Below are 57043 nucleotides of genomic sequence, written 5' to 3'. Positions count from 1 at the left end.
GCAGCGGCATCGAGTGCGCCTCGGGTATTCCCGTGAGAGGGCCCTCCCACACGTGCCGGTCGGAAGGGATGACCAGCACGGCCTCACCGTCTTCCACGATGACGTGGGCAGAGACCTCGGGGCCGACCAAGTATTCCTCGATGATCGCGTCATTCGAAGTCGACGAGGCGCGTGCTGCAGCGATCGCGGTACCGAGATCTGCCGCGTTGTGCACCACGGAAATGCCACGCTGACCCTGGGCATCGACCGGCTTCACGATGCACGGGAAGAGGTTCCAGTCGGCAGTGCCGTCGCTGTCGGCTGCAGCGGCGTGGCTATCATCAGCCGCCGCACCGCCAACGTATACATACTGCACGGGGCTGGTCCCCGCCTTCGCGAGGGTGTCTCTCAGCACCTCTTTGCGACGCAGCACGCGAGTGAGATCCGCGCCATGGAAGTGCGGCAGCCCCAACTGTTCGCTGACCTCCACGACCGTCGGCATCGCGATGTCCGACCCCACGGAGTACACCAGGTCAACGTCGAGTTCCCGGGCCAGACGAAGCACGGCCTCGGGGTCGGTGATGTCGGCGAGGTGAAAGCCGTCCGCGGCCTCCACGCCCGGGCCGCTCCGCTCGTGCCCGCAGGCGTGGGTCTCGATACCGCGGGCCTGGAGCGCCCGGATCGCATCGACCTGGCCGGCAAGCCCACCGAGTATCAGCGCTCGCTGCACTTTCGTCATCGACGCACTCCTTCTCTCAGATAGCCGTCGGTAATGCAACGCGGCCGTTCGCCATCCGCCTGCACCCGAATACCCACGGGAATGCCCCCGAATTCCACCACCTCGACGCCTCCATGTTTCTCCAGCAGCCGGAAGAACTCGGCGGCCGCCTCACGCCAGGCGGCCGGCCCCGCGTTCGCATCTTGCGCAGCCAGCGCCGAGACGTAGCTCGCCTCGTCGTCTGCTCGTGCAGCACGAACGACCAGCTCACCCGTGACGGTCGTGCCTGCGACGGTCTCGCGCACGTCGGCCTCACTCGCGTCGGCCGATCTCTGGTCGACACCGAGAATCGCGAGCGCCGCACGGGCACTCCCGAAACCGTCAACGATCGCCGGCGCCTCCGGAACCGCACCCTCCGCTGCGGCAGTGATCGCCCGCTCGTAGTCGTCGGGGTGCAGGGCGTCGGCGATCCCGAGCCAGGCACAAGCTCCCGCTGCGGCGAGCGCCCGAGTGACACCGGACTGTTCCTCGCTCACGGTCGTGACGAGGGCCGGCACCCGCATGCACAACCGTTCCCAGGTCGCCGATCCGCTCGCACCGATCGCGAGATCGGCCCGCGCGAGTAGCTCCGCGAGGTTCGGAACGGCGACGTGCAGCGACGCGCGCTCATCTCCGTCGACCAAGTTCCGGAGCTCGTCACTGACACGGTCGTGAGCGCCCACCACGATGTCGACCTGCAGGTCCGTGCAGGCGAGAACGGCTCGCACGGCGCGTTCGGTCTGGGTCGCGGCGTCGGTACCCCCGAAGCCGATGAGCACGCGGCGCGGGGGGATCTGCACCGCCTCCCGCAGCGGACACTGCTTCGCGTACGCCGGGTCCAGCAGCGCGTACCGTGGGCCGAGCAACTGCAGGGTTCCGACTCCGACGAGGCCCCGGTAGCGCGTAGCCGTGCCATCCCCGTACCAGTTGTGATCGATGAGCACGTCAGCGATGTGCGGCCGGTTCGCGAGGTCGTCGATGACCACGACCCGACGCGCATGCCGGTGCGCCTCGTGCTCCCACGCGGCGTCGAGACGGTAGTGATCTACGACGACCGCGTCCCACGCAGGCGATGCCTCGAGGTGCTCGGCATCCGCATCGTGCACCCGAGCCGGCTCCTCCGCGCCGAAGGCCTCCCGCGCATCCCGAAGCTGCGTCTTCGCGTGCAATACGCCGCGATCGGTCGCACTGCCGTGGTCGGTGGTCATCGCGCGCAGCTCGACGCCCGCACGCTGCGCCCGTGCCGCGACCTCGTCGTTCGGATAGCGGATCGCGAGCGTCACTTCAGCACCGGAACGCACCAGTTGGTCTGCGAGCGACAGGCACCTGACGAGGTGCCCGAGCCCGACATCCGATCCGGCATCGGCCCGGATCATGACCCGCGCGCTAGCCCCGTTCATGCCGCACTCGATACAGCGCCTCCGCGCGGCGCCAATCATCGGGGGTGTCGATGTCGACCACGCGCCACGGCTCGATCTCGTACCCGAGCGTGCGGGCGTTCACGACCGCGGTGCCGGTGAGCCAGCTTTCGGCCGATCCCCAGTAGAACTGACCGAGGTCGTAGAAGGCTCGGCCGAGATCCTGGCTCCGGTGCGCCTGAGCACCGGCGTCGACCGGTGCCATGAGCCCCGCCGAATCCTTGGTGAGCGCACGAGCGATCGGGGCCGGGAACTCGGCGACCGACAGCACGAAGTCGACCTCGTTCTGCTCGAAAATCGCGAGCGACGCCGTCACATCGTCGGGTTCGAGCAGCACCGCCGTCGCATAGAACACCCCCAGGGTGCTCGTCCCGTCGAGCTGCAGCTCGCGGATGGCGTGCTGGATCACCGGGCGGGCTCCCGTGAACTCATCGGCGAGCTCCTGCGGTCGCACGAACGGGACTTCGGCGCCCGCCGCGCGCGCGACCTGCGCGATCTCGTCATCGTCGGTGGAGACGACGATCGTGTCGCAGACGCCGCTCGTGCGCAGGGTCTCGACCAAGCGCTCGAGCGCCGGCCGCCCGAGGAACGAGCGGATGTTCTTCTTCGGAATGCGGGTGCTGCCGCCTCGCGCCGGGATGAGAGCTATACGTTCGCCCATCTCGCTCGCCTCACGACCGCGCGATCGCGGCGCGGAGCGACTCGGTGACGCGATCCTGCATCTGCTCGGTGAGCCCCGGCCACATCGGCAACGACAGCAGCCCGGAATACACGGCCTCGGCCCGCGGGCACTCGCCCGGCTCGTGCCCCCTGTCGCGATAGTACGAATTCAGGTAGACCGGGCGGTAATGCACATTCACCCCGATGCCCTCGGCCCGCATGCGCGTGAAGGCCTCCTGACGCATCTGCGCGGGCTGAGCCCCCACAATGCGTACCGGGAACAGGTGGCGACCATGCACCCGCCCCTCGGGCACCAGCTGCACCGCGACATCATCGAGGCCGCTGAGAGCATCGACGTAGCGCCCGGCGATCTCCTCCCGACGCCGCAACCACTCGGCCTGCTTGACCAGCTGACTGAGCCCCAGCGCGGCGTTGATGTCGGAAAGCCGGTAGTTGAACCCGAGCTCGCTCTGGTCGTACTCCCAGGTGCCGAGGGCCTCGCGGCTGCGGAAATCGGTTTGGATCCCGTGGCCCCGGAACGTGCGCAACCGTGCGGCGAGCTCCTCGTTCTGCGTCGTCACCATGCCACCCTCACCCGTGGTGAGGTGCTTGACGGGGTGAAAACTGAAGGCCGTGAAGTCGGCGATCGACCCGATGCGGCGCCCGCGGTACTCGGCCCCGGGCGCGTGGCAGGCATCCTCGATCAGCACCAGGCCGTGCGCCTCGGCGATGCGCGCGAGGGCGTCGAGGTCGCAGGGCAGGCCCGCATAGTCGACCGCCACGATCGCTCGCGTGCGCGGAGTGATGAGCCGCTCCACCTCGGCCGGGTCGAGCAGGAAAGTGCGTTCGTCGATGTCGGCGAAGACCGGTTCGGCGCCCGCGTAGCGGACCGCATTCGCGCTCGCGACGAAGGTGAGCGGCGGAACGATCACTTCGTCGCCCGGCCCGATACCCGCGGCGAGCACGGCGATATGCAGCGCCCCCGTGCCCGACGAGACGGCGACGGCATGCTCTGCTCCGACGAAGCTGGCGAACGCCTCTTCGAAGCGCGTCACTGCGGGACCGGTGGTCAGCCAGTCGCTGCGGAGCACCTCGACGACCGCCGCGATGTCGGCATCGTCGACGATCTGCCGCCCATAGGGAATGAAGGGTTCCATCGTCACAGCTCCGTGTCGACGAGCTCGCGGATCTCGTCAACATCCAAGAAGTGATCGTTCGTGCCACTGTTGTACTCGAACCCCGTCTCGCACCACCTGCCCGGGTTCTCCGCACTCTTCGACATGAACTCCTCGGTATCCCACACGGCGCACGAGGGCAGGATCACGTAGTAGTCGTCGAACTCGACCGTCGAGAGCGAGTCAGTCGAGGTGATCATCTCTTCGTGCAGCTTCTCACCCGGGCGAATACCCACGATCTCTTGCGTCGCCTCAGGGGCGATCGCCGTCGCGACGTCGGTAATCGTGTACGAGGGGATCTTCGGCACGAACAGCTCCCCACCCCACATGCGACCGAGGCAGTCGAGCACGAAGTCGACACCCTGCTGCAGTGTGATGGTGAAGCGGGTCATGCGCTCATCGGTGATGGGCAGCACCCCGTCGGCGGCACGCGCCTTGAAGAACGGCACCACCGAACCGCGCGAGCCGAGCACGTTGCCGTAACGCACGACAGAGAAGGCGATGTCGTGCTTGCCCCGGTGATTGTTGGCCGCGACGAAGATCTTGTCAGAGGCGAGCTTCGTCGCGCCGTACAGGTTGATGGGCGCTGCGGCCTTGTCGGTGCTCAGCGCGACGACCTTCGAAACACCGGCCTCGATCGCCGCGTTGACCACGTTCTCGGCGCCCAGCACGTTGGTCTTCACAGCCTCGAAGGGGTTGTACTCCGCCATCGGCACCTGCTTGAGCGCGGCGGCGTGAATCACGATATCGACGTCTTCCATGGCCTTCCGCAGCCGCTGTTCGTCGCGCACATCGCCGAGGAACCAGCGCATGATCTTCGGGTGGCTCTTGAACGGTTCGGTGTTCTGCATCTCGAACTGCTTGAGCTCATCACGGCTGAACACGATGATCTTCGCGGGCTCGTACCGCTCGAGCAGCGTCTGAATGAAGCGCCTGCCGAAGGAACCGGATCCGCCGGTCACCAAGATCGACTTGCCGTGCACCACTGAGGGGTCGATACCCAACTGTTCCTCCATCGTTCGAACTCTGAACCTCGTGGCGGCGGTCTCAGAAGCGCCGGGCCGAGAGGCACCGGGCGCGCGTCACCGCGACCGTGAACCGCCACAGGCATCAGGCTAGGTCTGCGCAGACCGCCGCACCGGCGAAAAAGCGTTCACTTCGCGAGCTGTTCGCCCGAAGTTCACCGACCCGATGACCGGTGTTCTCCGAGCCCGTCGCGAGAGCGTTCCGCCACCCGCAGGTGAGACCGTGCTTGCGTATACTCGACAGAATGCGAAGAGGATCGACGATCACGCTGGGCGCGCTCAAGCTGACCGTCCTGGCGCTCGCCTCTGTCTCGCTGATTCTGCTGCTCAGCGGTCAACTCGTGGTCGGCGCAATCGTCTGGAGCGTCGGATACGCCGGGTGGCTGCTCGACCGCTTCGGGCCGGGTGTGCACAGCGCCCAGTCGCTCCGTCTGCTCACCCGAGCTCTGTTTATCATCGGCGCTGCAGGGCCACTTATTCACCTGGGATACACGAATGCGACGCTGTTCTGGGTCGCGGTGCTCGCAGCGCTGCTGATCCTGCCCGCCGCCCACGCACTCACCGCGAACCGGCCCCAGGTCTTGGCACGCATGGCCGGCATCGAAGCCAGGCCGCCGTCGACCGTGCTCCCCCGACTGCGCTGGACCGCCACGCTCATCGGCGTCACCGTTCCGCCGTTCCTGCTGCTGAGCGCCGGGCTGCAGCTCAACGGCATCTTCGGAGTGCTGCTCGTAGCCCTGCAGGCGGTGGCTCTCAGCTGCGCTTGGGCCCTCACGGTCATCGAGGTTCGTCGGGATCGCCACGCCTATGCCCAACTGCCCGAGATGCTGGCGCGGGTGAATCCCCAGTTCCTGCTGCACTGGGATGCGCCGGGTGCCTCGAAGTACCAGCTCGACATGTGGCTGCCCCACCTCGAGGACCTCGACATTCCCTTCGCCGTGATCGTGCGCAACGCAGGCGGTTTCACGAGCGCCGTGCAGGCGGCCGAGAACGCTCCGGTGATCTATGCGGGCAGGCACGCCGACGTGGAGCGGCTCCTCGTTCCCACGGTGCGGGCGATCTTCTACGTGAACAACGCCGACCGAAACAACCAGGTTCTCCGTTTCGAGGGGATCCGGCACATCATGCTCAGCCACGGCGACAGCCAGAAGTCGACGAGTTCGACGCGCATCTTCCGTCTGTTCGACCGCATCTACATGGCAGGGCAGGCCGGCATCGACCGATTCACCGCCAGTGGCGTCGAGGTACCCGCATCGCGCTTCTCGATCGTCGGCCGACCGCAGGTGCGCGGTATCGAGCAAGAGACCGCGCCGATACGCGAGAAGCAGCAGCCGACCGTGCTCTACGCACCGACCTGGATGGGCGACTTCAAGGACGCCTCCTACACCTCGCTACCCCACGCCCTGCCCCTGATCGAGCGGCTGCTCGAACGCGAATGCACGATCATCTTCCGCCCACACCCCTTCACGGATCGGGCCGTCGAAACCGCCTCAGCCGCATCGCGCATCAAGAGGCTCTTGCGTGAGGACAGCGAGCGCACCGGCCGGCCGCACATCTTCGGCGCACTCGCCGAGAGCGAGATGAGCCTGCGCGACTGCTTCAATCACAGCGACGCGATGATCGCCGATATCTCGGCCGTCGTCTCCGACTACCTCTACTCAGGCAAGCCCCTCGCCGTGTTCTCCGACGACGCGGCGATCGGCGGTGTCGAATCGGAGGGCAAGTACCGCTTCCTGCGCGACCCGTCGACTTGGCCGGAGCAGCTCAACCGCTTCCTGCGCGACGACCCGCTCAGGGAGCGTCGCTTGGAAGCCCGCAGGTACTACCTCGGCAACGCCGAGACCTTGCCCCCCGACCAGCTGTTCCTCGATACGGCCCGCGCCGATATCGTCGCAGGACGAAACCGGCCGATCTGAGACTTCGCTGCTGTCGCTCAGTCCTCAGATGCGACACGCGCCTGCAGTGCCGCGTTCTTGGTCTCCACCATTTCGGTGAGACCTGCAGCGTAGTCGTCGAGTCGCTTCGCGAGCTCAGCGTCAGTGGCTCCGAGAATGCGGGCCGCAAGGATGCCCGCGTTCTTCGCGCCGCCGATCGACACCGTCGCCACCGGAATGCCTCCGGGCATCTGCACAATCGACAGCAGCGAATCGAGCCCGTCGAGCTTCGCGAGCGGAACCGGTACACCGATCACCGGCAGTCGGGTCATCGAAGCGACCATACCCGGCAAGTGCGCTGCACCGCCGGCACCGGCGATGATGACACGCAGACCACGATCCGCAGCCTCACGCGCGTAGCGCACCATCTTGTCGGGAGTGCGATGCGCGCTCACCACCTCGACCTCGTGCGGCACCCCGAACTCCCGCAGCATCTGCACCGCGTCGGCCATGACGCTGTAGTCGGAATCGGACCCCATGATCACGCCGACGAGCGGCGCCGCGCTGTGTGCTGACATGGGCTCCATCGTATCCGCCGAACCGCACCGCGACGCGATGCGCGGGTTCTGTACTGGAAGCCAGGGTGGCCACCCCGGCATCGTGGAGTCGAGTAGGATTGAGTCATATCGAAAGCGAGGTTCGATCATGCGCACCACGAAGCAACTCAGCATCACTCTCCCCAACAACATGGCAGACGCTCTCAAAGAACGAGTCGCGTCCGGCGCATACGCCAGCGAAAGCGAGGTCGTGCGCGACGGCTTGCGCGCACTGTTCGCGCGCGACGAAGCCGTCGAAAACTGGCTGCGCACCGAGGTCATCGCCTCCGTCGAGGAGCTGCGCAACGATCCTTCGCGGGCCATCAGCTCTGATGAGATGCGCGCCGAACTCTCCCGTTGGCACGCTGAGCGCCTCCCAGACAGCTCGTCGTGACGCATCGGATCGTTTACTCACCGCGCGCCCACCAACAGTTGCGCGCAATCTAGGACTGGGTCTCGGGCGAAGCTGGACCGGAAATCGCACAGCGATTCGTGCTCTCGATCTATGACTACTGCGACGATCTGGCAAACTTCCCTCTCCGGGGCCGCGCTCGGGATGACCTGACGCCCGGGATGCGAGTGATCGGGTTCCGTCGACGAGCGATAATCGCGTTGCTGGTCACCGACAATGAGGTTGAGATTCATGGCGTCTACTACGGTGGCAGCGACTACGCCGCACTGATCCTCGATAGTCTCGACTGAGCACTGATTACAGCCCGAGACCAGGACCATCGCGTTGCGCAGCCCCGCATAGTTGCTGAAGCCAGTCATCGCCGAACCGCACCGGGACGCGATGCACGGAATGCCAGAGCCTCACTGCCTCCTGGGAGTCGTTCCGTTGCCGCTCACATCTCGGCCCGATTAGACTCCTAATCACTGAACGGTTCGGCCCAGCGCCGCCGAAACCCAGAGCCGAGCGCCCCACGGACCAGTCGAAGCGTCGAAGCACAGAGCACTCGAAGTGCGACAGGAAGAGAACCCCATGGCCCGTCAGATCCCCCCGCCCCCTTCGGGGCGTCGAGACGGTGCACCCGGTACTCCTCAGCATCCTCAGTATGCGCCGCCACAGTCCCAGTATGCGCCGCCACAGAACGCGCAGCCTCAGTATGCGCCTCCACAGCCCGCCCCCAAGCAAGAGAAACCCGCGGGTGTTTCGCAGGAGCAGTGGGACGAGTATCAGCGACAGCTCCACGAGTACGAGCGCCAGTTGCTCGAGTACCAGCAGGCGCAGCAGGCTCGTGCCCTGGAAGAACAGGCACGCCAGGCGCAGATTCGGGCTGAGCAGGAACAGGCACGACAGGTGCAGATCCGTGCTCAGCAAGAACAAGCTCGTCAGGAGCAGGAGCAGGAGCAGCGAGAGCGCCAAGAACGGGAGCGCCAGGAGCGGGCACGACAGGAAGAGCTTCGCCGGCAGGAGCAGGCTCGACAAGAACAGGCTCGACAAGCCCAAGCCCGCGCAGCGCAAGAGGAACGGGAACGGCAGGAACGGCTCCGGGCTGAGCAGGAGCAAGCTCGCCAGGAGCAGATTCGGGAGCAGCAAGAGCAGGCACGCCTCGAGCAAGCACGCGTCGCACAGCAGGAAGCAGCCCGGCAGGCGCAACTCCGCGAGCAACAGGAGCAAGCACACCGCGAACAGTTACAGCGGGAGCAGCAAGAGCAGGCTCGTCGCGAACAAGCACGCGCTGAACAAGCACGCGTTGAACAAGCAGAGCAATCGCAGACGGAGCGCCCCCTCCTCCTGCCGCAGCCGCCACCCTCGGCGGCACCTGTGACGCCGACGCCTCCACCGACCACGTCGGCCGGTACAACGCCAAGCACCTCCCCCACAGCGACGGTTCCGGCGACACGAGCCCCGAGCTCGGGGGCCGGAGCCGGAGCAGCGTCGCCGGCTGTCCCCAAGACCCCCACCTGGTCGCTCAATGCGGGCAGCCAACGCTTCACCCTGCATCGGCGCAATCTGCTCGGTCGCAAGCCGTCGGCATCTCCCGAAGCGGGTCAGGCTGCGTTGATCGTTCTGGCCGATCCGGAGCGAACCCTCTCGAAGACCCACGCCCGCATCGTGATCGACGAAGAAGGAGTGTGGATCACCGACCTCGGCTCCACGAACGGGACCTCGATCACCTTCACCACTGATGCCGGACTCTCGCGGCAGGCCTGCGAACCGAATGAGGACTACGAGATTCGGCCGGGAGATACGATCACCCTGGGCGCGGTCGAGATCCTCCTCGAATCAGACGCCTGAGGACTCCGCGTCAGTCGAACAGCGCTGCAGCGGCTTCGGCCTCTGCGCGCACCGACGCCAGATCCTGCCCCGTCACCGTGACGTGCCCGACCTTGCGACCCGGACGAGGCAGCTTGTCGTAGCTGTGGATCTTCGCCGCCGGATGCGCCGCGAGCACCGAGGCGTAGCGCACCGGCATCGGGCCCTCCTCAGGGCCGCCGAGCACATTCACCATCACCGCGGCGGGAGCCGTCATCGACGTGTCGCCGAGCGGCAGATCTGCGACCGCGCGCAGGTGCTGCTCGAACTGGCTCGTCACCGATCCCTCGATCGAGAAGTGCCCCGAATTATGCGGGCGCATCGCGAGCTCATTCACGAGCACACGACCGTCACGGGTCTCGAACATCTCAACCGCGAGCATGCCAGTCACCCCGACGCCCTCGGCGACAGCGACGCCGATGCGGGCCGCCTCGTCGAGCGTGGCCGCATGCGCCACCGGTGCCGGCGCGAGCACCTCGGCGCAGATGCCGTCGCGCTGAATCGTCTCAACGACCGGCCAGGTGCGCATCTCAGCTGCTCCGTCAGCACCACCCGAGGGACGACGAGCCACGAGCTGCGACAACTCGCGAACGAAGTCGACGAGCTCCTCGACCAGCAAGAAACCTCCGCGTCCGTCTTCGGCAAGCGCGGTGAACCAGTCGCGTACCTCGTCGGCACGCGAGACGACGCGCACACCCTTCCCGTCGTAACCACCGCGAGCGGTCTTCACGACCGCGCGACCACCGTGCGCATCGATGAAGGTCTGCAGCTCAGCCTCATCGGCGACCGCAGCCCAGTCGGGCAACGGCAGCTCGAGCTCTTGCAGCTTCTGTCGCATCAGAATCTTGTCTTGCGCGTACTGCAGCGCATCGGGGCGCGGGTGCACCGCCTTGCCGCGCCGTTCGAGCTCGCGCAGAATCTCACTCGGCACGTGCTCGTGATCGAACGTGACGACGTCGACGGTCTCGGCAAACGCGTACACCGTCTCGGGATCGCGGTAGTCGCCCACGGCGTCAGCAGCACGAGCGGCGCTCATACCCTCCGCCTCAGCCAGCACGCTGATGCGCAGACCCAGGTGAATCGCCGGCGGCACCATCATGCGGGCGAGCTGCCCACCGCCGATTACGCCGACCTTGATGATGCCCGTCTCGTTCACGTCATTCTCGCCTGATGCCATGCGCCTATTCTGCCCTATCGGCGCCGAGCATCTCGCGCCGGCGCAGCCCTGAGCGATGCGGCGCGGAGCCGTCGGCGGCGCGACGAGGAACCGCCGGCGACTCCCCGCGCGAGACTCCCCCGAAACCCCAAGCAATGCTGCTCGATCTGCTCTTAAACCTTCGAGATTGGAGCAAATTGCGCAGCATTGCTTGGGGTCGCCCGACGACGACGCCCGGAAACCCGGCACGGCAACCAGGCACGGCTACCAGGTACGGCAACCGGGCACGGCTGCTCGGGCGGCGCGAGCGGCACCCTGACGGAGGCGTGTCGGAGGTGCGGGTTACGCTGGCAGTGATCCGATCAACACTGGCGTGAGGAGACGGACGATGACGCGAACACACCTGACACACTTCGGAGTGCTCGAGGCGGAAAGCGACGGAACCTCGATTCGAACGCGCCCGTGGGCACAGGATCCGGATCCTCGTCGCATCATCGACAACGTCGCATCGAGCCAGCATCACCCGGCCCGCGTGCTGCGCCCCGCCGTGCGCCGCGGCTACCTCGAGCACGGCCCAGGCCGCACCGACCTGCCGCGGGAGGGCGGTGCCGGCACGGGCACAAGTGCCGCCGGTCGCGGTGACGACACCTTCGTCGAGGTCAGCTGGGACGAAGCACTCGACCTCGTCGCCGATGAGCTGGCTCGCGTCTACGGACCTGAGGGACGAGGATCGGCCGCCGTCTACGGCGAATCGTACGGCTGGTCGAGCGCCGGCCGTTTTCACCACGGCAAGAGCCAAGTGCACCGCTTCCTGAACAGCTTGGGCGGCTACGTCTACGGAGTCGGCGACTACAGCTACGGCACCTCGCGCATACTGCTGCCCCACATCATCGGCTTCGGCACACCAGAACTCGTCGACCGCGCTACCTCCTGGCAGGTCGTCGCCGACCACACCGAACTCTTCGTCGCCTTCGGCGGGCTCTCCGAGAAGAACACCGCCATCTCCTCGGGTGGCATCGGCAACCACTACTCGCGCGAGTTCGTCGAGCGCGCACGCGCGAACGGTTGCACGTTCGTCGACGTGACGCCGATCCGCGACGACACCTTCGGCGTCGCCGATGCCGAGTGGATCGCGCCCCTCCCCGGAAGCGACGTCGCTCTTATGCTCGCGATCGCCCACGTGCTCGATGACGAAGGGATCGTCGACACGCACTTCATCGAGCACTACACGACGGGCTACGACCGCTTCATCGCCTACGTTCGCGGCGCCACCGACGGCACCCCGAAGACCCCCGAATGGGCCGAACTGATCACCACGGTGCCGGGCGAACGCATCCGCGACCTCGCACAGCGCATGGGCCGATCGCGCACCATGATCAACCTCAGCTGGTCGATGCAACGCCAACACCACGGCGAGCAGCCCATCTGGGCCGGGATCGCGCTCGCCGCAATGCTCGGACAGATCGGGCTGCCCGGCGGCGGATTCTCTCACGGCTACGGTTCGAGCGCCCAGGCGGGCAACCCGCGCCGGCTCGTCGGCCCGCCGTCGCTGCCGCAGGGCCAGAACCCTGAGCCGCGCTTCATTCCGGTTTCGCGCATCTCAGACATGCTGCTCTCACCGAGCACCGTGCTGCCGTTCAACGGCCAAGAGATCGAGCTGCCCGACATCGAGCTCGTGTACTGGGTGGGCGGCAACCCCTTTCACCACCAGCAAGACCTGCCGCGGCTGCGGCGAGCCTTCCAGCGCCCCTCGACCATTGTCGTCCACGAGCAGTTCTGGACGGCCACGGCCCGTCATGCCGACATCGTTCTGCCCGCGACGATGACCGTCGAACGCGACGACTTCGGGTCGGGGCGCGGTGATCCTCTCTTCTTCCCCATGCCCGCGCTGACGCGCCCCGCAGGTGAGGCGAGAGATGACTACGCCATCTTCTCGGAGCTCGAACGACGGCTCGATGGTCGCGTCGATGCGCAGTTCTCGTTCTCAGAGGGCCGCAGCTCGGCTGAATGGTTGCGTCGCCTCTACACCGGCTGGGCCGACCGGATGGCCGATCACGGCTCGCCCGTGCCCGAGTTCGACGCGTTCTGGCAGCGCGAGTTCCTGGAAATTCCGGCGGCAGACCGCGAGCAGGTGCTGCTTTCCGAGTTCAGGGCGGATCCCTCAGCCCACCCGTTGACCACCCCGTCAGGGCGCATCGAGCTGTTCTCGGAGCGCATCGCCGACTTCGGCTACGACGACTGCCCGGGGCACCCCACGTGGATGGAGCCGCGGGAATGGCTCGGCGACGCGAACCGCCGATTCCCGCTGCAACTCATCGCGAACCAGCCGAAGACGCGCCTGCACAGCCAGTTCGATGTGGGGTCGACCAGCCTCGACAGCAAGGTGGACGGGCGAGAGCCAGTGCGCATGCACCCCGAGGATGCGGCAGCTCGCGGGCTCCGCGACGGCGACGTCGTACGCATCTTCAACGATCGCGGGTCGTGCCTCGCCGGTCTCGTCGTCTCGGAGGCGCTCAGTCGCGGCATCGTGCAGCTCGCGACCGGCGCCTGGTACGACCCGGACCCCGCCGATCCGTCATTCTGCCGCCACGGCAACCCCAATGTGCTGTGCTCCGATCTGCCCTCGTCGCAGCTCGCGCAAGGCACCACCGGGCAGCACGCACTCGTCGAAGTGACGCGCTGGGAGCATCCGGTGCCCCCGCTCGCGGTGCTCGTGCCGCCGGAGTTCAGTGAGCGCTGGAGTTGAGTGGGCGCTGAGCGACTCCTCGCCTCCGCACCGCAAAGCAGGGAGCCGCTCCCACGTTCTCAGATCACGAGAGGATCTCAGAATATGGGAGCGGCTCCGGCTGCTCTCAGGCAATCGGTGCGGCGGGGCTCCGTCGGGTTTCAGCCGTGGCTGACCATGACCTGCTTCACGCGAGTGAACTCGACGGCCCCGAGCATGGTGTTCTCCACACCGTACCCGGATTCCTTATACCCGGAGACCGGCAGATCCGGTCCGAACTCGAGATGAGTGTTCACCCACACGGTACCGGACTCAATTTGTTGTGAAAGCCGCATGGCACGGCCCACATCACTCGTCCATACCGATGCCGCCAATCCATACCGAGTATCGTTCGCGAGCCGCAGACCCTCGGCTTCGGAGGAGAACTGTTGAACCGTCATGACCGGGCCAAACACCTCTTCCTGCACGATCTCATCGTCCTGCTGAACTCCGGTAACAATTGCAGGGGCGAGGAAGAAGCCAGAAGTACCGACGCGTTCGCCTCCCATGACCGTTCGCCCGGCTTCACGCGCCCGTTCGAGCAGGCCTTCGACACGGTCTCGGTGCGCAGCACTGATCAGCGGGCCCATCGTGGTTGCTTCGTCTCGCACGTCTCCAACCACCACTGATTCGATATTCTTCTGGAGCGCAGAGATGAACTCCTCCTGCCGGTCCGCGTGCACCAGGATCCTGGTAGCGGCCATGCACTCCTGACCTGTGTTGTAGAGTGCGGCGGCAACAATGCCCTCGGCGGCCCGGTCAATGTCCGCATCATCAAACACGACGACAGGTGCATTACCGCCAAGTTCAAGAACGACCTTCTTCGGCCCTCGCGCCGCAGAGGCCGCAACGGCCTGCCCGCCGCCCACTGAACCGGTGAATGATGCCACGCCGACGAGCGGGTGCTCGACCAGCGCTCGACCGGTCTCAGCGCCGTGACCTGTGACCAGGTTCAGCACCCCAGCAGGCAGCGCTTCGGCAGCGAGCGACACCAGCAGCGCCGTACTCAAGGGAGTGAGCCCGGAGGGCTTGACCACCGCGGTATTCCCGACCGCCAACGCTGGTATCACCTTCGCCACGACCTGCAGCAATGGGTAGTTCCAAGGAGTGATCGCCGCGACGACGCCAATCGCCTCTCGGCGAATGTACGACGTTGCCCCCTCGACGTACTCCCCACCTGAAATGCCCGGAAGCGACCGCCCGGCGCCCGCCGAAAGCCGTACCGCATCGATGATGCCGAGAATCTCATCATCGCGAACCGCCGTGATGGGCTTGCCGGCATTCACCGACTCGAGGTGGGTGAGCTCCTCGAGATTCGCAACAAGCACATCAGCGAACTCATGGAGCCGCGCAGCGCGCTCGGATGCCGGGAGAGCGCCCCATGAGCGCTGGGCCTCGGCAGCGTCTCGGACCGCGGAGTCGACTTCCTCCGTAGTCGCGACTCTGCTCGAGCCTATGACTTCTCCCGTAGAAGGGTCGAGCACCGAAATGCGCTCTCCCTCGCTCGGCACCCATTCCCCTGAAATGAACTGCCCTGGAAGATGCGGATCGAATTCTGACATGATTCTCCTTTCATCGTGCTTTTCGAGTAGCCGGAGCGGCCATCGTTTCGGGTCTCAACCGGCCGTGCGGATTCTCGGCACGTCGGCGAGCAAGCGTCGGGTATAGGGATCCTGTGGCCTGTCGAGAACGTCATCAACAGACCCGTTCTCGACAATCACTCCGTGACGAAGCACGAGAACGTCCTGGGCGATCTCTCGCACCACCGCGAGGTTGTGCGTGATGAAGAGCATGGAGAGGTCTCGGCGCTGCTGCAGTTCTCGGAGCTCCTCCAGAATTGCCGCCTGCACCGAGACGTCGAGCGCCGATGTCACTTCGTCGCAGAGCAGCACCTCGGGATCGACCACGAGAGCCCGCGCGAGTGAGACGCGCTGCCGCTCACCTCCCGAAAGCTGCGCCGGATATCGGTTGAGGTAAGACTCCGAAAGAGACATGTCGGTGAGCGCCGCGGCGATGCGCTCATGGCGTTCCGACCTGTTCAGATCGTAGAAGTACTGCAATGGCTCGTTGAGGATGTCGGCGATCGTGCGTCGCGGATTCAACGAGTTGTACGGGCTCTGGAAGACGTACTGGAACTTCCGTCGCTGTTCTCGGGTTCGCCGGGAGCTTCTCCGTTCAAGCGCGTGTCCGTCGAATTCAACTTCTCCGTCCCAGGTGCGGTGCAGGCCGATGAGCGAGCGGGCCAACGTCGTCTTGCCCGATCCCGACTCACCGACGACCGCGACGCAGCACCCGCGCTCGAGCTCGAAGTTGATGTCGGTGAGCACCTCTCGCGACCCGTGCGAGGCCCGCAGGCTCGAGCACGCGAGCACGATGTCCCCGGTATCCGGCGCAGGCCCTTCTCCTCCCTCGGCGCCCGGCGCCCGGTCGAAGCTGGGAGCGGCGTCGAGCAGCTTGCGGCTGTACGGATGCTTCGGCCCGGCGAAGAATGCCGGAGTGTCCTGCACCTCGACGATCTCGCCCTGATACATGACCGCCGTCTGATCGGAGATCTCGGACACGACCGGCAGATCATGGCTCACATACACCGCGGAGATCCCGGATCCCAGCGTCAGTTCGCGCACGAGGTCGAGGAACTGGCGCTGCGTGGAGACATCGAGTCCGGTCGTCGGTTCGTCGAAGACGACCAGCTCGGGTCGCGCTGCGAGCGCGATCGCGATCCCGACTCGCTGCTGCTGCCCACCCGACATCTGATGCGGGTACGAGGCGATCGTCTTCTCGGCCGGGAGACCGACCTGCTCGAGCAACTCGACGACTCTGCCCTCGACGCTTTCACCCGCTCTCAGCGCGGCGGGGTGAGCGCGCAGACATTCCGCGATCTGCTCTCCCATGCGCATGGCCGGGTTCAGCGCGCTCGCGGGGTCCTGGGGCACGTATGCGACCACGGTTCCGCGGGCGGCTCGCAACCCGGAGGGCTTCAAGGCGAGGATGTCCTGACCATCGATCACGACAGACCCCGACCGGATCGTCAGCCCGGTGCGCGCGTGACCGAGCAGCGCGAGACCCGTCGTCGTCTTCCCCGACCCGGATTCGCCGACGAGGCCGAGCACCTCGCCCGCACGAATCTCGAAATTGATGTCTCGGACCACCAGGCGATCCGGGCGACTCGTCAAACCGATGGAGAGGTCGCGCACTTCCACGCGGGGAGGCGACGAAGCATGTGCAGCATTCAACGTGGTCATCGATCGTTCAGAGCTCCTGTCGTACTCGCGAGCACGGCGCCTTCGCCGCTGTCCTCGCCCATGCTGGCTCGCGCGAGCGCATCGCCGAGAGTGTTTGCTCCGACCGCGAGCACAGCGATCAGCACCGCAGGTACGAGCACGCCCAACGGGTTGAGCTCGATCCCGAGTCGGTTCTCATTGATCATGAGTCCCCAGTCGGCCGCCGGCATCTGGCGTCCGAAGCCGAGGAAGCTCAACCCGGCGAGCATGACGATCGAGAAGCTGAGCCGCAGTCCGAACTCGACCATGACCGGTCCGATGAGATTGGGAAGCACATCACGACTCAGCACACGAGGCATCCTGATGCCCCAGAGCCGCGAGATCTTAACGAAGTCCCGCTCGATGACGTCTTGTGCCGCTGCGAACATGACCCGCGCGACCTGCGGAACGTGCGAGAGCCCGACCGCCAGCACGAGGAGCCAGAGCTTCGGGCCGACGACGCTGAGCAGGAGCAGGGCGAAGATGATCTGCGGAAGCGCCAGGGCGACATCGACGACGCGCATGATGAGCGCCTCGGTCTTGCCTCCGACGTACGCGGCCGTCAACCCGGCGATCGCGCCGCCCGCGATTCCGATGAGCGTCGAGAGCACCGCGAGGATGATGAGAACCCATCCGCCGTCGAGCACCCGGGAGAGCACATCGCGCCCCAAGGCGTCGGCGCCGAACCATGCGGCGCCGCTGGGCCCCGCGAACGTCCCGCCGACGATCGCGCTCGAGGAATGCGGGGCGACGAACGGTCCGATCGCCGCGATCAGCACGACGACGGCTAGGAGCGCCGCGCCGAGCCTGCCGCGCGTGCTGCGGAGCGTGCGTCGCAGGATGATGCTCAGCCCCGACCTCGGGTTCTGTTGCGGGAGAGCGATTGAGATGGTGTTGGTCATGATCATGCGGCCTTCCTGCGACGAGGGGTCATCGCCAGCACGACGAGGTCGGTCGTGATGTTCAGCACGACGTAGAAGGCCGCGAGCGCGAGTACGACGAACTGGATGATCGGGATATCGCGCGTGTTCACAGCGTTCACGAGAGTGAATCCGATGCCCTGGTAGTTGAAGACGGACTCGACCAATACGACGCCGCCTGCGAGATACAGAATGTTGAGACCGATGACCTGCACGGTCGGCGCCATCGCGTTCGGCAGCGCGTGGCGGAAGAGCACGCGCTTCGGCGACATTCCCTTGAGCTCCGCGAGCTCCGCGTACTCGCTGCCGAGTGCCTCGATAGTGGCAGCTCGCATCATGCGGAACACGTAGGGCGTGACCACGAGCACGAGGGTGAGGACGGGCAGCACGATCTGGTTCATATTTGTGAGTACCGTCTGCCCGGGCGGGATCACCGCGACCGCAGGGAACCAATGGAACACTGAAACCGAGAACAGCAGGATCACGAAGATACCGACGACGAACTCCGGAATCGCACTCACCACGAGCGAGAACACGCTTCCGACCTGATCGAACCAGCCGTCCTTGCGTGCCGCGGCGATCGCACCGAACACGACTCCGATGATCGACGAGAGCACCGTCGTGATCGCGAGGAGCACCCCCGTGTTGACCAGACGCGGCGCGACCATCGAGAGCACGGGCTCGTGCGTCACGAGCGAGGATCCGAAATTGAAGCTGAGTGCGTCAGTCACCCAGGCGATGAATCGATCGAACAGTGGTTGATCAAGGTTGAGTTGCTGCTCGAGTTGCGCGATCCGCTCGGGTGTCGCGCTTTGACCGAGGACAGCGGTAGCCGCGTTTCCCGGCAGCATCGTTGTAGCCCAGAACACGATCACCCCGACTGCGGCGATAGTGATGACACCGAAAACGATTCGATTGAGTATGAGGCCGAGTATCGGGTGAGTCTTGCGCCGGGGACGCCGCTCGTTGAGAGAGTCCAGCTGAGAAGTCACGATCCGCCTTCCGGAACTGCTGATGTGTGGGGGAGGGAAGCGGAGTTTGTGCGGTGCCCGGCGGCCGGGCACCGCACAACCGCTACTGGGCCATCCAGATATTGGTCCAGTCGTAGTTGCCGAAGGGGAAGCCGCTGACGTCCTCCTCGATGCCTCCGACGCTTTGCGTCGTGGCATCGATGACCGGATAGAACACCGGGATGATGTTCCCGCCGCGCTCGTAGTCGATTCTCTGCATCTGCTCGATGATCGGACGCCGGTCTTCTTCGTCAGCCTCAGAGATCGCGGCCTGGTAGAGAGACTCGTACTCGGCGTCGTCAAAATGCGTGGCGTTGTAAGGTGCCGTCGACAAGGTCGCGCCCGCGACGTTCGCGAGATACGGAACGTAGAACCAATAGTCCTGCGAAAAATCTGCCGTCAGGTAGCTGTCTGCGAAGAACTGCGTCGTGGGCTCAAACGTCACCTTGGCATTGATCCCCGCTTCCTTGATCTGTTCAGCCACGAGCTGGGCGATGCTGCGCTGCGCCGGCATGACATCGTTGGTGATCAACTCGACGTCGAGACCGTCCGAGAATCCGGCATCAGCGAGCAGCTCCTTGGCACGCTCGACATCTCGCTCACGCTGCGGGAGTGAGCTGTCTTCAAGCGGATCGAAGACATCGTTCTGAATGGTGCCATACCCTTCGAACACCACCTGGTTGATCTGCTCACGGTCGATGGCGAGCTTGATCGCCTCGCGCACCCTCACATCGTCGAACGGGGCCGAATCGGTCCTCATCGTGATCGGGAGCCAGCCCTTCGTCTCCGAAATGATGACGTTGAGGTCTCCGCTCTGTACCTGCTTCACCGACTGGGCAGAGAGATAGTTGATCGCATCGACCTCACCACTGCGGAGAGCGTTCAGCTGGGTCGTCTCATCCGCCATATTGATGATGTCGACCTGATCGAGATAGGGCTTGCCCTCCAGGCGATAGTCCTCAAACCTAGTCGCAGAGCTACGAACACCGGGTTCGAAGTCCTGCAGCACGAACGGCCCCGTACCGACCAGATTGTCGGGCGACCAGTTCGAAGGGACCATGTAGTACGCAGGAGTACTGGCGAGCGCCTCCGGGAGCACCGCGAAGGGTGAGGAGTAGCGGATGATCAGGGTCGTGTCATCCACCGCTTCCGAGGCATCCACATCGATCGGTCCGAGCGGGATCTCTCCGGCGTGATGCTCGTTGACAATGCGTTTGAAGTTCCACAGCACGTCCTCAGCAGTGAATGTGTTGCCGTCGTGGGTCTTTACGTTCGGATGGATCTTGATCGTGTACTCCGTGGCGTCGTCGTTGAGCTCAATCGATTCGGCGAGCCACATCTGCACGTTGCCCTCGTGATCAAGCCGCACCAACGGCTCGTAGATCAGTGGTAAGCGGGCAAAGTCGGTGTTTGAAAGCCCTTCGTGAGGATCCATCGTGTCGCTCGACGCACCGCCGGAATGCCCCACGCGCAGCACGCCTCCGTGCTGCGCTTCGCCTTGAGCCCCACCGGTACCGCCGTCGCCGCCACCACCGGACCCGCCCGAGCACCCGGTGAGCGCCAGGGAGGAGACGATGACCGCTGAGGCTAACGCCATAGCTTTGCTTTTGAATCTCTTGAGTCGAGATGTGGTTTTCACTAGATGCACCTTTGCTATCCATGTTCTTCGCGGCTGCACGATCCTGATGCTCGTGCCTGTCGCGGAAAATCATCTTGTTCTGTTCATCGCACCGCTGCGTGCAATGAGTGGGGTACTGCAGTTCGCCCGGTCTCTCGTCCGAGTACAGGTTCGGGCGACGAAAGGATGAGCCATCCCGGTGTCTTCGTACGTCGGATAGAGGGGTCACAACGACTGCGCTGTCATGAGCGGCTCCCTTCCTCGCTCTGAAGATTGACGACTTTCATCGGACTGCCGCTTCTGTCGGAGTCGGGCGGTAGATCTTCCCTCGAGCGATTGGGGCGTCGAGCAAACCTCCCGAAAGGTATTCATCGGCTTCTCCCTGTCGAATCGGGATGGGCCGCCGCCCCGTATACCCGAGCACCTTCCACACCGGCCTGCAACTCAGGTACCGGCCGACCAGGAGTGTGCGCAGGTACTCGAACTCCGGCGCACCTCGATCCTCCAAGTCAGCCAGGTAGTGATCGATGTCGACACCATTGGCTGCATTGATCGCCGCTACGAGTTCATCGTGCAACGGTCTCAGCTGCTCGAGAGCAAGATGCAGGACCGCATTCTCAGGATCCGCCTCTTCTGTCGAAGGGAAACCTTCGACAGGGCCGATGAACCAATCCGCCATCTTCGCGAGGATCGCATACTGCTCGTCAGACAGCTCGAGCGCGGGAGCCGCTTCGGCCACATGATTCGGAGGAAGACTCATGCTGCGTCCTCCATCTCCGAAGCACGACGGACCAGTTCCGTCGCACCGCGCAATGCGAGCGCCGCAATGGTGTTCGTCGGATTCGACGCGCCACTCGTCACAAACAGACTTCCATCGGCAATCCAAAGATTCTCAACGTCATGCGTTCTCCCGAAGCTGTCCGTCACCGAGGTTTGAGGATCGTGTCCCATTCTCGCGGTACCGAGGAGATGGCCGGGTTGATCGGGCATGACATCATGCAAGTAGACATCAGTCGCTCCCGCTTCGAGCAGGACTTCTTTGGCCTTGTTGAGGTTCCACTCGACCATCGCCATGCTGTTCTCATCTCGGCGGTACTCGATGTGCGGCGCCGGGATGCCGAACTGGTCGGTGAGCTCTCCATGCAATGTCACCCGGTTCTCCGGGTTCGGCAGATCCTCCGTCAAAATTGCGAGCAGGATCGACTTGCCGAGCACATTCTGGACGTCCTTGAGCAGTGCTTCGCCACGTGCAGACTTGCCCTGTCTCGGTACAAGGTCTGCCGCCACCAACGGGCCGCCAGTCGGCATCGCCAACCACTTCGCTCCCCGGACGAAGCCTCGTGAAGGATCCGTTTCCAGGTACTCATGAGTATGAATGTTCTGCCCGGCCGGCCCGATCCAGGATTTCATCTGTTCTTCGAATACGCCGATGGCCATCGCATTCGGATGGAGCATGAGGTTTCTGCCGACAAGTCCACTGGAGTTGGCGAGTCCGTCGGGATGAACTTTCGAAGTCGAGTTCAGCAGGAGACGCGGCGTACCGATTCCGTTCGCAGCAAGCACGACCACGTCTGCTCGGATGTGCCTCTCCGTACCCTTCCGGTCGAAGAACGTAGCCCCGGTCGCGAGCCCGGATGCGTCCGTCGTGATCTGGCTGACCCAGGCACCCGTCACCAGTGTCGCTCCGCTCCGCAGCGCGGCGGGCCAATGAGTGATGTCGACACTCGCTTTGGACCCATTGGGGCACCCTGCCTCGCAGGTGCCGTAACGGACGCACGGCACGAGATCACCGAAGTTCTTCTGAGTGATGGCGTTCGGAGCCGGCCACCAACTGATTCCTTGCTTGTTCAAGCCTTCGGCGAGCTTCCTACCGTGCCGATTGATCGGGAGCGCCGGGTTCGGAGGGGCAGCTCCGTCCGGATGCGAAGGATCTCCGACCATTCCTGAAACCGCGAACTCCTGCTCAGTCTGGTCGTAGTACTCGGCGAGCTCCTCATAGCTAATCGGCCAGTCCTCGGCGACCCCATCCATGGTCTTCACCCGGAAATCGCTCGGCACCAACCTCGGGAACTGGCCACCGTAATGGATGGTGCCTCCACCCACGGCGTTGTACATGACGGGAACGACGTCGGCTCTGCCGAGACTGACGGGGTAGTCCTCAGGCCGCTTTCTGACATTCCCGTTCTTATGCCACTGCCCGTACATCGACACTTCGTACTCGTCCCGGTTGCCCGTGTACTCCGCCGTGCCGACCCAGTCGCCTTGCTCAAGGCACACCACGTGGAACCCCCACCCCGCGAGGTACTTCGCATAGACGGCCCCGGAAGGGCCAGCACCCACGATGAGGACATCCGCGGAGTCCCTCGGAGTGTTGGTGAGCTCTGTCGCATCGTATGTTCCGCGTTGTATCGTCACTGCTCACCCCAACCCACTCGCGCGTCGAACCGCTCAACATCGGGGAGTTCACCAGACGGGAGTGCTGGCGCACCTGGCCCCGAAGCGGGAGCCGCGCCCAGTACTGGGTGCAAGCATGCCTTTCGCCTCATTCGAATCGGATGCATCATCACGTTCCTTTCTCCGTTGAAAGCCACCCGTGCGCACGGCTCCTGGTCAGTTCCAGGTTTCATAAATTTAATTTTTAAATATTAACACTTCAATTAGGATGGAACAAGAGATGCGGCGAGAATGGTCGAAACCTCGCAGTGTGACCGACAAGCCTGACTGACAATGAGCAGGAGCCCAAAGATCGTGAACCAGAGTCCCGATAGCACGACAGCGGCACACCCCGCGCTGCCTTCGAACGAGGCCCCAGAGCGCGTCCTCTTCAGGAGAATTCAGACCATCAATGTTCCGTCGATGGTCGCGCGACGACTTCGCAGCGCCATCGGTCTTGGCCTCATCGCAGACGACGAGAAACTCCCCAAGGAAGCGACGCTCGCAGCACAGCTCGGAATCTCCACCTCTGCACTTCGCGAGGGACTCGGGAAACTGCGTGATGAAGGCCTCATCGTAACTCGCCCGGGCAAGAACGGCGGGAGCTTCGTTCAATCGCCAGCCGAGTCGACTTTCATTGCCGAAGAAGCGCTCACGAGTCTCTCAGCCGCCGAATTGAGAGACCTTGGCGACTGGCGCGAGATGTTGGCGGCACGATCAGCTTCGCTCGCCGCAGTCCGCTCCTCGGAACGAACCGCCGATCGACTGCGATCCTTCGCAGACGCGCTCCTCAAGGCAACCACGCTCCGAACTGCGATTCGAGCGCTGAGCAACTTCCACACCGAGCTCGCACTGGGCGCTCAGTCGATGCGACTCAGCACCGCCCAGTTCACCATGTACGAGGAGTACGACTGGCTCACGAGCGTCCTCCTCACAGAGACCTCCCATCGGCAGCATCTCGCAGGAATGATGCGCGGAATCGCAAGCGCGGTTCGTCAAACAAACGTGGAGCAAGCTCGAACGCTCAGCAGTGACATGGTTTCGTTCCTCACAACGCAATTGACCCGAAAGCGACTGAGGCTGCTCTCCGAGGTCCACCAGACCCGACGCCCGGATTCCGGGGATCCGATCGCAGAACTTGCGACCGCCCTGAACACGCTCTGTCACCACGTTCTGGATCTTCTCTCCGAGATGAGCACAGAACTCAGCTCGACGTTGACCCCCGAATCCAGCGAGAAGGAGATCCACAGTCTCCTCTCCAGACTGATCCTCTCTCAACCGGGCCGCACCGACCCAACCGTGTTCGGCCTGTGCTTCCTCGCAGAACCGGGCTTCCTCACGCAGCACCACTACTTGATGTCGAACTGGGAACGCAACGAGAAGTGGGCCTTCGAGCTCGACGAGCATCACGTACTCGACACTCAGAGCGAAGAGTTCTACGACTACCCCAACCTCGAGTCCTTCGCACTCCCCCGACAACACCACGTCGCCATCGCAGCGGGACCGTACATCGATCAGGGCGGCGTAGATGACTACCTCATCACTTTTGGCCTCCCCGTACTGTCGCATGGCGACTTCATCGGCGGCACTTCCGCCGATATCCGCGTAGTAGACCTTGAGCGACTTCTCGCCCCTGTGCTCGTGAGCACCGAAGCGCCGCTACTCGTCGTCAGCAACCAATCGCGCATCATCCTGTCGAATACCCCCGCGCACGCCGTGGGCAACATGCTGCATGATCTCGATGACTTCCGCGTCACCGACCTGGGCTTCTTCGGATGGCGTATCGCATCTCGCTGACCCCGAGGCTTCGGTCACTTCTCGGAGCCGAAGATCGCCCACGCTGAAAGGTGGCTGAAACTACACCCGGAAGTTAGTTGACTTTGATCAACGATGTACTTATAGTTGATCCTCGTCAACCAATATGGAGTGCCGCGATTCACCGCATCGCGACCCCGAGCGGTCAGCCCGAGGCCGGTTCGATCCCGGGTACGGCGCCGCCCGGTGTCGCCCGGCATCGCTTCCCCGGCCTCCAACCGCACCCCAGCTTCCACTAGAAGGATCTGTCGCCCCATGGCACAAACCACCACCCAATCGAGCGGGCCGGCCCTGCTCGAAGGCCGCGCGAAGAACCTCGCGCTCGCAGGCCTCTTCCTCGCGAACTTCGTCTCGATGCTTGCGATGAACGTGGTCGGCACCTCGATGCCGATCATCATCGCCGACATCGGCGGCACCCAGGCCGCGTTCACGTGGGTCGTCACCGCGACCATGCTCGCGAGCGCGATCTCGACCCCCATCTGGGGCAAGCTCGCCGACCTCACCAGCAAGAAGGCCCTGCTGCAGATCAGCCTCACGGTGTTCATCATTGCCTCTGCAATGGCCGGCTTCGCCCAAGATCCCAGCTGGCTCATCACCTGCCGCGTATTCCAGGGCATCGGCGTGGGCGGCCTCGGTGCACTCGCGCAGATCGTGCTCGCCGAGATCATCAGTCCCCTCGAGCGCGGCAAGTACATGGGCATTCTCGGCGCCGTCATGGCCGTTGCAACCGTGGGCGGCCCGCTGCTCGGCGGCCTCTTCACCGACACGATCGGCTGGCGCTGGAACTTCTACGTCGCCGCACCCATCGCGATCATCGCGATCATCATGCTGCAGCGCACGCTGCACCTGCCGGTACGCAAGCAGAAGATCAAGATCGACTACTGGGGCACCGCCCTCATCTCGCTCGGCTTCTCGAGCCTGCTCATCTGGGTGACTCTCGCCGGATCCAACTTCGCCTGGTGGTCATGGCAGACCGTTGCCATGGTCGGCGGAGGTGTCGCCGCGCTGGTGATCGCCGTGTTCGTCGAGATGAAGGTCGAAGAACCGCTGATCCCGATGACGCTCTTCAAGAACCGCACCTTCACCATGGCGTCGATCGCATCGATCGCCGTCGGTCTCGCAATGATGGGCACGATGGTGTTCCTCGGACAGTACATGCAGCTCGCGCGCGGGCGCTCCGTGATCGAGTCGAGCCTGCTCTCGCTGCCGATGATGGGCGGCGTGCTGCTCTCTTCGGCGATCGTCGGGCAGATCATCACCCGCACCGGCAAGTGGAAGCGCTACGTGGTGGCGGGCGCGATCGCACTGCTCGCGGGCCTCGTGATGATGGGCCAGCTGCGCTACGACACCAATTACTGGTTCGTCGGCGTCTCCATGGCCGTCGTCGGCGCGGGCGTCGGCATGACCATGCAGAACCTGGTGCTGGTCGTGCAGAACACGGTCGCCCCGACCCAGCTGGGGGCCTCGAGCGCGGCCGTCACGTTCTTCCGCACGATCGGCGGCACCGCCGGCATCTCGGTGATGGGCACGATCCTCGCCCACGAGGTCGCCGACTACTTCAAGGAGGGCTTCACGAAGCTCGCCGCGACGCTGCAGCAGAACCCCGATCCGGCTGTGATCGCCGACCTGCAGCGCATGCAGCAGAGCAGCGCGATCCCGAAGATCGCCGATCTCACGGCTCCCGTGCGCGAGGTCGTCGAGGCCTCCTACGGTCACGCGATCGGCAACATCTTCCTCGCTGCCGCACCCGTCGCGCTCGTAGCCCTCATCGCCATCATTTTCCTGCCGAACATTCCGCTGAGCAACAAGAGCAACGCCGAACGCATCGCCGAGCTGCAGAACGGAGAGGACGGAGAGCCGGGCGTCACCCTCCCCTCCACGCCGCGGGTGCTCGTGGATGCGACGGGGCCGATCCTGCTCCCGGTGCAGCACCGCGAGCAGTCGGAGGGCGGGCCCTCCGACGACCATCGGGGGCCGTCAGGGGCAACCCCGCCCAAGCCGCCTCGTCAAGCACAGCGGCGCCCAGCTCGAGCACGCCCCGGCCAACGGGCGACACACGCTAGGGTCACAGACATGGAAGAGCAGGATCCCCGCCCCGCCGGCAGCGCCGCGTCGAGCGACGGGAGCACCGGCGCGGGCGGCCTGAGCGGCAGCGCGACCAGTTCCGGATCATCCGCCGAGCGCGATGCCACGGTCAGCGACATCATCGCCGAGTTCTCGCAAGTGTTCGCCTTCGCCCGCACCCGCTGGTCGCGCTACGCGGAAGAGGTGCACCCCGAACTCAAAGGTGTGGGAATGATGGTGCTGCAGGTGATCCTGCGCAAAGGACCGATCACCGCGACCGCGCTCTCGCAAATGCTCGACATGGACAAGGCGGTGGTGAGCCGCCAGGTCTCGAAGCTGCGGCAGCTCGAACTCATCGAGGCGAAGGCTTCCGATGAGGATCGCAGGGTCACTCTCCTGCGATCAAGTGAATCGGCCCAGCACACCATTGATCGGCTGCACGCCGAGAACGCCGACGCCTACTCCGAACGTTTCGCCGAGTGGAGCGTCGACGAGCTCGAAACCCTGCGCGCCGGCCTGCACCGCTTCAACCAGAGCTCGCCAGAGCCAGCCGACACCCCCTCGCAGCGCTGCACTCGGACGCACGAACGCAGCGAGTAGGTGGCGCTGTCGCCGCCTCAAATAGGTGCCGCCGCACCTCGTTCCAACGACCGCACCTCTTGATCACCGCACGCAAGGGGTGCGCTCACAAGCTAGAGGTGCACCCGCGGCTGGCACAGGTAATCAAGGCCGCAGTTTCCAAGCCTGCGCTCGACCGGAAGACAACTACCGAAGGCCTATCTAAAGCCCACTAGTGTCCCTACACGCCAATCGTGTTACGCTGTAACACAGGAGGAGCTCATGGCTACGACAACCGTCACCCTGCGTCTCGCGGAATCCGAGAAGCAGGTGCTTGCCGACTACGCAAAGACCTTCGGCATGAGCATTTCTGAATTCGTACGCACCGCGGCCCTCTCACGCATCGAAGATGAGCTCGATCTGGTCGCCTGGGAAGACGCGAAGCGCGAATTTGACGCGAACCCCAAGACGTTGTCCGCCGATGAGGTCGCGGCCAAGTACCTGTAGATGTGGCGTCTCCTCTACTCTCAGCGAGCCGATAAGCAGCTCAGCAAGCTCGATCCAGGCGTTCGCCGAGTTATCGTTGCCTGGCTGAACAAGAACATCGACGGCTGCGACAACCCACGCTCACAGGGCAAGGGCCTCACCGCTGGACTGTCAGGCAAGTGGCGTTACCGCATAGGCGATTATCGCGTGCTCTGCGAGATTCGTGATTCTGAGCTTGTGGTGCTCGCAATCGAGGTCGGGCATCGGCGCGACATCTACAAATGAACTTGATATCAGTTAAGCGATCCCGAACCAGTCGGGTGCTGCATCAGGGCACTGGCGCAGCCTCCCGACGAAGCTGCGGAGTCCGCAGACAGGCATACGGGGCATAGAATCGGCCTATGCACCAAGGGGCCACGCTGTTGAGTCTGCGAGCCTGCCGCGGACCGGAGGAGTACGCAGCACTCATTGAGATCTGGCGCAGCGCGGTCCGAGCCACCCACGATTTCCTGCACGAATCCGATTTCGATCGAATCGAATCCCAGCTTGCATCCGACTACTTTCCCGCGGTGACGCTCACTCTCGCTGAGAAGGACGGGCAACGAGTCGGGTTCGCAGGAGTGCTTGACGACACCCTGGAGATGTTGTTCGTCTCTGATGCAGTCCGCGGCGAGGGGATCGGCTCAGCGCTTCTCTCTGAGGTCGTCGAGAACCAGGCCGTCTCGAAGGTGGATGTGAACGAGCAGAACAGCGGAGCTCTCGGCTTCTATCTCAGTCAGGGCTTCACACAGATCGGTCGTAGCGAGCTCGACGGGGATGGCCGACCGTACCCGACCATTCACATGACGCTTCAGACCGCTCGCTCCGCGCACGGCGCACCGCGACTTCAGCATTGGAAGCTCAGGCGACGCGTTATGAGAACACGCTGAGTCCGTAGAGCACGAACACGAAGAGATGCGCGGCCCCGTGGAGTGCGGTGACGCGGCGGGCGCTGAAGGTGGTCAGGCTCAGCAGCACGCTCACCCCGAGCAGGAGCAGGTTCACCGGGCTCTCGGCGAGGACCACGGTCTGCCCGGTGAACAGCCCGATCGCGAGCACGACAGGCAGCGTGAGCCCCACGCACGATACGAGAGCGCCGTGAGCGAGGTTCGTCACCCTCTGCGCTTCACCCATCCACGCGGCCCTCACCGTGGTGATCGCTTCGGGCAAGAACACGATCATCGCGATGATGATGCCCGAGAGCGCGACCGGAGCGCCCAGACGATCGAGGCCGTCATCGAGGAACACGGCCATGTCGTGCGAGAGCAGCACAATCGGCGTGACCGTCACGAGCAAGATCAGCACTCGTATGAGCACTTCCGAACGGTGCTCTCTCAGCACGATCCGAATGCCGGGCCGAACATCCGAGGTACCGGTCGTGGGTGCAGAGGTTGTGACCTCCTGGAAGTCGGTGTTCTGCGCCCCGGTTTGCCGGTAGAGGAAGAAGCCGTAGAGCAGGATCGTCAGGATGATGATCGGCACGGCTTGACCGGTCGTATACGCGCCGCCCTCGCCGATGACGGCAGGGAACGCGAACGCAACAGCGATGAGCACGACCAGGAGGGAGAGGTACGCGGAGATCCCGGTGCGATTGACGCGCAGATTGCTGTGCCGAAGGCCGCCGACGAGGAGAGCCGCACCGATCACGAGGGTGAGGACGATCATCGTGGCCGCCATGACCGAGTCGCGGGCGATGGTGGCATGCTCACCGGGGCCGAGCATTACGGCAGAGATGAGGATCACCTCGATGAGCACGATCGAGAGCGTGAGCACGAGAGTCCCGTAGGGGTCGCCGAGCCGATGCGCGAGGCGCTCGGCCTGGGTGACGACACCGCCGGCGCAGACGATGATGACCGCCACGATCGCAGCAAGCACGAGGAACAGCACTGGGGTGGGCAAGTGCCCGGCAAGGAGCTTCTGGCTGAGGAGCAGGGCGAGGAATGCGACCCAGCCGAGCACGATTCGGAAGATCGCCGTCGGCGTGAGAATGGTCCGGAAAGTAGACGTGTGTGTCACGGAAGTGACCTGTTCTGCAGGGTCGTCCCGGCTCGTGATTCTCGTCGCGCGGGTCGTCCCGGCGGCGCTTTCCAACTCTCCGATTCTATCCTGCAGCTCGGTGACGTGCGATCCGGCACACGAGCGCGGCGTCCGCGGAGAGGTCGGCGACGAGGTCCAGCCAGCCGGGCGCCCTCCGTTCCGGGCAGAATGGGATTATGAGCATCCTCAATCTCTCTTTGCCCGGCGCGTTCGCCGACAATGAGGATCTGCCCGAACCGGAGCACAGCACCTACTCCAAAGACGGGACCGAGTTGCGGCTCTTCCGCTGGGAACAGGCGGAAAAGGCTCAAGCGGAGGACGAAGCATCGGCAGCGCTCGAAACACCGACGGCCGGCGAAGTACCGGCACCCGAAGCCGCCGTCGACCCCATCCTGCTCGTACACGGCATCGGTATGGGTCACGCCGTGTACGACCGCTTCATCGCCATCTTGCAAGATCACCGCGACGTCATCGCCGTCGACCTCCCGGGCTTCGGCGACTCCCCCGCCCCTGAGCAGGCCCACTCGATTCCTGAGACCGCCGACTTCTTGGCAGAAGCACTACGCGCACAGGGCGTCCGCAGCATCGTCGCTGCCGGACACTCGATGGGAGCTCAGGTGGTCGCAGAGCTCTCGGCACGTCACCCAGATCTCGTCTCGCGAACCGTGCTCATCGCGCCCACGGTGAATGCCGCCGAACGCGGATTCGGCATCCAAGCGCTGCGCATGATCGAGGACTTCCTGCGCGGCAAGACCGTCGGAGTCATGCTCAAGGGTGCGGTGGCCTACGCCAGAACGGGTCCGCTCTGGTTCGCGAAGAAGCTGCGCCCCACACTCGAACACCGCATGGAGCGCGTGCTGCCGAGGATCACGCAGCCGACGCTCGTGCTCTGCGGCAGTCAGGATTCCCTGTGCCCGCGACCCTGGATCGTACGCGTCACCTCGTTGCTCGCCGATGGGCAACTGCGGGTGCTCACCGAACGCGGGCATGAGGCGCTCATCTCCTCCGGCGAACCGGCCGCAGACATTGTCTTGGACTGGTTGGAAGAGGTTCGGTGAATCCGGGTGATCTGCACGATCAGGGGCGAGGATCGGCCTCTCGAATACTCGCACGAGGTTCTTCGGTCGGGCCCCGCGGAATGAAGAATGTCAGCACGGTTGCGGACACGGCTGCGGCGAGCGCGATCCAGAAGCACGCGATGAACGCCTCCTGCGTCGGCACCACCTCGTCACCATGCGTGACGCTCATTGCAGCGAGCACTCCGCCGCCCACCGCCGCCGCACTCGACGTGCCTACGGCGCGGAAGAGCGCGTTGAGTCCGTTCGAGACCCCGGTCTCGTTCACGGGCACCGACCGCATGATGATCATGGGCATTGCGGCATACGCGAAGGCGATCCCGACCCCGATCACCGCGTTGGCGAACACGATGTGCCACACCTCGCTCGACCAGAACAGTACGAACGCGTAGGCGAGCACGATCGCCGCGGTGCCGATCGTGAAGAGCGGGCGCGGCCCGACGGTTCGTTCGAGCAGCCCTGACAGCGGAGAGAGCAGCATCATGATGACTCCGGCAGGCATGATGCAGATGGCGGCCTGAATCATCGTGAGCCCGAACCCGGTACCCGTTGCGCTCGGAAGCTCGAGCATCTGCGGGAAGGTGACGTTCGAGGCGAACAGCGCGAACCCCATGCCGATCGCCGCGAGATTCGTGAGCAGCACCGGGCGTCTCGCCGCGACTCGCAGGTCGACGAGCGGATCGCGCGTGCGCAGCTGGTAGAAGCCCCACAGCAGCAGGACCGCCACTCCACCGACTCCGCTCATGAGGGCGATAGGGGATCCCCACCCCCAATCAGCCCCTCGCGACACATAGAGCAGCAGACCTGTGAGGCCCAGCGCCAGTCCGATCACACCGAGCACATCGAGCCGCCCGGGCCAGCGCAGCGTGTCTTCGGGCACGACCACGAGAACGGCGACGATGCAGCTGGCGCCGAGCGCGGCGGACATCCAGAAGAGCGCGTGCCAGTCTGCGGTCTGCGCGATGTATGCCGCGAGCGGCATGCCGACGGCGCCGCCGACTCCCATCGTCGCGCTCATGAGGGCGACCGCGGTGCCGAGCCGCTCGGGTGGCAGCACGTCTCGCATGATCGCAATGCCCAGCGGAATCACCCCGGTCGCGACGCCCTGCAGCCCACGACCGACGATGACGGTCACCACCGAAGTCGACAGTGCCGCGATGACCGAGCCGATGATCAGTCCGACGAGCAGGGCGACGACCACGCGGCGCTTGCCATACATGTCGCCGAGGCGACCCGAGATCGGCGTCGCGATCGCCGAGACGAGCAGCGTACTCGTGACCACCCAGGAGGTCTCTTCTCGGGACGCGTCGAGCAGTGCGGGGAGCTCGGCCTGCAGCGGAACCACGAGCGTGAACATGAACGCCGCACTCAACCCGGCGAAGGCGAGTGCGATGACGATCGCCCAGTTCGGGGCGCGGCGAGTGAGCCTCCGTCTTGCTCTCTCGTCGCCCCTGTCCATTACTGGGAGTCTATCGGGCGCGTCGCCCCCGTCCAGTCGGCCCGCGATCTCGCCCGTTCCAGGTCTTCGGGAGTATCGATGTCGGCGACGACGTCGTCCGATGCGGTCACCTCGGCGACAGTGGCCTGCCCGAATGCGACTCGGAGCGGAAAGTTCGCGAGCACGCTGCCGACCGGCTCTGCAGCGGGCTCTGCCGGTTGCTGAGCTGCAGGCGCTTCAGATATTGGCGGTTGAGATGCAGGATCGCGGCCCGCCTCGACTGCGGCGGCGATCCCGCGCCGTAGCGCCTGTGTCCGATAGATGCCGGCGAGCCACTGCGGGCGACCGTCGCCATCGACCAGTCGCACACCATCGCACGGCGCATGGGCGTCCGCTTCATCGCGTGCATGATCCTGTTCTGCATCGCCCACCTCGTCGTGAGCACCACCCAGCGCCGCTCCACGCCAGGCGGTATGCAGACGGGCGCACAGTCGATCCGGATCCTCAAGATCGCACGGAAGCAGCATCAGCCATTCCGCACGCACCTCCGTGAGCCCCGCGGCGAGCGCCGGCAGAGGGCCACCGAAAGGAGGATCCTCACGGAGCACCGCATCAGGACGCGCCTCCCAGTCAGGCGCACGCTCGGGCCCGACCACGACGACCCGCCGCGCCCCGCAGCGACGAGCGGCGGCGACCACTCGATCCAGCAGCCTCGCGCCACCGAGCTCGACCGACGCCTTGTCGATGCCGCCGAGCCGCGAACCCCGCCCGCCCGCCAAGATCACCGCGTCGAACGCCGCGGTGCTGTTGGGCCCGAGGTTGTTCGCCACGGTGTTGTTCGGCCCGAGGTTGTTCGGCCCGAGGTTGTTCGGCGCGTGTCCGGTGTCGCTCATGCGGTGCCCGTCAGGATGACCGTCACGCGGTCGCCCGCCCGCACGTCACCGCGCCCCGGTGGAACGAGCGCGTAGCCGTCGGCAGTTCCATGACCGCCGACCGCATGCGAGACGCCGCTCGGGTCGACCGACGGACGGCAATCGAGCTCGCCGTCGGCGCGTTCGCCGACGCGCACCGGCAGCACCTGCAGCAAGTGCGGCTTGCCGCGCCAGCCGACCTCCGCGATCGCCGGGAGACGGGGCCGATGCAGCCGCAAGGCCCCCTGCATGGCGAGCAGCCCGGGTCGCACGAACATCTCGAACGCTGCAGCCGCTGCGACCGGGTTGCCCGGCAGCGCGAAGATGAACGCTCCTCCCGCCTCCAGGCGACCTGCGCACTGCAGCTGCCCCGGCCGCATCGCAACGCGCACGTACCGCACCTCGGGTTCGGCATCGAGCGCGATGCGCGCGATGTCGTGGCGTCCCGGGCCCACCCCGCCGGTCGTGACGATGACGTCGCTGCGCTCCGACAGCTCGGCGAGCAGTGCGCTCAATGCCACGGCGTCGTCTGTGCAGCGCGCGACCTCGATCCGTTCGATGCCGGCCTCGCGCAGCAGACCGGCGAGCAGCTGCGTGTTCGACTCCGCGATCTGTCCGCGCTCGAGATGCTCGCCGGCGGGTCGCAGTTCGGATCCGGTCGTCACGACAGCGACGCGAGGAGGCCTGCGCACGAGCGCCCGTTCGACGCCCGCGGCGGCGAGCGCGGCAAGGCGCACCGCACCGATTCGCTCACCGGCGCCGGCGATGGGGGATCCTGCGGGCGTGTCTTCACCCTGCCGCCGAATGTTCGCACCGACCGCAACCGCTTCCGCGATACCGACGAGGCTCTCGGCCCAGACGCCGCGCTCGGCGGCGGCACTGGTACTGGCGACGGCGGCACCGGTCCCCGCCTCAGCACCGTCGAGCCGCAGTGTCCGCTCCACCGGCACGACGGTGTCTGCCGCGCTCGGCACCGGGGCGCCCGTCATGATGCGCACGGCGCATCCGCTCGGAATCTGCGGATCCTCGGAGCTCCCCGCGGCGACCTCACCGACGAGCCGCAGCACGACAGGGGCATCCGGTCGGGCCGCCTGGATGTCAGCGCTGCGCACGGCGTAGCCGTCCATCGCGGAGTTGTCCCAGAGGGGCAGGTCGTGCCGCGAGAGGAGATCCTCAGCAGCGATCGCACCGAGCGCACCCGGGTCGGCGCCTGCAGCCGTACCCGTGCCCGTGCCCGTTTCCAGGCTTGTGCCGGTGATGTCGAGCGCGCACTCGACGGGCTCGACCAGCGGCACGTGCTCGAGGATCCACGCCAGGTGATCCTCGACGCTGATCATGCTCTCCATCCTTCGATCTTGCCCTGAATCGGTGCGCAGTGCTATCCAAGGGGTATGTCACGTATCGCTGCCCGCCGCCGCGTCACCCGCATCACGGTGGGCGAACGCCGATCTTCTCGATCCGATTACCTCTCTGCCGAGGAGCCGCTCGAGATTCGCGTGCAGGGTCGATCGCTCGCGGTGACCATGCGCACGCCGGGCCACGACTTCGAGTTGGCGGCCGGATTCCTCGTGTCGGAGGGCGTCATCGCCGCCCCCGAGGACTTCTCGCGGGCGATGTACTGTGCGGGTGCGGTCGTCGACGACACGAATACGTACAACATCCTCGACGTGGTGCTCGGGCCGGGAGTCGCACCGCCCGATCCGAGCCTCGAGCGCAACTTCTACACGACGAGCTCATGCGGACTCTGCGGCAAGGCGAGCATCGATGCGGTGCGCACGACCTCGCGCTTCGCAGTCGACGAGGATCCCCTCACGATCGACGCCGCAGTGCTGGCTGAGTTTCCCGACAAGCTGCGCGCCGCCCAAGAAGTGTTCGAGCGCACCGGCGGCCTGCACGCGGCGGCCCTGTTCGACGGGTCGACCGGCAAGATGCTCGTGCTGCGCGAGGACGTCGGCCGGCACAACGCGGTCGACAAGGTCGTCGGGTGGGCGCTGCAGAACGGACGGCTGCCCGGTCGCGGCTGCGTGCTGATGGTCTCGGGGCGGGCGAGCTTCGAGCTCATGCAGAAGGCGCTGATGGCGGGGATCCCGATGCTCGCCGCGATCTCGGCGCCATCGTCGCTCGCTGCCGACCTCGCGAACGAAGTCGGCCAGACGCTCGTCGGATTCCTGCGCGGGCAGTCGATGGTCGTCTACAGTCGCGCCGACCGGGTGGTGGATGCCGCGCTCGAGGCGGCACGCGCCGAAACGGCAGACACCCGCTGACGCCCCGTCGACACAGGCTTGACGCACGCTGACGCGAACTGCGATGGTCACACGTGACGATCGCAGTTCGCGTCAGAGGTGGTTAGAGGCTCCTACCTCACCTTCCTCACGCGGCCGCGCGAGGCGCCCCGATTCCGGGATCGATCTGCACCGGGCCGCTGGCCTGCGGCCTGATGTCGAAGTCGAAGATCGCCGTCGGGAGGTAGACCGTCGAGCACGAGTTCGGGATGTCGACGACGCCCGAGAGGCGGCCTTCGATCGGTGCGGCACCGAGCAGCAGATACGCCTGCTCGGGGCTGTAGCCGAACTTCGACAGGTAGTCGATGGCGTGCAGGCAAGCCCGCTGGTACGAGAGGTGCGAGTCGAGGTAGCGCTGCTCGCCCTCAAGCGTCACCGAGGTGCCCGAGAAGGCCAGCCACTCGCTGTACTGCGGCTCGACGTTGCCCGGCATGAAGATCGCGTTCTCCGAGACGCCGTAGGTCTCCATGCCGCCCGAGATGATGTCGACGCGCAGATCGATGAAGCCGCCCATCTCGATGCCGCCGCAGAACGTGATCTCACCGTCGCCCTGCGAGAAGTGCAGATCGCCGACCGAGAGGTTCGCCCCGTCCACGAACACGGGGTAGAAGATGCGCGTGCCCTTGCTCAGATTCTTGATGTCTTGATTACCTCCGTTCTCACGAGGCGGTGCGGTACGCGCGGCCTCGGACCCGACACGCCCCCATTCCGAGCGGTCGAGCCCTCCGAGCACGGCGTGCTCGGCCTCAGGCGGCAGTGCGAGCGGCGGTACCCGATCCGGGTCGGTCGCGATCAGCGCGCCCTCTCGGTGGTTCCACTTCCCCAGCAGTTCGGCGGACGGCGCCGTGCCCATGAGGCCGGGGTGGATGATTCCGGTGAACGAGACGCCGGGCACGTGCCGCGAGGTCGCCGTCTGTCCGTTGAAATCCCAGACCGCCTTGTAGGCGTCCGGGAACTGGTTGGTCAGGAAGCTGCCGCCGTTCTTCTTCGCGAAGATTCCGGTGTAGCCCCAGCCCTGGCCCGCGAGCGGGCCGCTGTCTTCTTGCGGGATCGGCCCGACGTCGAGAATGTCGACGATGATCAGGTCGCCCGGCTTTGCACCCTCGATGCGGAACGGCCCGCTCAGCGTGTGCACGGTGAGCAGCGGAGCGTCGAGGATATCTTGCGCGGAATCGTCGTTCTTGATCGCACCGTCGAACCACTCGCGGCAATCGACGCGGAAGCTGTCACCCGGCTTCACTGTTGCGACCGGCGGAATCTCCGGGTGCCATCGGTTGTGACCGAGCTTCTCCTGCTCGGTGAATCTCTTGTCGGAGTCCAGTTTGAATATGTGTTCAGGCATCGTCGCCCTCCTTCGTTTCGCGGTCGGGGAGGCCGACCGACGGGGTTGTTAGGTCTCGGTTTCAGTTGCGGGGCAGCTTGGCGTGAAGCGGGTTCCGCGTCACCGGCTGGCTCCGCTTCGCACCGGTGCTCGGCAGGCTGCCGACCACTTCGGGTTCGTGAGCGCTGCGCGCACTCCGATCGATCGCGGCGAAGGTCGCCGTGCCAGCCTTCGAGAGGTGCGGCGCAGTGATGAGGCGCCGCGCCACGGCTCCGCAGACGCGGCACTCGCACTCCTGCGGAACATCGGCCATCGTGTAGGTGCCGTCGAAACGGCAGCCTTCGGAGCAGAGGAACGAATAACTGGGCACTCAGGCCTCCTGTCTATCGAGTTCGGGGGCGATTCGGGACTGCTTCGGAGCGCCGAGCACCCAGGAGATCGCGAACAGGATCGCCGCGATCACGGCGCCGATCCAGCCCGCTGCCGCCCCGACCGGGTAGTGCTCGGTGAGCAGCATGAACGCGGGGATCGCACCCGTCGCTATTCCCACCAGCAGGGTGAACCAGCCCGTGCGCCGCTCGAGCTGATCCTTCCCGAGACCGAGCAGCACGAAGAACATGAACCAGAGCACGGCCCACGTGAACCAGATGACGCCGAAGAGCGGGTCGCCTGCCATGGTGAACTGCAGTACCCCATAGACCACTGCACAGCCCGCGACGAACAGCGAGAACCAGCCGAGACCCTCTCCCGACGCGCCGGTCAGCGTGTTCCAGGCGACGTACAGGTAGGTGAACCCGAAGAGATAGAGGCCCGAAGCCCCCAGCACGAGGGCGGGGTCACCGTTGGCCTGGATCAGGATCAGCGTCGGGAAGACGACCTGCATCCCGCCGACGAAGAGGTTCATCGCGGCGGCCGCCTTGCCGGGCACGACACCCAGCAGCATCAGACCGTTGATGAACAGGACCGCTCCCACATAGAGGAGCCCGACGTTGCTCATGGCTGAATCCCGCTCCTTCGCGCGAATCTCGGAGTACGGCTCGCCGCCGTCCCGGCCGCCCGGCTGGACCTGAAGGTCTCGTCGAGGAGGCCTGTGCCTAGTACACGCCAGCTTGAGTGCCGCTTCAACTGAGGAAAGGACTCAACTTTTCACCTGGCCTTTGACACGAATGGCTCTAGGAAGGCGGTCACCCGTGGATTAGATTTATACATCAGTTGTGTCGGAAATCAGATGCTCTGCAGGCCGAATGAACGGGATCTTCCACTGAACGGCCCGCGATCCTGACCGAACTACACCGACCTGCCTGAACTACACCGCCATGCCCCGGCGCGCCCGCCGCGGCCACACCCCACTCGCCGCAGCAATCGCCGCAATCACGATCGCGGCTCCGAGCCACTGCAACCAGCTCGGGAACTCCTGGAGAATCGGCGCGGCCAGCACAAGGGCGAGGATCGGCTGCACCAGCAGGAGCCCTGAAGCAACGGTCGCCGGCACCTGCGCACTGCCGTACTGGATGAGCGCCCACGCGAGCACCTGACCGCCTACGGCCATGGCGATGATCCACCCCCACGATTCGGCCGAGATGCCACTCAAGTGGATACCGCCGGTGAACGGGGCGATGATCGTCGCCGTCACCGCTGCAGCGCCCATGGCCCAGGTCAACGGTTGGATCACGAGCCCGGGCTCGCGGCGCGTGACTCGTCTCGCGACGAAAAGATAGACGCTGTAGGAGACTCCGGCGAGCACCGCGAGGGCCGTCCCGGAGAGGGCACCGCTTCCGAGTTCCAGACCGTCCCAGAGCCCGCCGACGAGGCTGATGCCGATGAGCATCACCGGCAGCGCGAGCAGGTACCGGCGAGTCATCCGCTCGCCGTCGATCGCGAGCGCGAGCAGCGGCAGCACGACCACCTGCAGGTTGACGAGCACCGCGCTGATGCCGGCGCCCACCAAGAAGATGGACGCCGTCCAGGCCGCATAGTCGATGCCCAGCGCGACGCCCGCGGCGACGGCCCAGATGATTCCACGCGTCGACAGCGCTCCCTTCCGAGAGCGTTCCCCGAACGCGAACGGGATGAGCACGAGCGCGGCGATCGCGCAACGCAGCACCGCCGTGGTCGCGGCATCCACTCCCGCAAGTTTGACCATGATGCCCGACACGGAGAGGAACAGCGCGCCGGCAAGCAGGGCCGCGCGCGCGATCGTGCCGCGCGATACGCCGCGCCAGGTCACTGTGTCGGTCGTGGAGTCGGCCGCGGCAGGGATCGTGACGGCCCCACTCGGCGCAACGACGTCGGGGCCGACAGCGGGCGCGTCGGCTGCGTCGGCTGCGTCGGCAGCGGCAGAGGCGTCGGCAGCGGGCACGACGGCCGGGGCCTTGGGTGCAGCATTCTGCGGAGCCGCAGGCCCAGCCGGTGCGGCGCCCTCTGCGGGCGTCTGAGGGGTGGTCATACCCTGACACTATCCGCGTATAACGATTAGCACTACTTCATATTTCTACCGGGTAATGCTAAGCATGACGTATGGCTATTGAATGGAGTCGCCTTCGGGTGCTAGACGCCGTCGCTCGGACGGGTTCAGTGACCGGAGCCGCGGAACTCTTGCACATGACGGGCCCCGCGGTCTCACAACAGTTGCGCCGCATCGACTCGGAGACCGGTAGCCGCGTCGTCGTGCCCGACGGCCGCGGCGTGCGCCTCACGAACGAGGGACGCATCCTCGCCGACTACGCCGCACAGGTAGCAGGGCTCATGCAGGAGGCGGAGAACGACCTGCATCGCAATGATGACCCGATCGGCCCGGTGCGCATCTCGGCGCTCGCCTCGATCATCCGCGGTGATCTGGCGAGAGAGCTCGCGGCTTTTCAGCAGCGCTACCCCGGTATCGAGCTGCGCATCGAAGACGGAGAAACGCCAGACGACCTCGAACTCCTCGCCGCGGGTCACCTCGACGTTGTGTTCGCAGAGTCATGGAGCACTGCGCCACCTGTGCTCCCTCCCGGGGTGCGCGCGCATCGCTACGCGCAAGAAGCTGCCTGGGTCGCGCTCCCCGCAGGGCACCCGTTGAGCGAGCGAGAGAAACTACGGATCGAAGATCTCGCGGATAAGGTCTGGGCGAGCTGCGCGCGCGGAACCAACGGGCATGAAACGCTCGTGCAGGTCGCCCGCAGAGACGGCATCGAACTCGACGTTCGCCATTTCGTGGACGACCGCTTCACGCAGATCGCACTCGTTCGCGCCGGGCTCGCCGTGACGCGCATTTCGTTCAGCGGCGATCCGCCGGATTCCCCGGGTGTTACCTACCGCCGATTGACTCCCGCGATCCATCGCGATGTCCTACTCATCACCGCAGGGCGAGCGCTACCGCGCCGAGTCGAGGCGCTCTGCGCGCACCTGCTCGGCGAGTAGGGCTGCGCAGCGAGTCAGGCCACTCAGTGCACGACGCGGGCAGGGCCGCTACTGTCAACGGGCAAAAGGACCCCGATCCGGACCCCTCACCCGAGGGCAGCCTCGATGTCTGATGCCAGACTGCTCGGCTCGGTCGTCGGCGCATAGCGCTGCTTGACCTGGCCGTCGCGACCGATCAGGAACTTCGTGAAGTTCCACTTGATGCGATCGCCGAGCACGCCGCCGTGCTCACTTCTGAGCCAGAGATACAGCGGATGCGCCTGCGCGCCGTTAACCGTGATCTTCTCGAACATCGGGAACGTCACGCCATAATTCACCTGGCAGAACTCGCTGATCTCGTCGCTGCTGCCGGGCTCCTGGCCGGCGAACTCGTTGGACGGGAAGCCCAGCACCGTGAATCCGCGGTCGCGGTAGGTGTCGTAGAGCTCCTGCAGACCCGCGTACTGCGGCGTGAAGCCGCATTTCGAGGCCGTGTTGACGACGAGCACGACGTCGCCGGTGAACTCTGCGAGCGGGCGCTCCTCACCCTGAAGCGTGGTGGCGGTGAAATCTGCGAGCGAGGTCATGGGCCGATTCTCGCACCGGGACGCGCACGGCACCAGCACGGTACCAGTGCGCCGAACAGGGAACGCTCAGCCTTGCGCGAGGGCGCGATGCCCCCGCACGCGGCCCCGCACTCCGAGCGCGGAACCAGCACTTGCCCAGCCTCTCTGCACCTCGCCGCACACCCTCCCAAACTTGTACAACCGCAGATGCGGAAATCTCGCATGAATATTTCCTCACATGCGGATGTAGGATGGTCAGTATGTCTCAATTCAGGATCCGCGAGGCCGCCCAGCTCGTCGGCGTCAGCGATGACACCGTTCGCCGCTGGGTCGCAGAAGGCCTGCTCGACGCCGGCACCGATGATGCCGGCGTACAGGTCGTCACCGGGCGCTCGCTCGCCGAGCGCGTCAAGACCCTCGCCACCGATCTCAGCGAAGACGACCCGGTCATCCGCAGCGCACGGAACCGCTTCACCGGCATCGTCACCCGCATCGACTCAGAAGGACTCGTCGCCGTCGTCGAGCTGCAGTGCGGGCCCAACCGCATCGTGTCGCTCATGACGTCGGAGGCGCTCGAAGACCTCGGCCTCGAGGTCGGGTCGCGGGCTACCGCGATCATCAAAGCCACCCAGGTCATCGTCGAAACGGCTCGCACCGACAACGCGCGTACCGGCACGACCAGCAAGGAGCAAGCATGACTCTCACCACTTCGTCCCGTCCCGCCGCTCGGCGTCGCACGCTCGGCGCGCTTGCTCTCATGGCCGGCGCCGCACTCGCACTGGCCGGTTGCGCTTCGGGCTCGTCCGACGAGTCCGACACGACCGAGCCGGCCGAGACCTCGGAGCTCTCCGGCGAGCTCACGGTCTACGCCGCCGCCTCGCTCGAGCCCGCGTTCCAGCAGCTCGCCGAAGACTTCACCGCCGAGCACCCGGACGTCAGCTTCGACTTCTCGTTCGACGGATCCTCGGTGCTCGTCACCCAGATCATCGGCGGCGCTCCGGCCGACGTGTTCGCCTCCGCCGACGAGCCGAACATGACGAAGCTCACCGATGAGGGCCTGAACGATGGCGACCCCATCGGCTTCGCCACGAGCGAGCTCGCAATCGCGGTCGCGCCGGACAACCCCCTCGGCATTGAAACCCTTGAGGATCTCGCCGGCGACGACGTCACGACCGTCATCTGCGACCCCGAGGTACCCTGCGGTAACGCATCGCACACGCTGCTCGATCGCGACGGTGTCGACCTCACCCCGGCAAGCGAGGAGCAGAACGTGACCGCCGTGCTCACCAAGGTGAGCGAGGGCGAGGCCGACGCAGGTCTCGTGTACTACTCAGACATTCTCCGCGCCGAAGGCGACGTCGAGGGCATCGAGATCGAGAACGCCTCCGACGCCGCAGGCGACTACCTGATCGTGCCGGTCGTCGACTCCCCGAACGCCGAGGCCGCTGCCGCGTTCTCGGAGTTCCTGGTCTCCGACGAGGCTCAGGCGCTCTTCGCCGAACTCGGCTTCGGGCCCGCCCGCTAGGTCGTCGAGTGCAGGCAAGGTCGGCGATCGCCGATCGGTCGGGTACGTCCCGGCCGGTCGGCGATCGCCGTCTGCGCGCCACGACCCGAAAGACGGCCCGCACCCCGCTCCCGGCCTTCGTGCTGGTGCCGGCGCTGATCGGCGTCGCAACGCTCGTGCTGCCGCTCGGGGCGCTGATCCTGCGCGTCGAATGGGCCACCGTACCCGAGACCCTGCAGGCCCCCGAAACACTCGAAGCCCTCGGACTGTCGCTGCTCACCGCGAGCATCGCGACAGTGCTGTGCATCGTGCTGGGCGTGCCGCTCGCGCTGCTCATCGCACGCACTGACGGCATGCTCGCGACGACGCTGCGGGCACTCACCACACTGCCGCTCGTGCTGCCCCCACTCGTCGGAGGTCTCGCGCTGCTCACCCTGCTCGGACGCGGCGGGCTGCTGGGTGACTGGCTGGCAGAGTTCGGGATCCGCGTGCCCTTCACCACCGCCGCCGTCGTCATCGCGCAGACCTTCGTCGCGCTGCCCTTCCTCGTCATCTCGGTCGAGGGCGCGCTGCGCGGCATCGACCCAGGCTACGAGCGCGCCGCGGAAAGCCTCGGCGCAAAGCCCTGGACCGTGCTGCGCAGGGTCACCCTGCCGCTGCTCGCGCCGAGCCTTGCGGCGGGCGCGATCCTCTGCTTCACCCGTGCGCTCGGCGAATTCGGCGCGACCGCTCTCTTCGCGGGCAATTCGGCGGGCGCCACCCGCACCATGCCACTCGCGATCTACACCGCCTTCAACGGCGCGGGCGTGCGGCAAGAAACCGCGGTCACCCTGTCGCTCATGCTCGTGCTCGTCGCGATCGTGGCGCTGCTGTTCCTGCGCGGCCGCTCATCAACGTCGGGAGCCGCAGTATGAACGCGGGGACGCCGTCTACCGCGGTGCCTGCGGCGGGTTCAGATTCTCACGTCCACTCGCATGTGCTCCATGCGGATGTGCGGGTCGAGCGCGGATCCTTCACCCTCGACGCCAGCATCTCGATCGCACCCGGCGAAGTGCTCGGCGTCATCGGCGCGAACGGATCAGGCAAGTCGACGTTCCTGGGGGTACTCGCCGGCACACTCGGCCTCGCGCAGGGAGAGATCGCGCTCGACGACCGAACGCTGACCCGAGTACGCGCAGGATCGCGGCCAGTCGCACTCCCCCGCGCCGAGCGCCGGGTCGGCCTGCTCGACCAGCGCGCCCGTCTCTTCCCCCACCTCGACGCCCGCGCAAACATCGCCTTCGGACCCCGCGCCCGCGGAGTCTCCCGGCGCACAGCCGACGCCCTCGCCGACGAGTGGCTCGAACGAGTCGGGCTGGGCGGCCGCGGCGACGCGCGCGAATCCGAACTCTCCGGAGGCCAGCAGCAACGCGTCGCGATCGCCCGCACCCTCGCCTCGGACCCCGCACTGCTGCTGCTCGACGAACCGTTCGCGGCGCTCGACGTCACGAGCAGCGATGAGCTGCGGGCCCTGCTGACCTTCGAGGTGGAGCGACTCGGACTTCCGGTGATCCTCGTCACCCATGACCCCGTCGACCTCATGGCGCTCGCAGCGCGTGCGATCGTGCTCGAGAACGGGCGCATCGCGCAAGAAGGCGTCGTCTCCGAGGTACTCGGCCGGCCGGCCTCGCCCTTCGCCGCCGAGTTCGCGGGGCGCGGGCTGCTCACCGGCACCATCTCGGAGCACGGTCGGCTCATCGTGAGCGGGGCACCCCTCACGGAGGTCGACGGGATCGGCGAACGCCCCGCGGCCGGGAGCGAGGCGGCGGCAAGCTTTGACCCGAGCGCGGTGGTGATTCGGCCGGCCGGTGGTGGGCCTGGCGACGGCGCTCGAGTTGGTTCTGGTTCTGGTGCCAGTGGCGGTGTCGGCGGCGCGAGTGGCGGTGTCGGCGGCAGTGCTGCCGACGGTGTTGATGGCGGACCCGATGTTGACGCTGGCACTGATGCTGGTTCTGGCGCTGGTGTCCAGCGCTGGTCCGGGACGGTCGCGGAAGTCCGCGCCAGCCGCACCGGTGTGCGCATCGTTTGCGCGGAATGGCCGGAGTGCTTCGCCGAACTGCCCGTTTCCCGGGCACTCGACCTGGGCCTGGCGATCGGCGACCGAGTCGAGATCGAGTTGCCGCGCGAGGCGGTCCGCTTCTCGGCGTAGGGATCCTGCCCGAGCCATGCCTCGCAGCACCCTCCCGTGCCCAGTCCCCCTCCCTCTCCACCCCACCGAAGGTAGAAAAACTCACGCAAGATCTCGGGTGCACGTGAGTTTTTCTACCTTCGGCGCGGGTCAAGCGGCGGGCAGCATCAAGGGCTGTGCGGGGCAGGGGCCACGCGGGTCAGGGTCACGCACCTGGCGCGAGCAGTTGCCGCGGAGTAGCCGGTGCTAGGGTGGGGGGACTTTCCGTCAGGAGGTGCTCGGATGGCGAAACGCGGTCAGATCCAGAGACTCCCGGCCACGGGAACACTGCCTCCGCGCGTGTCCGCCGCTGCACCGGGAGGATCAGCTGCATCGGCAGCTTCGAGCTCGCAGGCTCAGGCAACTGCAGGCGCACGGGCTCAGGCGAATTCAGGGGCCTCGGCTCAGGCGACCGACACGCTCGGTCGTCCGCTCACCGACCTGCGCATTTCAGTCACGGACCGCTGCAACTTCCGCTGCGTGTACTGCATGCCCCGCGAAATCTTCGGCCGCGATTTCCAGTTCCTCGAACGCGATGAGCTGCTCTCGTTCGACGAGATCGAACGAGTCGCCCGAGCCGCCGTGACGCTCGGAGTGCGCAAGCTACGCCTCACGGGCGGCGAACCACTGCTGCGCCGCGGCCTCGAGGAGCTGATCGCTCGGCTGGCCGCGATCCGCACCCCCGATGGTGACCCGCTCGACCTCGCACTCACCACCAACGGGATCGCTCTGCCGCTTATGGCGCCGCGACTCAAGGAGGCCGGACTCAACCGCGTGACGGTGTCGCTCGACTCGCTCGACGATGAGCGCTTCCGCCGAATCGCCGACGTGCGGTTCCCCGTCTCGCGCGTGCTCGAGGGCATCGAGGCGGCGCGCGACGCCGGGCTCGGCCCGATCAAGGTGAACACCGTGGTCAAGCGCTCGGCCAATGACGACGAGCTGCTCGCCCTCGCCGAGCACTTCCGCTGCAGCGGCAACGTGCTGCGCTTCATCGAGTACATGGACGTCGGCACCTCTAACGGATGGGTACTCGACGAGGTCGTCCCATCCGCTGAGATCATCGAGAGGATCGCAGCCGTGCACCCGCTCGACCCCGTTCCGCCCGCGCACCCCGGCGAGACCGCGACCCGCTGGCGTTACCGCGATGGCGGCGGCGAGATCGGGGCGATCTCGAGCGTCAGCGCGCCGTTCTGCGGATCCTGCTCGCGTGCCCGCCTGTCGGCCGACGGCAAGCTGTTCACCTGCCTCTTCGCGGGCGAAGGGTTCGATGTGCGGGCGCTGCTGCGCGGGGATGGTGGCGGTGCCGGTGCTGATGACGGGACCGGTGTTGGTGTTGCTGACGGCGCTGGTGCTCAGGCTGTCGATGCTGCTTCAAGTTCGGGTTCGGGATCCGGGGCCGACGACGCCGAACTCGCTGCCGCGCTGCACGCGCTCTGGGGGCGCCGTCGCGACCGCTACTCCGAGCAGCGCTCCGAGCTTACTGAGGGTGGAGCAGGAGGCTCGCCGCGCCGCCGGATCGAGATGTCGTATATCGGCGGGTGATCCGGAACGAGGCCGCCTGCCCGCTGACCTGCCCGACCTCGCCCGAGCGGGCACCCCCCTGCCTGAGCCACCAGGACCCGTCCTCCCCCGGCCCGGCATCCCGGCCGACCCCAAAGTTTGGATGACTTTGGTGTCGTATAGCGCTGAATACTGCACCAAAGTCATCCAAACTCTGGGGCAGGGCGGGCCTGGGGTAGGACGGAGCCGGTCGGGGCAGGGCGGGTCAGGGCGGAGCTGGGCAGGGTGCGGCAAGGCAAGGTGACGCAAGGCAGGGAGCCGAGCGGCGAGGGTGACCCAGGTCAGGGTCTACAGTCCGACCCACTCCGAGGCGCCACCTGCGAAGTGCTGGCGCTTCCAGATCGGAACCTCCGCCTTGATCCGCACGATCAGCTGTTCGAGCGCGGCGAACGCCTCCGCACGGTGCGGGGCGGAGGCCCCAGCAACGAGCGCAGCATCGCCGATCGCGAGCGCGCCGACACGGTGCGCGGCGGCGAGACGCAGGCCTGTGCGCTGCTGCTCCTCGCGGATCACCCGTTCCAAGAACGCGGCGGCCTCCGGGTGGGCGCTGTAGTCGAGGGCCCGCACGCTCTCTCCTCCGTCGTGGTCGCGCACAACCCCGTGGAAGACCAGCACGGCCCCGCACTCCTCGGCCTCGACCGCAGCGCGCACCGCGGCCTCGTCGATCGGCTCGTCAGTGACCACCGCGTAGTCAGGCTTCGGTCCAGTCGCACCGGGTTCGGCCCCGTCCGGCAGAGACTCGTTCGGCAGAGGTACGTTCGGCAGAGACGCATTCGGCGAAGACGCGTGCGACTCAGACAGCGGCTCCTCATATTCAGTATCCGACTCGTGCAGTTCGCTCATGATGCTCCCTCGAGCAGCTCGGGGGCGGTCGCGGCGAAGGCTCTGATCCCGCCGCTCAGATAGCGGATCTCGGGCACCGCGCTCCCCTGTGCGGCGAGCGATTCTCTGATCAGTGCAGCAGCGCGAATGGATCGGGGATCCCGCTCACAATGCAGCGTGAGGACCCCGTCACCGAAGTCGGGGACTCGCCCGGCCTCGATGTCTGCGAGGGGCACGGACTCAGATCCGGAGATGCTGCGAAGGCCGCGCTCCTCGGGGGTACGCACATCGATCAGTCGCACGGGGCGTCCCTCCCGTAGCTCATCGGCGAACACCGCGGCGTCGACGGCGACCGCGGCGAGCGCCGCCGGATCCTCCGTCGCACCGGCGTCAGCAGCCGTCGCACCGGCGTCACTACCCGCACCGGCGCCACCACCTGCACCGATTCCGCAGAACACTTCGTAGTCGATGAGTTCGGTCACCGACTCGGCACTCGGGTCACGTCTCACATCGAGTTCGCGGGTGCGCGCGGCGAGCGCGTCGTAGAGCAGTACCCGTCCGATGAGTGGCTCGCCGAGGCCTGCGATGAGCTTCATCGCTTCGGTCGCGAGCAGTGATCCGACGGTTCCGCAGAGCCCTGGTAGCACCCCGCCGGTGCCGCAGTCGAGCACGTCTTCGGGTGCAGGCGGTGCGGGGAAGAGGTCACGGTAGCCGGGGCCGTGCGCATGCCACGCCACGCCGACTTGACCGTGGTATTGCAGGATCGCCCCCCATACGAGCGGGGTGCCCGTCAGTTGGGCGGCATCGTTTGCGAGGTAGCGGGTGGGGAAGTTGTCGCTGCCGTCGATGACGAGGTCGTAGTCGGCGAAGAGCTCGATCGCGTTGCGTGAGGTGAGGCGAAGGGCATGGGGTTCGATCTGGGCGTCCGGATCAATCGCCCGTGCGGTCTCGATGATGGAGTCGACTTTGGATCGCCCGATGTCGACCGCACCGTGCGCAATCTGGCGGTGCAGGTTCGACAGCTCGACCACGTCGTCGTCGATGATTCCGATGCCGCCAGGGCGTCCGTCGGCGCGCTCTCCCGCACCGACTCCCGCCCCTACGAGGTACGGGATGCAGGCGCTGCCGAGCCCTCCCGCACCGATGACGAGCACACGCGCGGCGGCGAGGCGGCGCTGGGCTTCGGCGCCGAACCCGGGCAGCACGATCTGCCGTTCGGCGCGGGCCAGCTGCGCCCGCGACAGTCGGGGAGCGGGGTCAACGAGCGGCCCCGGGTGCGCGTGTGCCATGGCCACGATTCTAGGGGCCGTCTCGGTGAACGCCCCCGGAGAGCTCCACGACCATGCGCATGTGCCGGATCAGCCCTACGACTCCCGGGGATCCCTCATCGCCCCAGCAGCCCGGGCTACCATGGGGCTATGGCACAGCTCACCGTTCGCTACTTTGCCGCCGCGGCCGAAGCCGCGGGCCGCGCCGAGGAATTCTGGGATCTCGGGGCCGCGCCCACGCTCGAGGATCTGCGTCATCGACTCTCGGAGCGGTACGGGGCGGCGATGGATCGGGTGCTGCGCACCGGGTCGTTTCTCGTGGACGGTGTCGTTCGACGCGATGGCGGCACGGTCTGCGACGGCGCGCACTCCGACAGCTCGGCCGGCCAGTGCACCGTCGACGTGCTGCCCCCGTTCGCGGGCGGATGAGCGTGACGGAGCACGCGGGCGGAACCGGCACGGGAGCCGGGGCCAACGGAGCCGGAGCGGGATCCGAGCGGCGCTCCGTCGAGGAGCATCGCCTCGCCGTCGAAGCATTGCTCGCAGAGGTCGCATCTGCCGTCGAGGCGCGAACCGCTGAACGCCTCGCGGTCCTCGACCCCGATCTCGGCAACCGGGTCACCGCTGAGGCGTTGACCTCGCTTGTTCCGCTGCCGCCCTTCGACAACTCCCAGATGGACGGTTACGCCGTGCGAGCGGAGGATCTCGCCGGGGCCGGGCCGGAGCATCCGGTGGCACTTCCCATCGGGGTCACGACGGCCGCCGGTGATTCTCGGGTCGGGCATGAACCCGGCACGGCCTCGCCGGTGATGACCGGGGCGCCGATTCCCGATGGCGCCGATGCTGTGATTCCGATCGAGGAGGCAGTTCCTCCGCGGTTCACGCTGCTGCGCCGGGCTGCTCAGTTTGGATCGGCGCAGCACGGGTCAGCGAGTCCTGCCGAAGCGGGAGCGTCCGTCCGCTTCACCGCACCGGTGAGCGCGGGTCGGTTCGTGCGCCGACGCGGCTCAGACCTCGCCGAGGGAGCCGAGATTCTGGCCGCGGGATCACGCCTCACACCCGCACGCATCGGCGCACTCGCGTCGGCCGGCCACACCGAGATTCCGGTGCGCCCCCGGGTGCGCGTGCTGCTGTGCTCGACGGGCGATGAGCTCGGGATCGATCCCGGAGCCGGCGGCGAAAGTCGCGGTGTCGGCGAGATCGGAAGCGGTGGCGGCGCCTCTGCCGGCGCAGTCGATGCCAGCACAGTCGATGCCGACGAAACCGACGCCGCACCGCCCCTCCCCCCGGGACGCATCTACGACGCGAACACCCCCATGCTCGCCGCAGCGCTGCGCGCGGCCGGCGCCGAGGTGCGCACCGTGCGGGTCGAGGATCACCCGGCCTCGCTCCAGCGAGCCATCACCGAGCACACACCGACGACCGACCTGCTCGTCACCACCGGAGGTGTCAGCGAAGGCGCCTTCGAGGTGGTGCGCGAGGCATTCGCCCCGTTCGGCGCCGAGTTCGTGAAAGTCGCGATGCAACCGGGCGGCCCCCAGGGCCTCGGCGTTCTGCGCTTCGATCGATCAGAGTCGAGTCCGAGCCGTGAAGCCGGATCGCTGCCGGTACTGTGCTTCCCGGGCAACCCCGTCAGCGCGATGCTGTCGGCTGAACTGCTGCTCCTCCCCTTCCTGCGAGCACAGGCGGGGTTCGCCCCCGAGAAGCCACGCAAGCAGCGCCTCGTCGCGCACGACGCCGACTCCCCCGTCGACAAGCTGCAGCTTCGGCGCGGCACACTCGACGAGAACGGTCGCGTCATGCTCTCCGGTCCGAGCTCCCACCTGCTGGCCGGGCTCGCCGCCGCGGACGTGATCGCGGAGATCCCCGTCGGTGTCGCTCACGTCACCGAGAACACTCCCCTCACCGTCTGGAGCATCAATGACTGACCACGATCGCGACGCGCACCCGACCGACACCGAACAGGGGCTCACCCATCTACGAGCCGACGGCAGCGCGCACATGGTCGACGTGACCGACAAGGCCGTCACGAAGCGCACGGCACGGACGGAAGCGTATCTGGTGACACGTCCGGACGTCGTGCAGCGACTCATGGAGGGATCGCTGCCCAAGGGCGAGGCACTCGGCACGGCCAGGATCGCCGGCATCATGGCGGCGAAGCGTACCTGGGAGCTCGTGCCATTGTGCCACCCGCTGCCGCTCACGAAGCTCGCCATCGATTTCGAGGCGGTCTGCGGCACCGGCGCGGCCATCGACACAGGTGCCGACACGAGCACCAGCACCAGCCCTGGCACAGGGGCACCGGATCGCGTGCGCATCATCGCCACCGTGACCACGAAGGGGGTCACGGGCGTCGAGATGGAGGCGCTGACTGCGGCGAGCGTCGCCGCGCTCACGCTCTACGACATGATCAAGGCGGTCGACAAGCACGCGGTCATCGACGGACTCCGGGTGCTCGCGAAGTCGGGCGGCAAGAGCGGCGACTGGGAGCTCAGATGAGTCGCCATGCGGTGATCATCGTCGCCTCCACGAGTGCCGCGGCGGGTGCGGCCGAAGATGCGACGGGGCCGATCATTCAGAGCTGGCTCGAGGATCGCGCATTCGTGTGCGCAGCACCCGTGGTCGTGGCCGATGGCCCTGGAGTCGGCGAAGCGCTGCGCTCGGGGCTGCGCAGCGGACCCGATGTGGTGCTCACCACGGGAGGGACCGGGGTGTCTCCGAGCGACGGCACACCCGAACACACGGCTCAGCTGCTCGAGCTCGAACTGCCGGGCATCCCTGAGGAGCTGCGGCGACGTGGCCTCGAACACACTCCGTTCTCGCTGCTCACGCGCGGAGTGGCGGGCTTCGCCGGTCGATCCTTCATCATGAACCTGCCGGGTTCACCCGGCGGCGTACGCGACGGACTCGCGGTGCTCGACCCGCTGCTCGACCACCTGCTCGAGCAGCGCTCGGGCGGTGACGCGGTATCAGCGGACCGGAGCGCGCACACGTAACGGCAGCGCGAAGCTCGCCGCAGTATGCACACGTAGCAGCGCGAGCTACGCAGCGACCAGCTGCGACTCCTCGATCACCCGTGCCGACGGGGCGATCACGCTTTCGATGTTCGCGGAGACCATGATCGGCAGGTGGTCGGAGCTGCCGCGGTCGAGCGTGCGCACACCGTGGATCTCGAGGCCCGACGACGTCGCGAAGTCGAAGTGGCCGCGGAACATCTTGTACCGCGTGTAGGTGCGACGGTCGCTGAGGCTCAGGTCGTAGCCGGCGCCGCGCATCTCGGTGTCGAGACGCCCCTTGAAGACCGGATAGTTGTAGTCGCCGACCATCACGGAGGGGAGGTCGGGCCCGAGACGTCGCAGCTCGCCGAGCGCCGCATGAATCTGATGCCGACGCAGCGAGTTCAGCGCGGTCAGCGGTGCCGCGTGAAAGGACGCCGCGACGAAGTCGCGCCCGGTCTCGGTGTCGTGGATCCGCGCCCCGAGCAGTCGCTCGTGCGCCGGCGCGAGCAGACGGTCGTGCAGCGACTTCTTGAGCTCGAAGGTCTGCGCCTGCCGTGAGCGGAAGCGCTCGCCGCGCACATACATCGCGAGACCGAGCCGGTTGCGTGAGGTCGCGTGCACGAGTTCGAGGTGGCCGAGGTGCGATGGAAGCGTGACCGCGTCCGCCTCCTGCAGACAGAGAATGTCTGCCTCGTGATCATCAGCGAGCCCACCGATCTCGGTGACGGCTCGGTTCTTTCGGAGGTTGTAGCTGATGATCTTCATGTCGCCCTTCAGGTCAGGGTCGGTCCGCAGCAGACGCATGCCGACGGACTTCCCGCTCCGCTCCACAGACTACGCCCGAGGCCCCGCGGCTTCCAATAATTCTCGGATGCTCACAGACAATCCATCAGAACCGGTGCAATCACCCGGTGGATTGATCCTGCGCGATGTCACCCGTAGCCGTGACAGCGCGCATGAATTCGACAGCCGCGGCGACTGCAGGGTTCGGCCGCCGGCCCGCTCGGTACCTCAGTGAGATGCGGCGGGTGCCGAGCCCCGGCAGCTCATGCGCTTCAACGCCCTCGGGTGCGAGCTCGAGCACGGCCAGCTGAGGCATGAGCGTGACTCCTTCGCCGGCCGCGATGAGGGCAAGCGCCGTGAGGTGGCTGCTGTATCGGTGACTCGCGATCGTCGACTCCGGCAGACTGCGCCGCACGCGCCTGACGGCGTGCACACCACCCGCGCTGCCGTCGACCTCGAGCCACGGCACCCTGAGTCGTTTGAGCTCGACCACACCCATTGCGGCCTGCGTGCCTGCCGGAGCGATGAGCACCCACGGGTCATCGAGCAGCACCACCTCGCGCATGCCGGGCCCGAGCGGCGGCGGATCGACCGACGTATCGAACTCCACCGCAATGACATCGAGGTCGGCCGATCGCAGGCTGCGCAGCAGCTCGTCTTGCTCTCCCTCAACTACCTCGAGGTGCACGCCTGAGAGCTCCGTGCGCCAGCGCGGGAGCGTCGGTGCGAGCACGCCACTGATGAAGCTCTGGAACGCCCCGAACCTGATACGGCCGCTCGGCAACTCACTGGCCGCACCGACGCGCAAGGCGGCCTCGTTGACCTCGCGCTCGACGCTCTCAGCGAGCTCGATGAGTTCGCGACCGGCGGCGGTCGGCACGATGCCGCGCGGGCTGCGCTCGACAAGCGGAACTCCGACTTCGGCCTCCAGGCGCGCCAATTGCTGAGACACCGCCGAAGGGGTCAGACGCATGGCTTCGGCCGCCGCGAGCACCCCGCCATTACGGGCGATCTGCAGCAAATAGGGCAGGCGTGCAACGTTGATCCTCATATTCACTCATTCTAAACACCGGATACCGAAAGATTCGATTGCGCTGAATGCAGAGCGAGTTCGAGAATGGTCCTGCGCAGCTTCCGCATCGGGCCTCCCGACCCGGTGCGGGGCTGCGCGACTTTCCCCAGACCATCCCTTCGTTCCTCAAGGAGCAGAGTTGGAAGACTTCGTCGGCAGCACCCTCGGTTGGCTCGGCACCATCGGCACGTTCTCCGCGTACGTGCTGATCTGGCGCGGCTGGGCGGCGCCGACGACGAAACGGTACGCCGCGCTCAACGCCGTCGGAGGCTTCCTCGCATCGGCAGGCGCGCTGGCCTACGGAGCCTGGCCCGCCGTCGCCTCGAACCTCATGTGGGGCATCATCGGACTGCAGGGGCTGATCATCGCCACCCGCAGGGCACGCGCCGCCCGACAGACCTGGAAGCCACTGCCCGAAGAGTTCGACGCGGGTATCGCCGACACGGTTCCCATCACGCTGCCCGTGCTGCAAGAACTGCGCGAGCTGCAGAAGCAGGTCGTGCTCAGCTCGCGCTGAGCGTCTCCCTGCAGCACTCCGCCCTACAGCACCCCACGGTAGGCGGCGAGCTGCGCGAGACGCAACGGATTGCGCGTCACACCCTTGCGGCGCAACCGGTAGAGCCGCGTGACGATGGACTTGAAGGCCGGGTTCGTGTTGTCACGACGCCACGCGGCGTACAACGGGATGATCGGATCCTGCAATCCCTTGATCGGACGGTAGACGACGCCCGCCATCTGCATGTGCATCGCCGACTCGGGAACGAACGCGAGACCGTAGTTGGTTGCCACAAGCGCAACCGCGCTCTGCACCTGCGCCACCTGCTGCCGGAAGACGACCGGTACATCACGCAGCGTCGACTTCACCAGTTCGTGGAAATAGGCGGCCTGCACGGGCGCGTACTCGATGAACGGCTCCCCCGTGAGGTCGCGCACCTCCAAGGGCGCATTGGTGACGCCGAGCGGATGCTTGCTGCTGACTGCGGCAACGAGCCGCTCTGTGTGCACGAGCACGCTCTCGAGATCCTCGTGCTGCGGCGGAGTGCGCACGAGGCCCACATCGATCGTGCCGCTGAGAATCGCAGCGATCTGCTCTCGCGTCACCATCTCGTTGACCTCGAGCCGCAGGTCGGGCGCGTGCTCCTCCAGGTCTTCCATCAAGATCGGGAGCATCGCGAGGATGCCCATGCCGGTCAGGCCGATCGCAGCCACCCCGCCCTGACCCTTCGCGATCCGCTGCGCCATCTCCTGAGACCGCTCGGCGATCGACAGCAGCTTCCGCGCCTCGTCGAGAAACGCCTCACCGGCCACCGTCAGTACCACCTGCCGCTTCGAGCGGTCGAAGACCTCGAACCCCAGTTCCTCTTCGAGCTTGCGGATCTGACGGCTCAACGGCGGCTGCGTCATCTGCAGTCGATCGGCGGCGTGACCGAAGTGCAGCTCTTCGGCGACGACGACGAAGCTCTTCAACTGAACGAAGGTGAACATGCACTCTCCCTGCCGCCTCGAGGCGAGACCATCGGGTTCTCCGGCGCTCCCGAGAACCTCGTGCATCCAGTCTGCCGTAGCGGTGAAGTTCGGCAAAACACGTGAACCCGCACACGTCTGGGGCGGATCAGCTCTCCGCCGATCCTCCCGCCCCAGACGGTCGAATGCCCCTACTGCCCCAGTGTGAGCGTGAAGGTCCGATCCTCACCGATGAACCACAGGTCTTCAGTGCTGATGCCGATCTTGCCGAAGCGCCACGGCGTCTCGGCAGCGCCGTAGTCGCCGACGCGCAGCACATGCTCGTAGCCCGGGCGCAGCTCATTCGCGAACGATTCCTGCTTCCCCATGAGGTGACCCACGTTGCGCTTCTGATACCAGCTCACGAAGTCGGTATCCGCTTCGAGGAGGCCGGCCTCTTCAAGCTCGCCCCGCACCGCAGTGAGCGACTCGAGGGCCTCGGCGTGCACCTGCGACATCGGCACTCCGGGGCGGATCGAGGGGATGATCTGCTCGCGGATCACCCGCGTCAGCACACCGTACGCCTGCGCGGCTCCGGCAGTCAGCGGCAGCGAACGCCCCATGTCTGAGGTCGCGACCACGACACCGTCGATCGTCACCTTCACGCCGGTATCCAGCTCGACGCAGCCGCTCTCGGCCGTGATCGGCGCGTCGGTCGGGGTCGTCGGGAACAGGGTGCGATCGGAGGCGTGCTCATTCACGAAGTACGGTTCGATGCCGAAGGGGATCCGGTGCGTGATTCTGAAATCGTGGATCCCGGCGAGGTAGTCGCCGTAGAGCTCCGCCTCCGTACTCTCCTGCCCGGCCTGCAGCTTCGACCCGAGACGCTCGAGGGCGTTCTCCATCGCGTAGGTGCTCGCACGCGCCGCGATGACCATGAAGGGCAGATCCTCCGCATCCCTCAGGTCTCGCCAGTTGCCGAGCTTCGAGGAGGCGTTCACCAGCTCGAGGCCGGTCGCCTCGAGTGCACGCGCCGACGAGGCCGTCATCCACTCCTCTTCGACACCGAGGCGGCCTCCGGGAACCAGCGCCCGCACCGCCTCGGCCCGTGAGTCGTATCGACCGACCGGGATCCCCGCGAAGCCGTACTCGGCGGCATCCGCGATGACCAGCACCTTTCCGGTGCCCGGCACCCACAGGGCTCCTGCCGACTCGGAGTCCTGCCGCGCCGTCACCTCCGAGAAGTTCGGCGGCGCGCCCAGGTAGATACCGGCGACTCCGATCTGCTCGACGACTTCTGCCAGCGCCGAGAAGCGGGTATCGACCTCGGAGCTGAAGTACTCTTCGATGCCGTCAAGGCCCGGGAACGCCGAGATGAACTCGCGGCCGAACGCCACCCCGGCGTCTCGCCACTCGCGGAAGCGCGCGAGCACCTCGTCTTCTGAGAGCTCATAGACGACGACCGCCTCGGCGTCCCGCGGATCCGCCTCGACTTCGACGTTCAGGCCACCCGCGAGCTCCTGCAGATGCGCGTACGCGATGCCCGGCGCAAGCGTCACCGTGTCGGAGCCGGCGAGTTCGGACACCAGGGCCGCCAGGTTGGGCGCCACCTCGTAGCCCTCGACGAGGCGACGATCAAAGGTCACCCACGGCGAGTGGAATCGCACGCGCTCGCGCGGAGCACCCGCGAACAGCACGCTCGCCGTCTCCTGCTGGCGGACGAGCAGCAGACGCTCCTCCGCCAGCTCCGCGATGATGGGCTTCACGATCTTGCTCGAGTCGCGGCGAATGTTGGTGAACAGCAGCCGGGCGAGCGGGTCGAACCCGAATTCTTCCGTGATCGCAGCCGAGTCGTTATTGAGTCGCACCTGTAACCTCCCTGTTTCTCTGGTGCATGCGTTCCATGTGTTCAGCTGATCGCGCCCTGAGCACCGATCAGGGCTTCGATCTCGCTGACGTACTCGGCGAACTCCGGTGTGAAGCGGGACTCACGAGTGCGCATCCGTGGAATATCGACCTTGATGTCGGCGATCACCCGGCCGGGCCGGTCGCCGATCACGACGACGCGGTCGCCGAGCCAGACCGCTTCCGGAATCGAGTGGGTGATGAACAGCACCGTCTGGTTCGTTTCCTTCCAGATGCGCTGCAACTCGAAGTTCATCGTGTCGCGCGTCATCGCATCGAGTGCTCCGAACGGCTCATCCATGAGCAGGATCTCGGGTCGGGAAACGAGAGCCCTGGCGATCGCCACGCGCTGCTGCATGCCACCGGACAGCTCGTAGGAGTAGCGTTTCTCGCTCCCCTCGAGCCCGACCATCTCCAGGAGATGCTTGGCGTGCTCGCGCACCTCGGGAGTGACGTCGTTGCGGAACTCCATCGGCAGCAGGATGTTGGCGAGGTTGTTGCGCCACGGCAGGAGCACGGGTGCCTGGAACACCATCGCGAGCTCTCGGAGCGAGTCGGCGACAGGCCGCCCCTTCACGAGCACCTCTCCCTGCGTGTTCTCG

52 protein-coding genes and 1 pseudogene (2 of these 53 running past the window's edge) are annotated in these 57043 nt (G+C 66.1%); 23 read left to right on the top strand and 30 right to left on the bottom strand.

What is annotated here, in order from left to right; all coding sequences use genetic code 11:
* The 5 genes in view from ACUYV6_RS02420 to pseB are tightly spaced (at most 10 nt apart) and all read right to left on the bottom strand, a layout consistent with a single transcriptional unit that may run on beyond the window.
* Positions 1-718, bottom strand: partial view of an ATP-grasp domain-containing protein gene (locus ACUYV6_RS02420; RefSeq protein ID WP_449277046.1) — the 5' portion only. It extends 506 nt beyond the left edge of the window; the window shows 718 of its 1224 coding nt (coding positions 1-718); its start codon is at positions 716-718; its stop codon lies off the left edge, out of view.
* The gene (gene pseG / locus ACUYV6_RS02415; RefSeq protein ID WP_449277045.1) at positions 715-2136 is read right to left on the bottom strand and encodes a UDP-2,4-diacetamido-2,4,6-trideoxy-beta-L-altropyranose hydrolase; all 1422 of its coding nucleotides are present in this window, start codon (positions 2134-2136) and stop codon (positions 715-717) included. Before pseG ends, ACUYV6_RS02420 begins: the two co-directional genes overlap by 4 nt.
* Entirely contained in the window at positions 2123-2815 is a 693-nt protein-coding gene (gene pseF / locus ACUYV6_RS02410; protein ID WP_449277044.1) for a pseudaminic acid cytidylyltransferase, read from the bottom strand. Before pseF ends, pseG begins: the two co-directional genes overlap by 14 nt.
* 10 nt (positions 2816-2825) lie before the next feature.
* Positions 2826-3971 carry a UDP-4-amino-4,6-dideoxy-N-acetyl-beta-L-altrosamine transaminase gene (gene pseC, locus ACUYV6_RS02405; RefSeq protein WP_449277043.1) on the bottom strand — a complete coding sequence of 382 codons (1146 nt, stop codon included), beginning with the start codon at positions 3969-3971 and terminating at the stop codon, positions 2826-2828.
* A 2-nt stretch (positions 3972-3973) separates the two neighbouring features.
* A complete protein-coding gene (gene pseB, locus ACUYV6_RS02400) occupies positions 3974-5005 on the bottom strand; it encodes a UDP-N-acetylglucosamine 4,6-dehydratase (inverting) (protein ID WP_449277042.1) in 1032 nt (343 codons plus the stop codon).
* Positions 5006-5259: 254 nt separating this feature from the next.
* Here pseB and ACUYV6_RS02395 point away from each other — a divergent pair, with 254 nt between their 5' ends.
* Positions 5260-6930 (top strand): CDP-glycerol glycerophosphotransferase family protein, encoded by a 1671-nt coding sequence (locus tag ACUYV6_RS02395; protein WP_449277041.1) that lies wholly within the window; start codon positions 5260-5262, stop codon positions 6928-6930.
* A 17-nt stretch (positions 6931-6947) separates the two neighbouring features.
* Here ACUYV6_RS02395 and purE read toward each other — a convergent pair whose 3' ends face one another.
* Entirely contained in the window at positions 6948-7466 is a 519-nt protein-coding gene (gene purE / locus ACUYV6_RS02390; RefSeq protein WP_449277040.1) for a 5-(carboxyamino)imidazole ribonucleotide mutase, read from the bottom strand.
* A 127-nt stretch (positions 7467-7593) separates the two neighbouring features.
* Here purE and ACUYV6_RS02385 point away from each other — a divergent pair, with 127 nt between their 5' ends.
* The 3 genes and pseudogenes from ACUYV6_RS02385 (at position 7594) to ACUYV6_RS02375 (ending at position 9726) form a co-directional block, all read left to right on the top strand.
* Complete coding sequence (locus ACUYV6_RS02385) at positions 7594-7878, top strand: ribbon-helix-helix domain-containing protein (RefSeq protein WP_449277039.1); 285 nt, start codon at positions 7594-7596, stop codon at positions 7876-7878.
* A 65-nt stretch (positions 7879-7943) separates the two neighbouring features.
* Positions 7944-8186 (top strand): annotated as a pseudogene (locus ACUYV6_RS02380) (type II toxin-antitoxin system RelE/ParE family toxin); the annotation flags it as partial.
* Between the two features lie 280 nt (positions 8187-8466).
* On the top strand, positions 8467-9726 hold the full coding sequence (locus ACUYV6_RS02375) for an FHA domain-containing protein (protein ID WP_449277038.1): 1260 nt from the start codon (positions 8467-8469) through the stop codon (positions 9724-9726).
* Between the two features lie 10 nt (positions 9727-9736).
* Here the strand turns inward: ACUYV6_RS02375 and ACUYV6_RS02370 are convergent, their stop codons facing one another.
* Entirely contained in the window at positions 9737-10921 is a 1185-nt protein-coding gene (locus ACUYV6_RS02370) for a 5-(carboxyamino)imidazole ribonucleotide synthase (RefSeq protein WP_449277037.1), read from the bottom strand.
* A 367-nt stretch (positions 10922-11288) separates the two neighbouring features.
* Here ACUYV6_RS02370 and ACUYV6_RS02365 point away from each other — a divergent pair, with 367 nt between their 5' ends.
* The gene (locus tag ACUYV6_RS02365; protein WP_449277036.1) at positions 11289-13646 is read left to right on the top strand and encodes a molybdopterin-dependent oxidoreductase; all 2358 of its coding nucleotides are present in this window, start codon (positions 11289-11291) and stop codon (positions 13644-13646) included.
* A gap of 140 nt (positions 13647-13786) precedes the next feature.
* Here the strand turns inward: ACUYV6_RS02365 and ACUYV6_RS02360 are convergent, their stop codons facing one another.
* From ACUYV6_RS02360 to ACUYV6_RS02330, 7 genes are all read right to left on the bottom strand, one after another.
* On the bottom strand, positions 13787-15226 hold the full coding sequence (locus ACUYV6_RS02360) for an aldehyde dehydrogenase family protein (protein WP_449277035.1): 1440 nt from the start codon (positions 15224-15226) through the stop codon (positions 13787-13789).
* A gap of 54 nt (positions 15227-15280) precedes the next feature.
* Positions 15281-16864 (bottom strand): dipeptide ABC transporter ATP-binding protein, encoded by a 1584-nt coding sequence (locus ACUYV6_RS02355; protein ID WP_449277034.1) that lies wholly within the window; start codon positions 16862-16864, stop codon positions 15281-15283.
* A gap of 38 nt (positions 16865-16902) precedes the next feature.
* Positions 16903-17826, bottom strand: a complete 924-nt coding sequence (locus ACUYV6_RS02350) for an ABC transporter permease (protein ID WP_449277033.1) — start codon at positions 17824-17826, stop codon at positions 16903-16905.
* A 2-nt stretch (positions 17827-17828) separates the two neighbouring features.
* A complete protein-coding gene (locus ACUYV6_RS02345; RefSeq protein ID WP_449277032.1) occupies positions 17829-18836 on the bottom strand; it encodes an ABC transporter permease in 1008 nt (335 codons plus the stop codon).
* Positions 18837-18918: 82 nt separating this feature from the next.
* Entirely contained in the window at positions 18919-20451 is a 1533-nt protein-coding gene (locus ACUYV6_RS02340; protein ID WP_449277031.1) for an ABC transporter substrate-binding protein, read from the bottom strand.
* A gap of 304 nt (positions 20452-20755) precedes the next feature.
* Positions 20756-21232, bottom strand: coding sequence for a hypothetical protein (locus ACUYV6_RS02335; protein ID WP_449277030.1), 477 nt, complete (start codon positions 21230-21232; stop codon positions 20756-20758).
* A complete protein-coding gene (locus ACUYV6_RS02330; RefSeq protein ID WP_449277029.1) occupies positions 21229-22887 on the bottom strand; it encodes a GMC family oxidoreductase in 1659 nt (552 codons plus the stop codon). Before ACUYV6_RS02330 ends, ACUYV6_RS02335 begins: the two co-directional genes overlap by 4 nt.
* Before the next feature lie 333 nt (positions 22888-23220).
* On the opposite strand from ACUYV6_RS02330, the gene ACUYV6_RS02325 reads away from it, so the two are divergent.
* The 5 genes from ACUYV6_RS02325 (at position 23221) to ACUYV6_RS02305 (ending at position 28757) form a co-directional block, all read left to right on the top strand.
* Positions 23221-24702 (top strand): GntR family transcriptional regulator, encoded by a 1482-nt coding sequence (locus tag ACUYV6_RS02325; RefSeq protein WP_449277028.1) that lies wholly within the window; start codon positions 23221-23223, stop codon positions 24700-24702.
* A 273-nt stretch (positions 24703-24975) separates the two neighbouring features.
* Positions 24976-27384 (top strand): DHA2 family efflux MFS transporter permease subunit, encoded by a 2409-nt coding sequence (locus ACUYV6_RS02320; RefSeq protein WP_449277027.1) that lies wholly within the window; start codon positions 24976-24978, stop codon positions 27382-27384.
* 240 nt (positions 27385-27624) lie between these two features.
* Complete coding sequence (gene relB, locus ACUYV6_RS02315; RefSeq protein WP_449277026.1) at positions 27625-27849, top strand: type II toxin-antitoxin system RelB family antitoxin; 225 nt, start codon at positions 27625-27627, stop codon at positions 27847-27849.
* Complete coding sequence (locus ACUYV6_RS02310; RefSeq protein ID WP_449277025.1) at positions 27850-28113, top strand: type II toxin-antitoxin system RelE family toxin; 264 nt, start codon at positions 27850-27852, stop codon at positions 28111-28113. It abuts the gene before it with no gap.
* 116 nt (positions 28114-28229) lie between these two features.
* Entirely contained in the window at positions 28230-28757 is a 528-nt protein-coding gene (locus ACUYV6_RS02305; RefSeq protein WP_449277024.1) for a GNAT family N-acetyltransferase, read from the top strand.
* Here the strand turns inward: ACUYV6_RS02305 and ACUYV6_RS02300 are convergent.
* Positions 28741-29922, bottom strand: a complete 1182-nt coding sequence (locus tag ACUYV6_RS02300; RefSeq protein ID WP_449277146.1) for a calcium:proton antiporter — start codon at positions 29920-29922, stop codon at positions 28741-28743. The genes ACUYV6_RS02305 and ACUYV6_RS02300 overlap by 17 nt on opposite strands.
* Positions 29923-30080: 158 nt before the next feature.
* Here ACUYV6_RS02300 and ACUYV6_RS02295 point away from each other — a divergent pair, with 158 nt between their 5' ends.
* Positions 30081-30962, top strand: a complete 882-nt coding sequence (locus ACUYV6_RS02295; RefSeq protein ID WP_449277023.1) for an alpha/beta fold hydrolase — start codon at positions 30081-30083, stop codon at positions 30960-30962.
* Between the two features lie 19 nt (positions 30963-30981).
* Here ACUYV6_RS02295 and ACUYV6_RS02290 read toward each other — a convergent pair whose 3' ends face one another.
* Genes ACUYV6_RS02290 through ACUYV6_RS02280 form a run of 3 tightly spaced genes read right to left on the bottom strand, consistent with a single transcriptional unit; the run spans position 30982 to position 34666 of the window.
* The gene (locus tag ACUYV6_RS02290) at positions 30982-32439 is read right to left on the bottom strand and encodes an MFS transporter (RefSeq protein ID WP_449277022.1); all 1458 of its coding nucleotides are present in this window, start codon (positions 32437-32439) and stop codon (positions 30982-30984) included.
* The gene (mobA, locus tag ACUYV6_RS02285; RefSeq protein WP_449277021.1) at positions 32439-33311 is read right to left on the bottom strand and encodes a molybdenum cofactor guanylyltransferase; all 873 of its coding nucleotides are present in this window, start codon (positions 33309-33311) and stop codon (positions 32439-32441) included. The genes ACUYV6_RS02290 and mobA overlap by 1 nt, the downstream gene beginning before the upstream one ends.
* A complete protein-coding gene (locus ACUYV6_RS02280; protein WP_449277020.1) occupies positions 33308-34666 on the bottom strand; it encodes a molybdopterin molybdotransferase MoeA in 1359 nt (452 codons plus the stop codon). Before ACUYV6_RS02280 ends, mobA begins: the two co-directional genes overlap by 4 nt.
* A gap of 54 nt (positions 34667-34720) precedes the next feature.
* Here ACUYV6_RS02280 and fdhD point away from each other — a divergent pair, with 54 nt between their 5' ends.
* Entirely contained in the window at positions 34721-35593 is an 873-nt protein-coding gene (gene fdhD / locus ACUYV6_RS02275) for a formate dehydrogenase accessory sulfurtransferase FdhD (RefSeq protein WP_449277019.1), read from the top strand.
* A gap of 106 nt (positions 35594-35699) precedes the next feature.
* Here the strand turns inward: fdhD and fmdA are convergent, their stop codons facing one another.
* The 4 genes from fmdA to ACUYV6_RS02255 form a co-directional block, all read right to left on the bottom strand.
* Positions 35700-36953 carry a formamidase gene (gene fmdA / locus ACUYV6_RS02270; protein ID WP_449277018.1) on the bottom strand — a complete coding sequence of 418 codons (1254 nt, stop codon included), beginning with the start codon at positions 36951-36953 and terminating at the stop codon, positions 35700-35702.
* A 61-nt stretch (positions 36954-37014) separates the two neighbouring features.
* Positions 37015-37302 (bottom strand): zinc ribbon domain-containing protein, encoded by a 288-nt coding sequence (locus ACUYV6_RS02265; RefSeq protein WP_449277017.1) that lies wholly within the window; start codon positions 37300-37302, stop codon positions 37015-37017.
* Positions 37303-37929 (bottom strand): AmiS/UreI family transporter, encoded by a 627-nt coding sequence (locus ACUYV6_RS02260; RefSeq protein ID WP_449277016.1) that lies wholly within the window; start codon positions 37927-37929, stop codon positions 37303-37305. It abuts the gene before it with no gap.
* A gap of 309 nt (positions 37930-38238) precedes the next feature.
* On the bottom strand, positions 38239-39378 hold the full coding sequence (locus tag ACUYV6_RS02255) for a DMT family transporter (RefSeq protein WP_449277015.1): 1140 nt from the start codon (positions 39376-39378) through the stop codon (positions 38239-38241).
* A gap of 71 nt (positions 39379-39449) precedes the next feature.
* Between ACUYV6_RS02255 and ACUYV6_RS02250 the strand changes: the two genes are divergently transcribed.
* Complete coding sequence (locus tag ACUYV6_RS02250) at positions 39450-40334, top strand: LysR family transcriptional regulator (RefSeq protein WP_449277014.1); 885 nt, start codon at positions 39450-39452, stop codon at positions 40332-40334.
* An 86-nt stretch (positions 40335-40420) separates the two neighbouring features.
* Here the strand turns inward: ACUYV6_RS02250 and ACUYV6_RS02245 are convergent, their stop codons facing one another.
* Positions 40421-40900, bottom strand: coding sequence for a glutathione peroxidase (locus ACUYV6_RS02245; protein ID WP_449277013.1), 480 nt, complete (start codon positions 40898-40900; stop codon positions 40421-40423).
* Between the two features lie 239 nt (positions 40901-41139).
* Between ACUYV6_RS02245 and ACUYV6_RS02240 the strand changes: the two genes are divergently transcribed.
* The 5 genes from ACUYV6_RS02240 to moaA all read left to right on the top strand — a co-directional run bounded on the left by ACUYV6_RS02240 (position 41140) and on the right by moaA (position 46131).
* A complete protein-coding gene (locus ACUYV6_RS02240; RefSeq protein WP_449277012.1) occupies positions 41140-41577 on the top strand; it encodes a TOBE domain-containing protein in 438 nt (145 codons plus the stop codon).
* Complete coding sequence (gene modA / locus ACUYV6_RS02235; RefSeq protein WP_449277011.1) at positions 41574-42404, top strand: molybdate ABC transporter substrate-binding protein; 831 nt, start codon at positions 41574-41576, stop codon at positions 42402-42404. Before ACUYV6_RS02240 ends, modA begins: the two co-directional genes overlap by 4 nt.
* Positions 42405-42475: 71 nt before the next feature.
* Entirely contained in the window at positions 42476-43297 is an 822-nt protein-coding gene (locus ACUYV6_RS02230) for an ABC transporter permease (protein ID WP_449277145.1), read from the top strand.
* A 62-nt stretch (positions 43298-43359) separates the two neighbouring features.
* Positions 43360-44571 carry an ABC transporter ATP-binding protein gene (locus ACUYV6_RS02225; RefSeq protein ID WP_449277010.1) on the top strand — a complete coding sequence of 404 codons (1212 nt, stop codon included), beginning with the start codon at positions 43360-43362 and terminating at the stop codon, positions 44569-44571.
* A gap of 318 nt (positions 44572-44889) precedes the next feature.
* Positions 44890-46131, top strand: a complete 1242-nt coding sequence (moaA, locus tag ACUYV6_RS02220; protein ID WP_449277009.1) for a GTP 3',8-cyclase MoaA — start codon at positions 44890-44892, stop codon at positions 46129-46131.
* Between the two features lie 306 nt (positions 46132-46437).
* Here the strand turns inward: moaA and ACUYV6_RS02215 are convergent, their stop codons facing one another.
* Together ACUYV6_RS02215 and ACUYV6_RS02210 are read right to left on the bottom strand one after the other, a co-directional pair.
* Positions 46438-46992 carry a molybdenum cofactor biosynthesis protein MoaE gene (locus ACUYV6_RS02215; protein WP_449277008.1) on the bottom strand — a complete coding sequence of 185 codons (555 nt, stop codon included), beginning with the start codon at positions 46990-46992 and terminating at the stop codon, positions 46438-46440.
* Positions 46989-48260, bottom strand: coding sequence for a ThiF family adenylyltransferase (locus ACUYV6_RS02210; protein ID WP_449277007.1), 1272 nt, complete (start codon positions 48258-48260; stop codon positions 46989-46991). Before ACUYV6_RS02210 ends, ACUYV6_RS02215 begins: the two co-directional genes overlap by 4 nt.
* 129 nt (positions 48261-48389) lie before the next feature.
* On the opposite strand from ACUYV6_RS02210, the gene ACUYV6_RS02205 reads away from it, so the two are divergent.
* The 4 genes from ACUYV6_RS02205 to ACUYV6_RS02190 are packed head-to-tail and all read left to right on the top strand — an operon-like array spanning position 48390 to position 51235.
* Entirely contained in the window at positions 48390-48668 is a 279-nt protein-coding gene (locus ACUYV6_RS02205) for a MoaD/ThiS family protein (protein WP_449277006.1), read from the top strand.
* Between the two features lie 2 nt (positions 48669-48670).
* Positions 48671-50167, top strand: coding sequence for a molybdopterin molybdotransferase MoeA (locus ACUYV6_RS02200; RefSeq protein WP_449277005.1), 1497 nt, complete (start codon positions 48671-48673; stop codon positions 50165-50167).
* Complete coding sequence (moaC, locus tag ACUYV6_RS02195; protein ID WP_449277004.1) at positions 50160-50738, top strand: cyclic pyranopterin monophosphate synthase MoaC; 579 nt, start codon at positions 50160-50162, stop codon at positions 50736-50738. The genes ACUYV6_RS02200 and moaC overlap by 8 nt, the downstream gene beginning before the upstream one ends.
* Positions 50735-51235 (top strand): MogA/MoaB family molybdenum cofactor biosynthesis protein, encoded by a 501-nt coding sequence (locus ACUYV6_RS02190; RefSeq protein ID WP_449277003.1) that lies wholly within the window; start codon positions 50735-50737, stop codon positions 51233-51235. Before moaC ends, ACUYV6_RS02190 begins: the two co-directional genes overlap by 4 nt.
* Before the next feature lie 45 nt (positions 51236-51280).
* Here ACUYV6_RS02190 and ACUYV6_RS02185 read toward each other — a convergent pair whose 3' ends face one another.
* Both ACUYV6_RS02185 and ACUYV6_RS02180 read right to left on the bottom strand, forming a co-directional pair.
* The gene (locus ACUYV6_RS02185) at positions 51281-52003 is read right to left on the bottom strand and encodes an endonuclease/exonuclease/phosphatase family protein (protein ID WP_449277144.1); all 723 of its coding nucleotides are present in this window, start codon (positions 52001-52003) and stop codon (positions 51281-51283) included.
* Positions 52004-52142: 139 nt separating this feature from the next.
* Positions 52143-53072 carry a LysR family transcriptional regulator gene (locus ACUYV6_RS02180; RefSeq protein ID WP_449277002.1) on the bottom strand — a complete coding sequence of 310 codons (930 nt, stop codon included), beginning with the start codon at positions 53070-53072 and terminating at the stop codon, positions 52143-52145.
* 160 nt (positions 53073-53232) lie between these two features.
* Here ACUYV6_RS02180 and ACUYV6_RS02175 point away from each other — a divergent pair, with 160 nt between their 5' ends.
* Positions 53233-53610, top strand: a complete 378-nt coding sequence (locus ACUYV6_RS02175; protein WP_449277001.1) for a hypothetical protein — start codon at positions 53233-53235, stop codon at positions 53608-53610.
* 23 nt (positions 53611-53633) lie between these two features.
* Here the strand turns inward: ACUYV6_RS02175 and ACUYV6_RS02170 are convergent, their stop codons facing one another.
* From ACUYV6_RS02170 to ACUYV6_RS02160, 3 genes are all read right to left on the bottom strand, one after another.
* Positions 53634-54578, bottom strand: coding sequence for a LysR substrate-binding domain-containing protein (locus tag ACUYV6_RS02170; protein ID WP_449277000.1), 945 nt, complete (start codon positions 54576-54578; stop codon positions 53634-53636).
* A 170-nt stretch (positions 54579-54748) separates the two neighbouring features.
* Entirely contained in the window at positions 54749-56404 is a 1656-nt protein-coding gene (locus tag ACUYV6_RS02165; protein WP_449276999.1) for a M24 family metallopeptidase, read from the bottom strand.
* A gap of 41 nt (positions 56405-56445) precedes the next feature.
* On the bottom strand, positions 56446-57043 hold the 3' portion of the coding sequence (locus ACUYV6_RS02160) for an ABC transporter ATP-binding protein (protein ID WP_449276998.1). Its footprint extends 185 nt past the window's final position; 598 of the gene's 783 nt are visible here — the last part of the coding sequence; its start codon lies off the right edge, out of view; it ends in the stop codon at positions 56446-56448.

This window comes from Leucobacter sp. GX24907 (assembly GCF_053567335.1).
The sequence above is the reverse complement of the archived record's forward strand: the minus strand, read 5'-3'. Positions and strand labels throughout refer to the sequence as shown.

Bases quoted from the DNA above. Each gene is read 5' to 3' on its own strand.
- ACUYV6_RS02255 (WP_449277015.1), bottom strand. From the start codon at position 39,378: ATGACCACCCCTCAGACGCCCGCAGAGGGCGCCGCACCGGCTGGGCCT.
- ACUYV6_RS02340 (WP_449277031.1), bottom strand. From the start codon at position 20,451: ATGGCGTTAGCCTCAGCGGTCATCGTCTCCTCCCTGGCGCTCACCGGG.
- ACUYV6_RS02190 (WP_449277003.1), top strand. From the start codon at position 50,735: ATGAGTCGCCATGCGGTGATCATCGTCGCCTCCACGAGTGCCGCGGCG.
- ACUYV6_RS02320 (WP_449277027.1), top strand. From the start codon at position 24,976: ATGGCACAAACCACCACCCAATCGAGCGGGCCGGCCCTGCTCGAAGGC.
- ACUYV6_RS02240 (WP_449277012.1), top strand. From the start codon at position 41,140: ATGTCTCAATTCAGGATCCGCGAGGCCGCCCAGCTCGTCGGCGTCAGC.
- ACUYV6_RS02180 (WP_449277002.1), bottom strand. From the start codon at position 53,072: ATGAGGATCAACGTTGCACGCCTGCCCTATTTGCTGCAGATCGCCCGT.
- ACUYV6_RS02370 (WP_449277037.1), bottom strand. From the start codon at position 10,921: ATGGCATCAGGCGAGAATGACGTGAACGAGACGGGCATCATCAAGGTC.
- ACUYV6_RS02205 (WP_449277006.1), top strand. From the start codon at position 48,390: ATGGCACAGCTCACCGTTCGCTACTTTGCCGCCGCGGCCGAAGCCGCG.
- ACUYV6_RS02250 (WP_449277014.1), top strand. From the start codon at position 39,450: ATGGCTATTGAATGGAGTCGCCTTCGGGTGCTAGACGCCGTCGCTCGG.
- ACUYV6_RS02360 (WP_449277035.1), bottom strand. From the start codon at position 15,226: ATGTCAGAATTCGATCCGCATCTTCCAGGGCAGTTCATTTCAGGGGAA.
- ACUYV6_RS02210 (WP_449277007.1), bottom strand. From the start codon at position 48,260: ATGGCACACGCGCACCCGGGGCCGCTCGTTGACCCCGCTCCCCGACTG.
- fdhD (WP_449277019.1), top strand. From the start codon at position 34,721: ATGTCACGTATCGCTGCCCGCCGCCGCGTCACCCGCATCACGGTGGGC.
- ACUYV6_RS02260 (WP_449277016.1), bottom strand. From the start codon at position 37,929: ATGAGCAACGTCGGGCTCCTCTATGTGGGAGCGGTCCTGTTCATCAAC.
- purE (WP_449277040.1), bottom strand. From the start codon at position 7,466: ATGTCAGCACACAGCGCGGCGCCGCTCGTCGGCGTGATCATGGGGTCC.
- ACUYV6_RS02385 (WP_449277039.1), top strand. From the start codon at position 7,594: ATGCGCACCACGAAGCAACTCAGCATCACTCTCCCCAACAACATGGCA.
- ACUYV6_RS02185 (WP_449277144.1), bottom strand. From the start codon at position 52,003: ATGAAGATCATCAGCTACAACCTCCGAAAGAACCGAGCCGTCACCGAG.
- ACUYV6_RS02350 (WP_449277033.1), bottom strand. From the start codon at position 17,826: ATGACCAACACCATCTCAATCGCTCTCCCGCAACAGAACCCGAGGTCG.
- ACUYV6_RS02280 (WP_449277020.1), bottom strand. From the start codon at position 34,666: ATGATCAGCGTCGAGGATCACCTGGCGTGGATCCTCGAGCACGTGCCG.
- ACUYV6_RS02365 (WP_449277036.1), top strand. From the start codon at position 11,289: ATGACGCGAACACACCTGACACACTTCGGAGTGCTCGAGGCGGAAAGC.
- ACUYV6_RS02395 (WP_449277041.1), top strand. From the start codon at position 5,260: ATGCGAAGAGGATCGACGATCACGCTGGGCGCGCTCAAGCTGACCGTC.
- ACUYV6_RS02215 (WP_449277008.1), bottom strand. From the start codon at position 46,992: ATGAGCGAACTGCACGAGTCGGATACTGAATATGAGGAGCCGCTGTCT.
- ACUYV6_RS02310 (WP_449277025.1), top strand. From the start codon at position 27,850: ATGTGGCGTCTCCTCTACTCTCAGCGAGCCGATAAGCAGCTCAGCAAG.
- mobA (WP_449277021.1), bottom strand. From the start codon at position 33,311: ATGAGCGACACCGGACACGCGCCGAACAACCTCGGGCCGAACAACCTC.
- ACUYV6_RS02335 (WP_449277030.1), bottom strand. From the start codon at position 21,232: ATGAGTCTTCCTCCGAATCATGTGGCCGAAGCGGCTCCCGCGCTCGAG.
- ACUYV6_RS02375 (WP_449277038.1), top strand. From the start codon at position 8,467: ATGGCCCGTCAGATCCCCCCGCCCCCTTCGGGGCGTCGAGACGGTGCA.
- ACUYV6_RS02295 (WP_449277023.1), top strand. From the start codon at position 30,081: ATGAGCATCCTCAATCTCTCTTTGCCCGGCGCGTTCGCCGACAATGAG.
- ACUYV6_RS02170 (WP_449277000.1), bottom strand. From the start codon at position 54,578: ATGTTCACCTTCGTTCAGTTGAAGAGCTTCGTCGTCGTCGCCGAAGAG.
- pseB (WP_449277042.1), bottom strand. From the start codon at position 5,005: ATGGAGGAACAGTTGGGTATCGACCCCTCAGTGGTGCACGGCAAGTCG.
- ACUYV6_RS02305 (WP_449277024.1), top strand. From the start codon at position 28,230: ATGCACCAAGGGGCCACGCTGTTGAGTCTGCGAGCCTGCCGCGGACCG.
- ACUYV6_RS02290 (WP_449277022.1), bottom strand. From the start codon at position 32,439: ATGGACAGGGGCGACGAGAGAGCAAGACGGAGGCTCACTCGCCGCGCC.
- pseC (WP_449277043.1), bottom strand. From the start codon at position 3,971: ATGGAACCCTTCATTCCCTATGGGCGGCAGATCGTCGACGATGCCGAC.
- relB (WP_449277026.1), top strand. From the start codon at position 27,625: ATGGCTACGACAACCGTCACCCTGCGTCTCGCGGAATCCGAGAAGCAG.
- ACUYV6_RS02245 (WP_449277013.1), bottom strand. From the start codon at position 40,900: ATGACCTCGCTCGCAGATTTCACCGCCACCACGCTTCAGGGTGAGGAG.
- pseF (WP_449277044.1), bottom strand. From the start codon at position 2,815: ATGGGCGAACGTATAGCTCTCATCCCGGCGCGAGGCGGCAGCACCCGC.
- modA (WP_449277011.1), top strand. From the start codon at position 41,574: ATGACTCTCACCACTTCGTCCCGTCCCGCCGCTCGGCGTCGCACGCTC.
- pseG (WP_449277045.1), bottom strand. From the start codon at position 2,136: ATGAACGGGGCTAGCGCGCGGGTCATGATCCGGGCCGATGCCGGATCG.
- moaC (WP_449277004.1), top strand. From the start codon at position 50,160: ATGACTGACCACGATCGCGACGCGCACCCGACCGACACCGAACAGGGG.
- fmdA (WP_449277018.1), bottom strand. From the start codon at position 36,953: ATGCCTGAACACATATTCAAACTGGACTCCGACAAGAGATTCACCGAG.